This is a genomic window from Pseudomonas sp. SDT291_1_S447, from assembly GCF_054070155.1.
Genome location: NZ_JBSVXS010000033.1, coordinates 1 through 51,125 on the forward strand (window position 1 = coordinate 1; position 51,125 = coordinate 51,125).

Sequence of the window (51,125 nt, forward strand, 5' to 3'; positions counted from 1 at the left end):
AAGAACGCATTCCAAATGTGGGAGCGAGCTTGCTCGCGAAGGGGCCGACCAGGTCATCAGAAATTTCAGATCAACCTCAAACCCAAGCCACCGCCAACAACCCCGCCCCCAACACCGCACACAATGGCGAATACACCCAGGTGTCCAGCCGCGCAAACCGTGAGTCCTTCACTTCCTTGAAAAACCCGACCAGATTGGAATCACCAATCGCCCGGGCAAACATCAACAGCGCAATCGCGCTGATCACCCATTGCAGCGCCTTGTGCGTCACCGCCGGCATTCCCCAGCCCACCCGCATGCACACCAATGCCGCAATCACCAACAACGCGGCCGCCACGATCAACGTGAGCCAACCCGAAGGCTTGAACGCCGGCCGCACCGTTGCGACAAAACCGCGCACCGGCACCTGCGGCACCACCACCGCTGCCGCCCATTGCCCACCCAACGCCCAATACACGTGCATCAAGGCGATCACCGCGAACGTTGTCACCAGCCATTGAGCCAACACAAAGGTCATGGTTGAAATCCTTGGAAAGGGATTTGAACAAATCATCCTAGTCGGATTTTTTTCAAGTGCACGACCGATCAGCGGTACGGTAAAGTGCCGCCCCATGAAATTCTCCCGTTCCGATCGCTCACTGCTGGCCTGGATGCTCTATTGCTGCGTCCTGTTCAACGTGTTCGCCTGCAGCATCGGTCACGGACAAATGGTCGGCATGCAGCTCAACGGTATCGGCGGCCAGTTCTGTACGGTCGACCCGGCCACTCAAGCGCCGCTCGCCAGCAACCCCACTGAAGAACAACTGCCGACCCTGTCCAAGGCGTTCGGCTGCCCGCTGTGCTCGGTCGGCGGCGGCATGGGCCCAGCGTTCAACTCCAGCCTGACCTTGGCGATCCTGCCAGAACAGCACAGTCCGCCACTGGCGCCCATCGTCAGCGCTGACCTCCCTGCCCGCTTCACCTGGCCTTCAGCCAACCCTCGCGCCCCACCGCTCGCCTGAGTGTCTTTGCGTTTTTGATTTGTCAGCCCACTGCGCCAACGCGCGGCGTTTGCCTGTGCGCTGACTCCTAGACAAGCATTCAGGATTCAATGATGAAACAACTCACTCTGCTGGCGAGCCTGTGCGGCTGCCTGTCCGTCAACGTCTGGGCGCAATCCACCGTGGATCTCGCGCCGATCACCATCGAGGGCGAGTCCGGCGCGGAACCGGGCCTGAGCCTCGACCAGTCCAGCGGCATGGCCTCGCGCCTCGGCTTGAGCGTGCGCGACACACCCGCCTCGGTGGCCATCGCCAAGCGCAACGATATCGAACGCCATGGCGCGCAGAACTTCCAGGACGCCGCCAACACCTTGCCCGGGGTCAACGCCAGTGCGCCGCCGGGATTTGGCGGTTTCGTTTCCTATCGCGGCTTCACCAGCAGCCAGATCACCCAGATGTTCAACGGCATCAACGTTTCCGGCGGCCTCGCGCGGCCTGTCGATTCGTGGATCTATGATCGTGTGGAACTGGTCGGCGGCCCGTCATCGCTGATCAATGGTGCGGGCTCAGTGGGCGGCTCGCTGAACTACGTAACCAAACTGGCCACCCGCGATGAACAAGCAGTTGAAGGCCGGGTCAGCTACGGAACCTACGACACCACCGAAACCGCGTTCGGCCTCAATCATGCACTGACCGAGCCGAGCGCCGACGTGCAGCACTACGCGCGACTCGACGTCAGCCACAACACCAGCAACGGCTACATCGACCGCCAGGAGCGCGATGCCTGGAGCGTGGCGTTCTCGCTGCTCAGCGATCTCACGCCCGACCTGTCGCACACGTTGGCCCTGGAATATCAGGATGAACATGAAGACAGTCCGTACTGGGGCACGCCCGTGCTCAACCCCAAGGCCGGCGAGCTGAAGATCGATAAACACAACCGCTTCAACAACTACAACGTCGAGGACGGTCGCTACGAGCAGCGGACGATCTGGGTTCGCTCGATCATCGATTACCGGATCAACGACAGCACCACCCTGCGCAACACGCTGTATCACCTCGACAGCCAGCGCGATTACCGCAATCTCGAAACCTACCAGTACAACGCCGACAACACGGCAGTGAATCGCTCCACTGCGTATCAGGTGCGCCATCAGGGCGAGCAGAACGGCAACCAGTTCGACCTGCGCCACGACAACACGCTGTTCGGTCTCGACACGACGTGGTCGGGGGGCTTCGAATACAAGGTCAACCAGACCACCAACTCGCCGCTGAACGTCAAAGGTGCGAGCACGGTTGACCCGAACAACTATCGTCCGGGGCATTTCTACGACATCCCGGGCACCAACCCCAAGTTGATCAGCGACAAAACCAACGAGGTCACCACCAAGGCACTGTTCGTGGAAAACCGTCTGGCGTTGACCGACAAACTGTCGCTGCTCACCGGTCTGCGCTATGACGACATTGACCTCGACGTGACCAACCATCGCACCGTGACCGCCGCCAACCCCAAGCACCTCAAGCGCAGTTGGGAGCCAGTCACCGGTCGCGCCGGCCTGACGTACCAATTCATTCCATCGGCAAACGTCTACGTGCAATACAGCACCGCCGCCGAGCAACCGAATGGTACGCAGGACTTCGACGTCTCGACTGGCAAGCAATGGGAGATCGGCAGCAAATTCGATTATCTGAATGGACGTGGCTCGGCGACGATTGCCGCGTACACGATTGAGCGAAAGGACTTCGCCGTGACGGATCCGCTGGATCCGGCCGGCAGTATTCCGGTCGGTCAACAGACGTCGAAAGGAGTGGAAATAGCCAGTTCGCTGCGGATCACTGACAAGTTGCTGGCCGAAGGCAACTTCGCCTGGGTCGATGCGCAGTACGATGATTTCACCGAAAAGAATGCTGCCGGCGTGGTGGTGTCACGCAAGGGCAATACGCCGACCAATGTGCCGGATCGAGTTGGCAATCTATGGCTGACTTATGATTTTTCGCCGCAATGGCAAGGTGGGGTTGATGCGCGATATGTGGCGTCGGTGTATGCGGACACGGCCAACACCATGACGGTGCCGTCGTACACCTTGTTCGGCAGCTTCCTCAGCTACAAGGTTGATTCGCACACCACCGTGACCGGGCGCGTGCGTAATCTGACCAATGAGGTGTATGCCGAGTTTGCGCATGTTTCGCCAGCGTATTACCTCGGAACACCGCGTACTTTTGAATTAGCGGTGCAGACGAAGTTTTAAAAGCATCGCGAGCAGGCTCACTCCTACAGGGGGGGACGCATTCCAAATGTAGGAGTGAGCCTGCTCGCGATGAGGCCATCAGTCTCAACCCTTTACTTCAAATCAGCCGAAACCTTCTCCGCCACATCCTTCGCCAACCACGCCTGCCACACATCCGGGTGCGCCTTCATGAAGGCCACCGCCGCGTCACGCGGTGCCGTGTGCTTCTCGCTCATGTCCGCCAACGCCTTGTTCAACGGCTCGATCGGAAAATCCACTTTGCTGAAAAACTCGGCAATCTGCGGGTACTGCTTCTGAAACGGTGTAGACACGCCAATCGACAGCTTCGACGCCAGCGACCGGGTCGGTTTTGGATTAGGGTTATCGGCGTCAGTCAGCGTCTTCCACGCCTCAGCATCAAACGGCGGTTCCTCAAGCTGCACCAGCTTGAACTTGCCGAGCAACGGCGTCGGCGACCAGTAGTAAAACAGCACAGGTTTGCCACGACGAATCGAAGAACTGATCTCGGCATCCAGGGCCGCCCCCGAACCACTGCGGAAGTTGGTGTAATCATCCTGCAAGCCGTAAGCGGTCAACTTCTGCTTGTTGACCACTTCCGAGGTCCAGCCAATCGGACTGTTGAGGAACCGACCCTTGCCCGGTGTTTCCGGATCCTTGAACACGTCCTTGTACTTTTTCAGATCACTGACACTGCGCAGATCCGGCGCCAGCGGCTTGATGCCTTTGGCCGGGTCACCCTTGATCACGTACTCCGGCACCCACCAGCCCTCGGTAGCGCCTTTGACGGTATCGCCCAGGCTGACGACTTTGCCTTCGGCTTCGGCCTTGACCCATACCGGACTGCGCCCGGCCCACTCCTCGCCAATGACCTGAATATCATTGTTGGCCAGTGCGGTTTCCAGCGTGATGGTGGTGCCAGGCAAGGTGTCGGTCGGTAAGCCGTAACCCTTCTCGACGATGATCCGCAGCACATCGGTAATCAGGCTGCCGCTTTCCCAGTTCAGGTCGGCAAAATGGATCGGCGCCTGGGCGGCCATCACCGATGGCGCTGATGTCAGCAAACCGAACGTGGCCACGCTGGCGGCCAATAACCGTCGAAATCCGTTCATGCATTGCACCTCGTGCTGTTCACAGCAATGGCAGGTTGGCCTGGCAGAAGACCGCAAGCCTCTGAATACTCAGTCAACTGACTGTAGCCGAGGTTCCTGCTTTTTCCGGGCCGCGCTCCGGACGAGGTTATGAATCAGACTTTTCCTGCAGGCTTTGCAGCTCGCGTCTGACCATGCTGGCGTATTCCGCAGGACGCAGTGCGTAGATCTGCGCAGCCAGCCAATTCAGCCAGGCGCCTTGCAGTTCGGCCTTGGCGGCGAATAAACGCCGAGCCTCCTCGCGTGCAGTGTCGAGGTTCTGCGCATGGAAATCCGCGCGGCTCACTCGCTGGCCTTGAACGTCACCAGCTCGCCCTTGCGCCACTTGGCGGCTTTGGCGGTAACGGCTTTGAGGGTCTTGGTCAGCCCTTCCTGCAACTGCTGGTTGGCCGCAAACACGGTCACCACGCTGTGGCCTTCCTTGAACAGGATCGCGTGCCCGTCGGCAGTGTCGACAAAGGCGTAATCGCCCAGTCCATAAACCGTGAGTTTGATTTCGCGAAAACGGATATCCATCTTGCCGCCTTCGCGGCTGGGCAAGACCGATGCACTGAAATGATCGCCGACCTTGAGCTTGAGCCCCGGTTTGTCATCGACCACCAAGGCGCTTTCGGTGTCGATCTCGGCCACGTAAATGCCTTCAGCGTTCTGTTCGGTGATGTAAACAAAACGCGACTGGAACAGCTTGACCAGCTTTGCACGCAAATCACCCAACACGAACAAAGCATGCATATCGAGATTACTGACTGCCAAAGAAACATCCCCACATCTGAAAAAACCGCACACGGAAAACGCGCACGGCAAAAAACCGGCCAGGCCGATGTCACTGCCAAATAAATCAATAAAGCCCGAATCGAGCAGAGTGCTCATTCAACGCGAGGTTGCTAAGACTACTGGATTGTCACCCGCAAAACTCATCCCGATGTCGCCAAAACTTGAAGGAAAAATCCTCAGCGTCGGCAAGAGCATTCTGACTACGAACTTTAGGGAAAATTCTCACGAAAAAAAGCACTTTTCCGACATATCGCTGGCGAAAAATTGCTTTAGATAAGCCCTGTCGTCAACAGGTACTGGCGATTCTAGAGCAGCGATGCTCATTACGACTACCCGCAACGGCCTTTAAATCCCGGCCGACTGATGAAAAGGACTTCATATGTGCACTCTGACTCACTTTGCCATGACTGCTGACGACCGGATCAAATCACCACTCATACTGAGTGCCACTGACATCAACGACCATTGTCCCCGATTTCAGGTCGTGCCCGCCGGCAACGCGTTCTTTCACATAAAGGAAACATCGACCGGACGCGTAAGAGGTTTCCGCGAAGATCACAACGAAGCCTGCGCCCTTGCCCGCTCACTCGAGTCAAAGATCGAACTCCTGGCGAACGGCTGCCTCAGATAAAGAGAGCGATCGAACGCGCCATACCGGCGCCCACCAAAGGAGTACAAGATGGAACTGCCAGCATACGATCTGAAAACCCTGTTCGATCAACTGGGACTGCCTTCAGAAGGTAACGCAATCGACGATTTCATCGAGGCGCATCCGCTGGACGCCAATACCAAACTTATCGACGCCGACTTTTGGTCGCCGCAACAAGCACAGTTACTCAAGGAATGGCTGAGGGCCGACGGTGAAGAAGCGGTCATGGTCGATGAGCTGAATGTACGCTTGCATCGCGGCAAGTAATCACGGGGCAGTGAAGGCTGTCGGTCGGCTCGGCGTGCATCTGCGCTAGCCACGCAGCCTTGCACTCTTCCGCTTCGTCGCGACTGGCAAAAGCGGTGCCGCGACGCTCGCCATTGAGCAGCACCACCCAGCAAACGCTACGACCCATTGCGCGCAAACCGGACGGCACGCCACTGCCGATCATCACGGCAACATCAACTCTGCACTGCATGCAGCCCTCCCGAAATCATTAGCAACCTAACTAAGTGGTCAGATTAATGGTTTCTTTAGAACGGAAACAGCAAGCTCCCTGCACAGATTCATTGCATCGGGCGTAACAATCCCTCAGCGCGGACCTTCCGGCTTATAGCCCAGACGCAAACCACCCCAGTGCCGGCCCTTGATCATGATCGGCACCGACAGGTCATGCATCAGCTCACCGGTGTCGCGGGTGTAGGTCTGCAACAACACCGGTTGCTGATGGCTACCGCAGCGAATACCGGTGCGGTCGGCAAACTTGCGTTTGGTGCGATTGTTGACCGCATCGACCTGCGCATCGCCGGTCAATGGCTGACTAAACGCCTGATTATGGGTCGGCACATATCCCTGCTGCGTACAGGCTATGGCGAACACCAACCCCTCGTGACGCGGCAACAAGGGCTCCTGAATCGCCGGCAGCACCTGATCGGTGTAACGGTCGAAACGGGTCTGAAATTTCGCCGGCTGCGTATTCGGGATCGGCTGATACTGGCGGTCGAACAAGTCCTCGAGGCTGATCCGCCCCTGCTCGACATCCGCTTCGAACCGCGCGGCAATCTGGCTCGCCCCTTCGCGGGCCAGATCGTAGATGCGCTGGTGATAGTCATCCAGCCCGACTTCGGCCAGACGCTCGCTGATGGTTTCCGCCTGCCCTTCCATCTGCACTGCGGCTTCGGCGAGGCGGCGAGTTTGTTGATCGCTGATCGCCAGGTCGCTGCGCATCTGCTCGATAGCCTTGAACAGGCTGTCGAGTTGTTCGCGATTGGTTTCCGCACCCTGAGCGATTTCACCGACCTGGGTTTCCACCCCGGCGGCCAGTCGCGCGATGTTCTCCAGATGCTGGCCGGTGTGCTCGACCTGCTCGACACCGGTCTGCAGATCACTCGACAGCTGGCGAATCTGCTCCACCACCTGCGCCGTGCGTTGTTGAATGTCGGCGACCATCTCACCCACTTCACCGGTCGCCGAGGCCGTGCGCGCCGCCAATCCACGAACCTCATCCGCCACCACGGCAAAACCGCGACCATGCTCACCGGCCCGCGCCGCTTCGATCGCCGCGTTCAATGCGAGCAGATTGGTCTGGCTGGCAATCGACTGAATCACCAGAGTCACGCGCTGAATATCGTCACTGCGCACACTCAAGGCTTCGATCAATTCACGGCTGGCATTCGCGCGCTGACTGAGCTGATGCATGCGCGCGATCGAATCCACCAGTTCCGTGCGCCCCGCCACGCTACTGTGATGGGCCTGACTCGCTGCTTCAAGCGCGGCACGGCTGAGCTGCGAAGTCGCGTGTTCGGTGGCGATCATCACCTCGGCATTGCTGACGATTTGCGCCGCCGCATCCAGTTGCGATTCGAGTTTGCTCGCCAGTTCCTTGACCGAAAACGCCACACCCGCCGCCGATAAGGCGTTATGACTGGTGGTATAGGAAAGGTCGCGGGTCAGTTCGGACATGGCGCTGCCGCTGTCGGCAGGCTGGGTATCGGGGATGGCGCGAGAGCGCAAGCGCGGCAGCCAGACAATCAGCACCGCCAGCGGCGTGCCGATGTACAGCGACCATTCACCTAGCGTCATGCCGGCCAGCAACAGCATCAGGGCGATGCTTTGCAGGGTCGGTGCGATCCAGCGGTTTTTCGGCAAAAGCACTGGTGCAGGCAAAGCCCCAACCAGAGATCCATCTCTCGTCATATCAACACCCCACGCTTGTTCTCATTATTGTGACTGCATTAAACGCCACTACAACGCCATTATCCATGGTCCGTTAGTCGTGGGGTCTGTGGCAGGTCAATGGAATCGCGCGGAAATATTGCGGACGATAAAAAGCTTCGCGGGCAAGCCCGGCTCCCACAGGTTCGGTGTTGAACCTTGTGGGGCGGACTTGCCCGCGATCACAGCGCCGGAAAAATCAGGCCTGACGCTGGTGCTTGTCGATCTGCTCGTGACGCTCTTGAGCTTCGATGCAGTACTTGGTGGTCGGGCTGATCAGCAGGCGTTTCAGGCCAATGGCCTCGCCGCTGTCATCGCACCAGCCAAAACTGTCTTCCTTGATGCGCTCAAGGGCTTGTTCCAGTTGCGGCAGCATGCGCTGGTCGCGATCGATCGCGTTCACCAGCCAAGTGCGCTCTTCTTCAACCGAAGCCGCGTCCGCCGGGTCAGCCGGGGTGTCCAGGCTTTCGATGGCGATACGATTTTGCTCAATGCGCTCGTGGGTTTCGACTTTCATGTTCTGCAACAGCTCAGTGAAGAAAGCGTGCTGCTCGGAATTCATGTAGTCATCTGCCGGCATGGCCAGCAACTTGTCCTTTGTCATTGATATCTCTATAAAAAAACGTGCATTAAGGCGAATTAGGGAGCGTTTCGGCGAACCGCGTGCGGTCGGCGAAAAGGCATCGTTTATTGCAAATGCCACCCGGCACTCAATTTACGAGGGGCGGCAGTCTAAGGCCCGAATGAGGCCTCAGCAACTGTAAATACAGGGAATTTGTCCGACAACGTCCGGAAACTGCTCTGACACAGGGTTCACACGGCCATCGGAGTGCGTTTATAGCAAGAAATTCAGTCGAGCGGCTGTATATAGAAGACAAACGGCTAACCACGCAGCGCCCAGACGCAATTTTTTACCACGCACTGCATCGTTTCAGCAAAGCAGAACCGCAAAAGCCCCCCTACTATCAGGCCCACCGTGTGATCAAACAGCCTGAAGGATGACCTATGCCCCGCCCCGATCTGCCGGCCACCGACGAGGTTTCACTCGCCAGCCCCCCGATCAATGCCGAGCGCCTGCTGCAACTGATCACCGACGAATACGACGCCCTGCCGCGCCAGCTCAAACGCATCGCCAGCTACATCAGCCAGCAGAGCGACCGGATCATGGTCGACCGCATCAGCGACATCGCCCGCGAGTGCGAAGTCCACCCGTCCGCCATCGTCCGCTTCTCGCAACGCTTCGGTTTTAGCGGCTTCAGCGAAATGCAGGCCTTGTTCCGCAGCGCCTACACGCACAAAGCCTCACCGGTGCAAAACTACCAGCAACGCATCCGTAGCATGATCGCCAACCAATCGCAGCAAGCCAGCGCCGGCGACCTCGCCCGCGAATGCATCGACGCCACCCGCTCCGGCATCGAACGCCTGGGCCGCGAACTCGACGACGCCGCGTTCGAAAAAGCCGTCGACCTGATCGTCAACGCCGACAACATTTATGTCGTCGGCGTGCGCCGCTCCTTCGCGGTCGCCGACTACCTCGTTTACAACTTGCAACACACTCAGAAACGAATTCATCTGGTGTCCGGGCTCGGCGGCAGTTATCGAGAGCAGATGCGCAGCGTGCGAGCCAACGATCTGGTCATCGCCATCAGCTTCGTGCCCTACGCCAAGGAAACCCAGCACTGCCTGCGCTTCGCCCGCCAGCAGCAGGCCAACACCCTGATCCTCACCGACAGCCACCTCTCGCCACTGGCAAAACTCGCCAACAGCGTATTGCTGGTCAACGAAGGCAGCGCCCTAGCCTTTCGCTCGCTGAGTGCGACGTTGTGTTTGTGCCAGGCGTTGTTTGTCGCGGTGGCGTATCGGCTGGAACTGAATGTTGATGAGATTCACGAACAACCCGGCTTCGACGACTGACAATTGCCTCAACGTCGGCTAGGTTATGCCTTCCCACCGGTTTGACTTGAAGGAACGCGTCATGAAACTGATCGGCATGCTGGACTCCCCTTACGTGCGCCGCGTGGCGATCTCCGCCAAACGCTTGGGGATCGACCTCGAACACGAGTCGGTCTCGGTGTTCCGCCACTTCGAGCAATTCCAGCAGATCAACCCGGTGGTCAAAGCCCCCACGCTGATCCTCGACGACGGCGTGGTCCTGATGGACTCGACGCTCATCCTCGACTACCTCGAAGCCAGTTCCGGCAAAAGCCTGCTGCCAACCGACCTGAAACAACGCGCCCAGGCCCTGCGCCTGATCGGCCTCAGCCTCGCCGCCTGCGAAAAAGCCGTGCAGCTTTATTACGAACGCAACCTGCGCCCGGCCGACATTCAATACCAGCCGTGGGTCGAACGCGTCGAAGGCCAACTCGCCGCGGCGTTCACCGCCCTCGAGCAAGAACTGGAAAAAACCGGCCTGCCCACCGACGGCACCCTCACCCAGGCCGGCATCAGCCTCGCCGTCGCCTGGAGCTTCACCGACCTCGTCGTCCCCGACCAGATCGACACCCGCCGCTACCCGCACGTCGCCCAATACACCGCCTACGCCGAAACCCTCGAAGCGTTCGTCAGCACACCGATGACCTGACCATGAGCACCACCGACACCGCCGCCCCGGCGTTAAAGGAAATCTTCAACGCCGAGCGCTTGCAACACATCGCCAGCGAAATGAGCGCCGTGTACCCGGCGTTCAAGGCCAAAGCGTTTCTCAAACACGCCCAGGACGGACTCGCCGAATTATCAGTGATGCAACGCATGGCGCGTGTCAGCGAAAGCCTGCACGCCGTGTTGCCGCTGGATTACCAAGATTCCCTAGAAGTGCTTTTCGAACTCGCGCCAAGGCTGAACAGCGGATTCGTCAGCATGTGTTTGCCGCACTACGTCGCTAGCTACGGCGGGCATGCGTTCGACACCTCCATGGACGCCCTCAAGTACTTCACCACCTTCGGCTCCTCCGAATTCGCCATCCGCCACTTTCTGCGAAGCGACCTGAAGCGCTCGCTGGAACGGATGCACGACTGGACCCGCGATGAGAACCACCACGTCCGACGACTCGCCAGCGAAGGCAGCCGCCCTCGCCTGCCTTGGTCGTTTCGGTTGGACGCGGTGCAGGCGGATCCGCAGTTGGCCGCCGGGATACTGGATCGGTTGAAGGCGGATGAGAGTTTGTATGTACGCAAGTCTGTGGCGAATCATTTGAATGATGTGACGAAAGTGCATCCGAAGTGGGTGTTGGACACGATTGAAGGTTGGTCGTTGGAGAACAAGCACACGGCGTGGATTGCGAAGCATGCGTTGCGGAGTTTGATTAAGCAGGGGGACTTGCGGGCGCTGACGGTGATTGGTGCCGGGGCGAAGGCTGAGGTTGAGTTGTTGGATGTGCGGGTTGAGCCGGCGGTGGTGCGGTTGGGGGAAGCGATTACGTTGTCGTTTGTGGTGAAGTCGACGGTGGCGCATGAGCAGCGGTTGGTGATTGATTATGCGATTGACTATGTGAAGGCGAATGGCGGGGTTTCGGGGAAGGTTTTTAAGTTGAAGACGGTGGTTTTGTTGGGGTTTGAGAGTGTGGTTGTGGGGAGGCGGCAGGTGATTAGGGACTTTACGACGCGGAAGCATTTTTTGGGACGGCATGGGGTGCGGGTTATGGTTAATGGGGAGGTGTTGGGTAGTGCTGCGTTTGACATCGTTGCTTGATGAGGCCGCGTTTGGATGGCTTTACTCGGAGCAATAGGGAATTACGGATGGGGTGACTTTCGGCTAGGAGCGGACACTCGAATGAAATTTAATTGATGCTACCGAAGCAAGCCGCCGCTCCGGAAAATCTTGTCTCACGTGGCTTATACTCTTTAAATTAAAATATCATTTATCGACTTATTGATCATCAAGGAAGTGAAATGGAGAACCCAGTAGATATCTGCAAGCGGAACCTCGGCCGCATTCTTGAGCTAATACAGGATCTTTTGAAAAAAATAGGCGAAAGCCCGTTGACTAGAGCCGAACGCGAAGCAATAAAAAATTTCGAAATAAACTATAAGAACTTCAATATGCGCACTACCGCCTCGTCCATAGACGTGGAGGCGGCAATCACAAGTGCGAGCGGCGCAGCGGTACACGCGCAAGCCCTAGGCACAAGTATTGGTAATAGACGAAACGTAAATATAGAGATTTTGCAAGCTGCCAAGCTGTTACAAAGCGCAGCTAACAGCTTTCGTGACGTCATTGATTCTGGCGAAGAATTTACTGCCCCCTATGTTCTTTCTGTAGAGCAAAACCCACTAGAAACTCCAGTAAGAAGCAATGAATCAATTACAAGTCATGAAAAAAACATTATCGAATTGCAAGCGAGGCTTCGATCGGAAATTGAAACCTTTGAGAGAGATATTACAAAGGGAGCTGAGGAAATTGAAGACCTCAAAAGGAAAAGTTTTGAGTATTCACAAAAATCTCAGGATGAAGTTTCTGCGCTTCGTAGCAACATCGAGCACTTGAAATCTGAAATTTCAGGACTTCAAGATCAAATGATTAAAGAAGCTGGGAAAGCCGCGAAAATTTCAGAAGATGCGGAGCAGCGTAGTAACGAAGTAAACACTCAGATTGACGGGCTTCTTGGGCAAACCGCCTCTAAGGTACTGCTAGTAGACTATGCAAATACGGCAGAAACAGAGGGCAAGGCCGCCAACACTTTGAGGGGATGGTCTTTAGCATGCATGGGCATGACAGGCATAATACTGTGCTTCGCACTATATGAGTCTATCAGCGGAGGCCTAGATTGGAAGCAAGCAATTTTTAGAGTGGTCACCGCGATCGCTCTTTCAGTACCAGCTGCATATCTTGCGCGCGAGTCTGCTAAGCATAGAAGCCAAGAACATGTTAATAGGCGGATATCGCTGGACTTGCGCGCAATAACGCCTTATATCGCAACTTTGCCAAGCGAAGAACAGAACAAAATCAAATCAGAGGTCGCCTCTAAGATTTTCGGGATGCAAGAAGCTGGAAGCGCCTCCACCGACAATTACCCAATAAATATTCAGGAGCTAGCAAAGATGCTAATTGAAAAAATCCCTACTCCAAAATAGCTTTAGCAAAAAAGGGCATGAATAATTTTTCCTCACACAACCGTAAGTTTGCCAGATGAAAATTTGGCAGAGTTAACGTTGACTAGCGTTAGTCTTAGGTGATGAGCACACCGAAAACTGCGACAGGGGGAAGAGAATCACTAAAAAGGGGACTGAATTATTTCTAGAAAATAAATCAGCCCCCCTCGATTCAACATCATCGCGACTTAAACCCAAACAAAATTTAGTAGCAACACTAAGAAACCCTTGGACAATCGTGAATTTTCACAGCGAACTAGCTCCGACATTCAACCTACATCCACCTCATTCCATCCGAATCAGATCAAAACCTCCAATGACCACTTAACACAACAACCCCAGCATTAATAACACTAACCATCACCGTTAACTTACTTCATAAAAATACGAAAACCAAACCAATCACTTAAAATCCATCACTTTAACTACAAAACTGGACTTGCATATGTCAAAACGAGCAATCTCTCAGAAAATCGGAGCCAGGGGCCACAAATGGTTGTACTCACATATTGAGGAAAATCCACATTGGCTATCGCGAGACCTCGGCGAGGACTACGGAATTGATATGGAGTTCGAATTACACGAAAATTACGTGGAGGGCGAAATACTAAAGGTTCAAGTCAAATCAGTGGAGAAACACACACAAAAAGAAGGCCTTGTAAAATTAACAATCAGTCGTAAATACCTTCGCTATGCAGACGCCTGCCGGTACCCCGTTATACTTGTATTAGTTTGTCTTGAGACGAAGCAAGCGTGGTACATCTGGCTCCAAGAGTGGTTACTTGAACAACGAACAAAACTCGACCCTATGGCCGAGAATAGAAGAAGTTGGACAGCATGGGTACCAGTGGGGCAAACCATCCAAGCAGGTCTATGCGCAGAACTCAAGTCTATCGCACGCTGGGAGGGGCAAACTCAGTTGACCCTGACTTTATACGACGCAATTCGATGCGCAAAAGCCGCGAACAAACCCACAATAGCTGAAGCGGTACAACCGCTGGTGAATATCTCTTCCTCATACGCCGGAACTACTGGATTAAATACCCTTATAGAAGAAGCTATTAAACTCGGAGACACACTCAGAGGCACCCACGAAGGAGAGTTAGTTACACAACAGATTTACGAAATAATTAGACATGCAGGGGAAGTCGTAACAAAAGAGACTGCAATAAAACTTGTCGCGCGAGGAACCTCATATTCACGCGCGGGGATCAACGCTCTCTGCATCCTATATGACGAACATCGACCTCATGCTCTTTCGCTGGATCTATCAACTGCATTTGAAAAACTCATACCCGATGTATCTTTTTATTGCGCCTTTCGAGAAAAATACCAGGACAACCATATTTCTCCTCCGAAAGATTTTCGACATGCCGGACTAAAATACGTTGAACCTGATGATGCGATGAGTAAATACATCAATAGAGGGGCTTCCGCCATACTCGACTATTTAGTATTAGACAATCTCACAACCATCGAGTAGCCACTACAAAAAACTGAGCCAAGGCTTTTGAAACAATCAGGGCAAGACTGCGATAATACTGACGTAATTTTACCCTGATTTTCTCCACCGACTACTCAGTGGCCAAAAGGAGAATATAAGGAATAGACAAACATTAAATATGGTCCGCCCCATTTACCTTTAATTGATGACGTTTTTACCAACTGCCATACGGAATGCCAAATTTCTCGATATACCGCTTGGACTTTTCGCTGACAGGATACGCGTAACGCCCTTGGTTCTTGCCTTGACTAGGCCCTAGCGGTTCGATTTCCGCCTGTGCTTTGGCGACTTTGACAGGATGGTGGCATGAGTCCCTGACCCAGATTTGCACAACACCACCGGGCGCCAGGCCCAAGTGGATAGACGCGTTGTAACGCCCCTTTTGTTCAGGTGTTTTTGCACAGCGCTGGTTGACGGACTCAAGCATGAGTTGTCTGGCTTCCTCTGGAATGTCGACCCAGACCTTATACGTTTGCGGTTCAGCAATGGATTGCCAACGGACATAGATCCGTTTGGGAAGATCAGCACCAACAACAGCTTTTCCTGTGCTTCCCACGCCATGCCAACCACGGGCAGAGTCTGTGCCGTCTTCCGGTTGACCGCCTGAGGCGGATCCTCCGCCAGTGCGCAAGAATGTCTCTCCCTTGATGTCTTCCACTGCGGTGTCCTCGACCCAAACCTTCATGTAATGAGGTTCGGTGAACGCGAGTTCCCACCATGGAGACCTAGGATCATTTTTTGTGGAAAGCGGATCAGTTGACTGGCAACCGGTAATTAACAAAGCAACAAGCATCGTTATCAGTTGTTTCATCGAGTGACGATTACCAACTCCCATAGGGAATGCCGTACTTGTCGATATACCGCTTGGCCTTCTCACTCACGGGATAAGCATATTGACCACCATTCTTACCCAACTCGGGCCCCAGCGGCTCCAACTCAGCCTGGGCACGAGCGACTTTAACTGGCCGCCGGCATAAATCTCTTACCCACACTTGCACCACACCACCCGGGGCGAGTCCCAAATAGACGGAGGCCATGAAGCGTGCTGTTTTCTCGGGGGTTTCCGGGCAGCGCTGATGGGTAGATGTCACCATCACCTGCCTGGCTTCTTCAGGGATATCTACCCATGCCCGGTAAGTTTTTTGCTCTGGTATCGATTGCCAGCGGACTAAAATCCGCTTAGGTAGTCCTGCACCAATAACCGGCTTGCCTGTACCTCCAACACCAATCCAACCACGCGCAGATTCTTTCTCGTCATTCGGCTCTGCACCGCTGGCGTTCCCTCCCCCGGCTCGCATAAAGGTCTTACCGTCAATGTCTTCCACGGAGCTGTCTTCAACCCACACGTTCATGAAATTAGGTTTGATGAAGGCCAGCTCCCACCACGGGTATTTGGGATCGCTTTCACCTGAATTGGAGCTTGTTGCGTGACAGCCTGTGAAGGCTAAAACGCTTAATAGAGCTACAAGTATTCTCATTACCAAAGCTTCCAATCAGCTACGTGAGGATGCTGCACGCGAATGCCATCCTCCGTGGGTACATTGATGTAGAAAAAGCGAGACAGATTTATTTTTTGAACATCACTTCGTTGAGATCTAGCTCTTCATAGGCCCCCACCTCCGTCTTATAGACGGAGATCGAGGATGTACCAAGTTCGGATTGTAAAAAATCAACAAGCATTCTGAGGTTGCAGTTTTTATACATGGAAGTCGGACGTACTACCGTTGCCTTACCGAGGTCACCATCGTAGGTTCTGACGTGAAACTCATCCATTTCATTCCGAATCACGTAGTTGAAACCACGGCACTCATATCCCGCGTCGTGGTCGACATCATCGAAGCGTGTAGTTTTTTCAATTCTCAAAATAAATTTCCGTGATCCGACTAGCGCCAACCAAACGCAATGCGACACTCAGATAGCGTAAGGGAACAGCCTCGTGAAGCGCTTCATTAAAGGCGAGGTTGTAGGTCAAAAGAACGCTACTCACCAACTCTCGTACGGAATGCCGTACTTTTCGATGTAACGTTTGGACTTTTCGCTGATGGGATATGCGTAGCGCCCTTGATTCTTCCCCTGACTGGGCCCCAGCGGATCGATCTCCGCCTGAGCTCTGGCCACCTTGACAGGACGGTGGCAAGAGTCTCTGACAAAAACCTGCACAACGCCTCTAGGAGCCAGACCCAAATAGATAGACGCGCTGTAGCTAGCCTGCTGTTCCGGAGCTTCCGGACACCGCTGATTAACCGACGTCACCATCAGGTTCCTCGCCTCTTCGGGCACATCAACCCAAACCTGATATGTCTGTGGCTCGACAATTGATTGCCAACGCACGTAAATGCGCTTCGGAAGATCAGCGCCAATCACGGCTTTTGCTGCACCACCTACTGCGTGCCAGCCCCGAGCGGATTCTTTTCCGTCCTCAGGCTCCCCGCCTGCGGCGGTCCCTGACCCTGTGCGCTTGAACAACTTACCGTTGATGTCTTCAACCGCGCTGTCCTCAACCCACACCTTCATGTAATAGGGCTCGGTGAACGCAAGCTCCCAAGATTCGGATTTGGGGTCGTTCTTCGCCGATAGCGGATCAGCAGATTGGCAGGCAGTCATGAATAGCGCGCACATCAGGGTCACAAGAACTTTCATTACCAAAGCGTCCAGTCAGGTACATGAGGATGTTGCACGCGGATTGAGTCTTCCGTGGGGGCGTTGATGTACACCGCGTTGATCCCGCTACCATCTTTTCGGCCAAGCGGATGGTTCCAGTTGGCGGAGGTGTGAATGTACTTCAATTTCAGCAATTCATCTTCTTGCGCTGTGACGCTGTAGTCCCCCGCCAAGAATCTATCGCACAGGGGTTGCAGCTCTTCAGGAATGGCCAGATCAGGTGTATCTGGAATGTCGTTGAATCGAGCGCCCTTTTCTTTTGCCAAGCGGTGCATCACTCGCAGGTAGACCCTCGACAACATGCCACTCACCGGGCGTTTAAGCTGCAGAGCGGCGTACACACGCTTCACATTGGGACTGAGTCGATCTTGCGGGCTGTTCGGCATCAGCAATGCATCGGGCGTTACGATCTCAAGCATTTCCGCAGGCCAACCTTTGGCTAACCATTGGGCCTTGGCATTGACGGCATCGCGGTAGATCGAGGTAGCCGTGACATCAGTATTCAAAGGCACGATCAGTGTTTGCATGGGACTTACAAGCACACATTCCTGCGCCTCCTCCAGATAGCCTCCGCCGATATCCGAATGCACACCCGGCAAGGTTATCTCCAAGTGATCCGCTTTGACGCGACTGAGTGCGAAGTTGGCGCGGCATTCATCACGGGCAGACAACTGGACGACATCGGTAAAAAAACGACGATCGAGATAGAGTTTGACCCCGGTCGCTACAGCGCTTTTGATATTGCCAAGATTCGACCAACCCGCAATCGATGGGACGGTATCGAACAAGCCGATAAACCCCATGTTGATATCACTTTTATACTGGTCGTTGAATTTAGGACTGAAGGCTCTGGGCAGGTTTCTCAGCACGGTGCCAAGAGGGCCACGACTGGTGCGGACGATCTCATTGGCAAAATGTCGAGCTGCGGCGGCGCCACGACTGAAGCCAAACGTATCGAACGTCAGGGAAGCAATTTCACTGCCGGGGTTATCGATCAAGACTCGGCTGATAGCTTGTTGAATGACTGGAAATGAGGACTCGACTCGACCAGCAACACCTGTTTCACCGCGTCCGGTGCCAGAGCCGAACTTACTGTCTTCTTCTCCGGAGCGGGTGCCAATACCCTCGATATAGACGACGCGGGAGGTTCGCTTCAGCGGCCCCTCTCCTACTGCGTCAGGTACTGCGTCATACAAGTCGCTCAGCCTTTTTACATTGCTGACATCGTTGCCGTAACTGCTATCCGGATCGCTCATGTAAGGCTGACAACTAGCAGGAATATCTTCCGGCGCAATCGGATGCTGCGCCCCACACAGCAATCCCGCCGCCGTGTTATTCGCATTATTCCCAGTGCCATCAAAGAAAACCCCAATCCTCAACGCGATCCCGATTTTCTCAGGTTCGCGCGCAGGTTCTTTCCCGTGTTTCTCATATTCCGCCCAACGCTGGGCGTGAATATCGACGGGTTTGGCTTCTTCGTAGCGGTAGTTTTTCGGGGGGTTGGGTACGTAGCCACTCATCCGTGATTCCTGGTTCTGATCCTTGAGAACGGCCCGAAGGTTGACAGCCGTGGCTGGGGGGCGCAAGCCGTGGCCGTGTGCCAGCCAGGGTGTGACAGCGGGGTTCGACGAGGGTTTCCCCTCGTCGGGGTGGGGGTTAGCTGGCGATTTCGACGTTATCCAGCGCTTGATTGACGGCGATTTCGCCGAGCATCACGACCTGGGCGATGCCCAGTGCGGTTTTGCGGTGCGGGGTGTCGAGCATGGCGGCGAAGTTGAGGAGCATTTCGCTGGCGGAGCCGAGGGTTTCGCTGGCGTTGGCGAGCAGGGATTCGCTGTTGTACTTCGGGTTGGCGAGGTACATGCGTTCAGGTTGTTGGGTGCTGGCCATGATTTGGCTGGCGGGTTTGAGGTAGTGGTCGAGGGCGCGTTCGGCGGCTTCGTGGAATCGCTTGGAATCGGGGGATTCGTAGGGGGATGTGGGGTCGGTTTCTGGTGGGTTGGGTGTTGGTTTGATCATTGATGAAGCTCCTACGTCAAAAAAGGAGCCATCACTCTCGCTACCAAACGAGGGTGGCGGCCATGCGCAGGTTGGTAGACCGGGACGTAGAAAACCGGCGCGCCCGAAGACGCCCTGTGCATGACCACCATAAAAGCCGTGTCGAACAGACACTGCGAATCATGATGCTTAAGCAATCTACGAAAACTCTGGGCTACCAAACCCGATCACTGTTTTTCAGTGACCGACAGACGATAGAACCCGCGACCTAGACGCACAAGCCGGCGGATTCTGGCTTAGTCGTAGGTAACGGCGCAAGGCGTTGTAGGGTTTCGGTGGTTACTTGAGGCTTCGTTTAAACAGTGGTGGTTTTTACTGTTTATTTCGCTCAGTGGTTGATGGGGTGACTGGATGGGCGACTTCGCGAGCAGGCTCACTCCTACAGGGGATTGTGTTCACTTGAGGTCGAGTTGGGTGTCTGGGATTGTGCCGGTGAAGCTCGACTCTACCGGGCCGCTCAGGGTTACGGAGCCTGAGCCATTCCAGTGAACGGTGACGGGGCCGCCGTCGCATTCGACGTTGACGGTGTGGTCGAGCAGGCCTCGGCGGATGCCGTTGACGGCCGCGCCACATGAGCATGAGCCGGAGCCGAGCGGGATGGCACCGTTGCGCTCCCAGATGCGCAGGCGGATGTGTTGGCGGTCGATGATTTGCACGAAGTGGACGTTGGTTTTGTGTGGAAACAATGGGTGGGTTTCTAGGCTTGGGCCGAGGGCGGCGATATCGACGGAACTGAGGTCGTCGACGAAATAGGTGCAGTGCGGATTGCCCATGTTGCACGCGGTTGGAGCGCCGGCGAGCGGTAGAAATAGCGTGTCGTGTTCTTGCGCCAGAGGGATGTCTTGCCAGTCGAACAACGGTTCGCCCATGTCGACCGCGATCAATCCGCTGGGCGTGCGTTCGCAGGTGAGCAGGCCACGGTTTGTGCGCAGGGTGATCGATGTTCGGCTGGCTTCGCGCATCAACCTGTCCGCCACGCCACGGGTGGCGCTGCCGCACACGTCGAGCGCTGAGCCGTCGGCGTTCCAGAATTCCACGCGCGCATCGGCGTCTGCGCAATCGAGGACCACGGCGAGTTGGTTGAAACCGATGCCGCGATGACGATCACCCAGGCGCCGGGCGAGTTGATCGGTGACGCGGTTGGTGACGTTGCGTGTGTCGATCACGACGAAGTCATCGCCGTTGGCGTGCATCTTATGGAAGGTGAGTGGCATTCGCTGCGCCTCTGATCCGCGTCATGTTGATCAGCGCTGAACGTTTGCCACCCGGCGCCGGGCGCTCTTCGATGGAAAACGGCACGAAGCCAAGTTTCGGGTAGAGCAGCAGGCCTGCGGTGTTTTCGTTGAAACAGGACAGTTGCACTTCCTTGGCCTGGTATTTTTCGAAACCCAGCGCGGTCATGGTTTCGACAATGTACCGCGCCACACCTTGCCCACGGGCGTAGGGCGCGACGATGACGTTGCCGATGCAGCAGATGCCATCGTGCTCAGCGCGGTAGAAATTGGCGAAGCCAACGAACTCGCCGTTGGCCAGAAAAGCCGTGGAGTCGAAGCGTTGGCTGATTGCGCTGTGCATCTGCTCTTCCGTTAGCGGGAAGTTTGCTTTCGGGAACATGAAGAACAGCTCTTGTTCGCCTTGGGGAAAGCTGCAGAGGGTGTTGACGTCGTCAGCCGTCACTGGCCGGTGGGAGAAATTCATCGCTGCCCTGCCCTCACTTTTTATCCGCCAGATGATGCGCAACCAAGGCGTTGGCATGACCGTGGCCCATGCCGTGTTCCTGCTTGAGCCACGCCACCAGTTCCATGTGTTTCTTGTCGGTGATGCCAGCGAGCAGGCTCAGCCAGTGATCGATGGGCTGGCCGTATTTTTTCTCGATGGAGGGGAAGTACGACGCCGGGCCTTTTACCTTGTTGTCTTCGCTCATGCTGCAAGCTCCCTGTGGTCACGACGGAGGGTCGGCGGACGCTCCTTGTCGGCAGGTCATAGAGTGGACGCGAGAGACTGTTCCGGCAAGTGGCCCGGCCAGTTCAGTTCACTCCGACCTTGACCGGAAACTCTGATGACCAGGACTCCTGCCCGGCCTTCAAAATCGGCTGCGCCGGGTAACGGTATTCGCTGAGGGCCTTGACCACCGCTTGGTCCACGTCGTTGTTGCCGGAGCTTTCGACCAAGGTGATGTGCGGCACCAGCGAACCGGGTTTGCCTTTCGCCTCCAGCGTGACGGGTTTACTCGCGGTGCCGGGTTTGATCTGTCTGTTCAACAGCAACTCGGTATCGTGTATCGCTGCTGCGAGGCTGTTGCCGACGCCGTCGTACCATTTTTCGTTGTAGCGCTGTGTCTGCTCGGTGGTCAGCGTCAACACCTGGGCGCGGACCCGCTGCACGCTGGCCCATGCCTCGTCATCGATGCGCTGAGTGGCATTGAGGTAATGCGTCAGCGCACCGGACAGATCCTGTGGGCCACCTCGACCTTCTTCCATCAACCGTGCCAGCGCGAACTCGCTGTAGGTACTCTGACGATGCGCGAGCGCCAATTGATAAAGCCGTCGCGCTTCGACAGCATCGGGCGCCTGACCGCTGCCCTCATCGGCCATGCGTGCCAGTTGCTCATACCCGGCGCCATCCACGACAGCGACAGACTCATAAAGGGCCCGGGCCTTGCGCACATCTGGTGATAAGCCGCCACGACCAAACTCATACAACACGCCAAGCGCAATCTTGCACTTGAGGTTGCCGTTGCTGCTGGCTTCGCGAACATAGTCGAGGTGTTCAGCGGAAAGGTCTTTCACACTCGAGAACACCATGCAGCGGGTGCCGATGAGGCTTTCTTCCTGAGGATTGGGTGGAGTGCTCTTGCAGCCTGCAACGAGGGCAGTAAGCGCCAGTACAGCAACAACCTTGTTCATGAATGGCATCCGTTGAAATCGTGCAGATTTCATCGGCAGGCAGGCGGAAAACCTGAAGTGTCGGTTACTCGAACACACCAGAAAAAACTGTGGGAGCGGGCCTGCTCGCGAAGGGGCCGTGTCAGCCGACATCATCATAGGCTGACACACCGTTTTCGCGAGCAGGCTCGCTCCCACAGGGGTTGTAGTGGATCAGGGTAATTCGGTGCGGCCCGGCAGCATCCGCACGAGGGTGTTATCCCGCACCCAATAATGGTGGAACAACCCCGCCAGCGCGTGCAGCCCGATCAGCCAGTAGCCGGTGCTGCCAATCAGTTCATGCCAGTACTTCAGTTGCTTGCCGAAGTCCGGGTCGATGGCCACGGGTGCCGGGACGTGGAAGCCGAAGTACGGGAACGGTTTGTCGGCGGCGGCGAGCATCAGCCAGGCGAGGATCGGGGTGGCGATCATCAGGCCGTACAGCGCCAGGTGTGTCAGGTGCGCGATGCCGGTCTGCCACGCAGGGGGTTTGGGCGTGATCGGTGGGCGTGGCGTGAGGCGGCCGAGCAGACGGATCCACACGAGGGCGAAGATGCTCGCGCCGAACAGGCCGTGGAAGCCCATCAGCAAGCCGCGTGCTTCGCTGCCCTTGGGCAGGTAGCCCTTGATTTCGACGCACGCGTAGACGCCGACGAACAGCGCCAGCATCAGCCAGTGCAGGGTGATTGAGAGTTTTCCGTAACGGGTTACGGCGATGTCGCGGGACATAAGCTGTGCCTCGTGATTGTCGTGAGTGACGGCCGATTCGTTCGACCGCCTCGCTCCGGTTGTTGGGCGAACCGACGGCGTTACCCTGCCCGCCCAGTCTTAAGAGAGTCTGAAGACAGACCCTCACGTTAACCTTTTTTCACCTTCAGACTTCGTTAAGAAATGCCTCCGATACTCGCCTCAAACCTATTGAGGGAGGCGTTCTGCCCATGCCCGATTTTGACTGGAACATCCCCCTGCCTCTGCGCTTCGGCCAAGCCGAAACACGGCAGATGACCCTGACCGGCGCGCTGCCCGACGACACTCTGCGAGCGACGTTTGAAAGCTTTATCCAGCAACGCTTTCGCAAGGCCCACGGCGCCGACATCCGCCATTTCATGCCCGAGCTATTCGGCATGCACAACGGCGATGGCGAGTTGTGCGCCGTGGCCGGGGTGCGTCGCGCGCATCTGGAATCATTGTTCCTTGAGCGCTATCTGGATGAGCCGATCGAGCCGCTAATCAGCGCGGCGGCGGATCGTGCGGTCGAGCGCAGCGCCATCGTCGAAGTCGGCAACCTCGCCGCCAGCGACACCGGCAGCGCGCGCCTGAGCATCATCGCCATCACCTACCTGCTGGCCATGGGCGGCCTGGAATGGGTGACGTTCACCGGCAACATCGGCCTGGTCAACAGCTTCCATCGCCTGGGCCTGAAGCCAGTGACATTGTGCGCCGCTGACCCGGAACGATTGGGTGACGAGCGTCAACACTGGGGCAGTTATTACGAAAGTAAACCTTGGGTGCACGTCGGCAACATCCGCGCCGGGTTCGTCCATTTGCGCAATATCGGCCTGTTTGCCCGCCTGGGATTACCGGGTTCGATTGAAGGAGCCTGTCATGTCGCTTGAACTTCAACGCTTCCAGGAAACCCTGCGCGACCATGCCCGGCGCAATGACAACGCGACGGCCCTTTGGGGCGACACGCTGAAACTCGATTACGCCACGCTGTACGCCGAGGTGTTGTATCGCCAGGAGCGTTTGCGCGACGAGCAGGCGCAGGTGATTGCGCTGGCGTTGGACAATGGCGTCGACGCGATGCTCTGGGATCTGGCTGTGCTGTTCGAAGGCCTGACCTGCGTGACGCTGCCGCCGTTTTTCACTGCGGCGCAGCGCACCCATTGTCTGGAACAGAGCCAGGCCGAACGGGTGATCGCCGAGCCAGAATTGGACGCAGAACTGCTCGCGGCCGGCTATGAACAACGTGGCGAGTTCTGGTGCCGCGCGTTCAGTGGCCCCAGTCGTATGCCGGTCGGCACCGCGAAACTCACCTTCACTTCCGGCACCACCGGTACGCCGAAAGGTGTGTGCCTGAGCGCCGACAGCCTGTTGCGGGTGGCACGGGAGCTGGATCAGGCCAGCGAAGCCACCGGCCCGCAGCATCATCTGGCGCTGTTGCCGTTGGCGATCCTGCTGGAGAACCTCGGCTGCTACGCCGCGCTGTATGCCGGCGCCATGTTGAGTTTGCCGAGCCAGAAAACCCTCGGCATTCAAGGCGCCAGTGGCGTCGAGATTCCGCGTCTGCTCGGTTATCTGGCCAGCCGTGCGCCGGAGAGTCTGATCCTGGTGCCGCAGCTGTTGCTGTTACTGGTCAGTGCCGCTGAACAGAAAGCCTTCGACCCGCAAACCCTGCGCTTTGCCGCTGTCGGTGGTGCGCGGGTCTCGGAGGATCTGCTGCACCGTGCACAACGGGTCGGGCTGCCGGTTTATGAAGGTTACGGCTTGTCCGAATGCGCTTCGGTGGTGTGCCTCAATCGCCCCGGTGCGCGCCGCCCCGGCAGCGTCGGCCGACCGCTGCCGCATGTTGAAGTGCGGCTGGCCGAGGACGGTGAAGTGCTGATCAAGGGCTCGACGCTGCTCGGTTATCTGGGCGACGCGCCGTACGCCGAGGAATGGTGGCCGAGCGGCGATCTGGGCGAGTTCGACCCGGAAGGTTTTCTCTATCTCAAGGGCCGCAAGAAGCACCAGTTCGTCACCAGTTTCGGGCGCAACGTCAACCCGGAATGGGTCGAGTCCGAGCTGACCCAGCGCCGCCACATCGCCCAGGCGTTCGTTTACGGCGAGGCCTTGCCGCGCAATCACGCCCTGCTCTGGCCGCATCGCCCGGACTGCACCGACGCCGAACTGGCCGCTGCCGTCGCCGAAGCCAACGAGACTTTGCCCGATTACGCCCAGGTGCATCAGTGGACGCGCCTGCCGCAACCCTTCAGCGCCGCCAATGGCTTGCTCACCGCCAATGGCCGCCCGCGCCGCGACGCCATCGTCGCGCAGTACCACGGCCAATTGATCGAATCCGCTGTTTCCGAGGAGTCCGCATCATGAGTTTTTTTGACACCCTGCAAGAAGCCACGCAACAGGAACGCCACGAACTGTTCAACCTGCCGATCATCGTCGATGCCCTGCAAGGCAAGGTCAGCCTCGACAGCTATCGGGCGTTTCTCGCGCAGGCGTATTACCACGTGCGCCACACCGTACCGTTGATGATGGCCTGCGGTGCACGCCTGCCGACGCGTCTGGAATGGCTGCGCAAGGCGGTGGCCGAGTACATCGAGGACGAATACGGCCACGAGCACTGGGTTCTCAACGATATCGCTGCATGTGGCGGTGATCGTGATGCGGTGCGCGACGGTCAGCCGTCGTTGTCGATCGAGTTGATGGTCAGCTTCCTTTACGACCTGATCGCCCGGGGCAATCCGGTCGGTCTGTTCGGCATGGTCAATGTGCTCGAAGGCACCAGCATCGCCCTGGCCACCCACGCGGCGGGCAGCATTCGCGAGCGTCTGGCGTTGCCGGAAACGGCGTTCAGTTACCTGAGTTCCCACGGTTCGCTCGACATCGAGCATATGCAAACCTATCGGCGGCTGATGAATCAGCTCGAAGATCCGGAGGATCAAGCCGCCGTGATCCATGCCTCGAAAGTCGTCTATCGCCTGTACACCGACATGTTCCGTGGCTTGCCGCGTGACGCGGAGGCTCAACATGCAACTGCGTGATGCGCGGGTGGTGTTGACCGGCGCCAGTGGCGGCATCGGTCTGGCCATCGCCGAAACCTTGTGCGCCGCCGGTGCCCATGTGCTCGCGGTGGCGCGGCATCAGGAAGCACTGCTGCCGTTGCTCAAGCGCTACCCCGAGTCGTTGTGCTGGGTCGGCGCCGACCTGACCTTCCTCAGCGACCGGCGCAAAGTGCTGGTCGCCGCCGAAGCCATCGGCGGCATCAACCTGCTGATCAACGCCGCCGGGGTCAATCACTTCGCCATGCTCGAACAGCTCGATGACAGCGACATCAACGCGATGCTGGCGGTGAATATCAGTGCGCCGATGTGCCTGACCAAACTGCTGTTGCCGCTGCTCAAGCAGGCTGACAGCGCTATGGTGGTCAACGTCGGCTCGACCTATGGCTCGATCGGCTACCCGGGTTACGCCAGTTACTGCGCGAGCAAATTCGCTTTGCGCGGGTTCTCAGAGGCACTGCGCCGGGAGCTCGCCGACACCCGCGTCAGCGTGCTGTACGTCGCGCCGCGCGCCACGCGCACCTCGATGAACAGCGCCGCCGCGCAAGCATTGAACGACGCACTCAAGGCCAACGTCGACGATCCGCAAACCGTGGCCTCGGCGGTGATCCATGCGATTGCCGGTGATCGTCGCGACCTCTACCTGGGCTGGCCGGAACGCTTCTTCGTCCGCCTGAACAATCTGCTCCCGCATCTGGTGGATCGAGGCCTGCGCAAGCAGTTGCCGCTGATCCGCCGCCTCAGTGAAAAACCTGACCACGAGTCGCCAAAGCCATGAAAAAACTATCCGCATGCCTGTTGCTCGCCGCCCTGAGTCAAAGCGTCTGGGCGCTGGAACCGGCCGACCAGCAACGTCTCGAGGGCATCCAGCAGAGCTGGGCGCACATCCAATATGAAGTGGCGGAAAAACAGCGCGCCGCCGCGTTCGAACAATTGGCCAGCGAGGCCAACGCGTTCACCACGCAGCGCCCGGCGGTGGCCGAAGCGTGGATCTGGAAAGGCATCGTCACTAGCAGTTGGGCCGGTGCCGAGGGCGGTCTCGGTGCCTTGGGCAAAGCCAAGGACGCCAAGGCCGATCTGGAAAAATCCCTGACCCTCGACCCCAAAGCCCTGCAAGGCTCGGCCTACACCAGCCTCGCCGCGCTGTATGACCGCGTGCCGGGCTGGCCCATCGGCTTCGGCGACAGCGACAAGGCCGAGCAACTGCTCAAGCAAGCCTTGCAACTCAACCCCAACGGCATCGACAGCCTGTACTTCTGGGGCGACCACCTCTACCGTCAGAAGCGCTACGCTGAAGCCAAAGCTGTGCTGCTCAAAGCCCAGCAAGCCACGCCGCGCCCGGGCCGGGAAAGTGCCGATGCCGGGCGCCGCAAAGAGATCGCCGCCCTGCTGGTGGACGTGAACAAGAAACTCGACTGACAGGAGTCCGCGTGCGTTTATTACTGGTTGAGGATGACGTCGCGCTGGGTGAAGGCATTCATCAGGCGCTGGGCCGCGAGGGTTACACCGTCGACTGGCTCAAGGACGGCAGCAGTGCGTTGCATGCGCTGCTCAGTGAAACCTTCGATGTCGCCGTGCTGGATCTCGGTCTGCCGCGCATGGACGGCCTGCAAGTGCTGCGCCGATTGCGCGACAGCGGTTCGAATCTGCCGGTGCTGATTCTGACTGCCCGCGACGCTACTGAAGACCGCATCGCCGGGCTCGACGCCGGGGCCGACGACTATCTGATCAAACCGTTCGACCTGGACGAGCTCAAGGCGCGCCTGCGAGCCTTGTTGCGGCGCAGTGCCGGGCGCGCCCAGGCGTTGATCGAACATGCCGGCATCAGCCTCAACCCGGGCACCCAGCAAGTCAGCTATCAGGGCCAACCGGTGGCCCTGACGCCCAAGGAATATCAGTTGCTGCACGAACTGCTGTCGCCGCCGGGCCGGGTGATGACCCGCGATCAACTGATGCAACTGCTTTACGGCTGGAACGAAGAAGCCGAAAGCAACACCCTCGAAGTGCACATTCATCACTTGCGCAAGAAGTTTTCCACCGACCTGATCCGCACCATTCGCGGTGTCGGTTATCTGGTGGAGGAGCGTCGATGACCTCGATCCGCCGCCGCACGCTGACCCTGATCATCGGCCTGTTGCTGGCCGGCCTCGCGGTGCTCAGCACCTTCAACCTGCACGACAGCAACCACGAAATCGCCGAAGTCTACGACGCACAATTGGCGCAGAACGCGCGCTTGTTGCAAGGGGTGATGCGCATGCCCCTGGCCAGCAAACAGCACGCAGAGCTTTACCAGGCGTTCAACTCGGCGCTGGGCGAAGCGGTGCCGCGCGGCGAGGGTCATCCTTACGAACGCAAAATCGCCTTTCAGGTGTGGAATCCTGCCGGTGATGTGTTGGTGCACACCGCCAGCGCACCGTCCTTCAAGGCGCCGCCAACACAGCCCGGCTTCAGCGATGTGGTGGATCTGAACAATCGGCACTGGCGCGCCTTTCTCCTTGAAGACAAACAGAACGGCCTGCGCATCTGGGTCGGTGAGCGTGACGATGTGCGCGCCGATCTGGTCGACCGCATCGTCCGCCACACGCTGTGGCCGAACGTGGTCGGCAGCCTGCTGCTCGCGGCGATGGTCTGGCTGGCCATCGGCTGGGGCCTCAAGCCCTTGGCGAACATGGCCGAGACCTTGCGCGCCCGTCACAGCGGTTCGCTGGAACCGTTGCAACTGGCGCCGCTGCCCAGTGAGCTGGAACCGATGCAGGCAGCGCTCAACCGCATGCTCGCGCAGATTCAGGAAGTGCTCGGCCGTGAGCGGCGCTTTATCGCCGATGCCGCTCACGAAATGCGCACGCCGCTGGCGGTTCTGCGGGTGCATGCGCAGAACCTGCAGGAGGCCGGCACCGAACAGGAACGGCGCGAATCGCTGGCATTTCTGATCGCCGGGGTCGACCGCACCAGTCGCCTGGTCAACCAGTTGCTGACCATGGCGCGCCTGGAACCAAAACCCAATCCGCCGCCGCTACAACCCATCGACCTCAGCGAAACCGTGCGCAACAGCCTGGTGCAGCTGACGCCATGGTTGCTGAGCAAGCACCTGGAATTGGCCTTCGAAGACAGCGCCCAGCCGTTCAACATCATGGCCAGCCCCGGCACGATCGACATTGCCCTGAACAACCTGATCACCAATGCTGCGAACTTCTCCCCCGAACACGGCGTGATCACCGTGCTGCTCAGCCAGTCCGAGGGGTTTTATCACTTGAGCGTCGAAGATCAGGGGCCGGGCATTGATGAAACGGACCGGGCACGCTTGTTCGAACGCTTCTACAGTCGCGGCAATGCCCACGGTGCGGGGCTGGGACTGACCATCGTCAACACCATCGCCACGCAGTTGGGCGGGCGGATCACTTTGGTCAACCGCGCTGAGGGCGGCCTGCGCGCAACATTGTCGATTCCCGACGGGCAACCGCGCCCCGCATCGCAACGCAGCACCCGCGAACCGCCGCAGAGTTGAGCCTGTTGCGGAAACAGAAGCATCATCGCCCGCTGAAAAACAGTGGCCGCGCGTCGGAATCTGATCCAGATCAGTTCCCGGGGCTGACATCGGTGTAGAACAGACTCAGCGCACTCTCCTGCGCGTTGCTCGTTCAGCCCCGATGGAGGCTCATCTCATGCTCACTGTCAAAGACCACAATGACCGCGCGGCGCCGGCCTATGCCGCGCACCTAGGTGAATACTGGATCGAGTCGCTCAGGGATGGTCGCCACGTCTTGATCCGTGCCCTGGCCGCCAAGGATCGTGAACGCGAATACACGTTCATCAAGCGCTTGTCGCCCGAGTCCCGACACCTGCGCTTTCTTGCGCAGATCAGTGAGCCGGGCACCGCGTTGCTTGATCAGTTGATGGACGTCGATTACAAACAACGCGCGGCCTACGTCGCACTGGCTCACGAAAATGGCGAATTGATCGAGATCGGCATCAGCCGCTACGCCGCCACGGGCGAACAGGACTGTGAATGCGCCGTCACGGTCGCCGATGAGTGGATGCACCTGGGCCTGGCCACGTTGCTGATGGAACATTTGATCAAGGCTGCCCGGCACAACGGTTTCAAGCATCTGTATTCGGTGGATTCCGCCAGCAACACGGGCATGCGCGACCTCGCCCGATCACTGGGCTTTGAAACCCACAGCGATCCTGATGATGCCCACCAAGTCATTCATCGCCTGAGTCTGTAGCGACATTCCTGCGCCCCGCACCTTTAAACGTTGCGGGGCGCGTTGCTGATTACGGCGTGATCGCCACCTTCATCACCCCATCGCGCTGATGCGCGAACAGTTCATAGGCGGCTTCGATATCGTCCAGTTTGAAGTGGTGGGTCACCAGCGACGACAGATCGACGCCACCGCTTTGCACCACCGCCATCAACCGGCGCATGCGTTCCTTGCCGCCGGGGCACAGGGTGCTGACGATGCTGTAATCGCCCAGCCCCGCCGCGAAGGCATCGTAGGGAATGCGCAGGTCCGACGCGTAAACACCCAGACTCGACAAGCGTCCGCCCGGGCGTAACACCCGCAAAGCAGACTCGAACGTGCCTTGGGTGCCCAAGGCTTCGATGGACACATCCACGCCGCGCCCATCGGTCAACGCCATGATTTGCTCGACCACGTCGCCGTCCTTGAAATTGACCACATGGGTCGCGCCCAACTGCCGCGCGACACTCATGCGCTCGGCCACCGCGTCGACGCCAATGATCACGCTCGCGCCCTTGAGCCGCGCCCCGGCCACCGCGCACAGGCCGATCGGCCCCAGCGCGAATACCGCAACGCTGTCGCCGATACTGACTTCGCCGCGTTCGGCGCCGGAGAACCCGGTGGACATGATGTCCGGGCACATCAGCACTTGTTCGTCGCTGAGCCCGTCGGGAATCGGGCACAGGTTGGCCAAGGCATCGGGCACCAGGACGTACTCCGCCTGACAGCCATCGATGATGTTGCCGAATTTCCAGCCGCCGGTGGCGCGAAAACCGTGGCGAGTGTCCGGCCCGTCCTGGGAGCCGCAGCCGCACAGACAGGCGTAGCTTTGACCGCTGGGGGTGATGGCGCCGGCAATCACCCGTTGGCCTTCGAAAAATCCGCGCACCTGTGAGCCAAGTTTCTCGATCACGCCCACCGGTTCGTGACCGACGGTCAAACCTTTGGCCACCGGATACTCGCCACGCAGGATATGCACGTCGGTGCCGCAGATCGTCGTGGTGGTGATCCGCACCAGTGCGTCCAGCGGGCCAACCTCGGGGATCGGTTTGTCATCCAGCACGATGCGATTCTTTTCGACGAATATCGCCGCTTTCATCATGGCCATGATCAAGACTCCTGTGCAGGTGTTTGCAGTGAGTTCAGCACCTTTCCAAGGCTGCGCCGAACTGACCGACACAAGGTTGATAACGGTCAATCAATGCAGGATTGCGCATCGCCGATGCCGCACGTCGGACGCAGGCATTATTGGGCCGCGTCATTGACAAAGATCAAGCCACGCCCGGCGGTACGGAGCAACATGAACTGACGCCGTTGCGTCTGGCCGGCCAATGCCGCTACCCACAGGAGATTCGTCATGTCCGAGCAAGCACGTTTCATGCTGGTAGCTTCACCGCTGATGAAACACAGCCCTGCGTTCGATCGGGCCGCGGCCCTGGCCAAAGCATCGGGGGCGGCGCTGCACATCGTGGCATTCGATTACCTCGAAGGGCTGGCGACCGCCGGATTGGTCAACGAGCAGGCCCTGGAACAGATGCGCCTGGGTTATGTCGAGCGCCACCGCCAATGGCTAGAGGACCAGGCGCGGCCCATGCGCCACCTCGGCGTGACCGTGACCACGGAAGTGGTGTGGGTCGACAATCCGTTGCATGAAATCCAGATTCACCTCAAGGAGCAGCCGATGGCCCTGCTGATCAAGGATCTGCAGCACGCCTCGTTCATGTCACGGTTGATGTTCACCCCGCTCGATGTTCATTTGCTGCGCGAATGCCGGGTACCGCTGCACTTCGTCAGCCATGTCCAGCACGCCCGGCCCCGGCGGATCGTCGCGGCGATTGATCCGTTTCATCGCGACGAGCAATACGCCGACTTCAACGACCGTATCCTGCGCGAGGCCGCGAAACTGGCCAGCCTCTGCGATGCCGAACTGGATGTAGTCTATGCCTACGACCTGTCATCAATCAGCGCCGACGAGTTCGGCTTTGGCAACGCCTCGACGTTTTTCACCGAGGGCAAGGCGAAAACGCTGTTCGATGCGCAAGGCGATGCATTCCGCGAACTGGCCGAGCGCAACGGCATTGCGCCGGAACGCCAGCACATGATCATGGGCAATCCGGCCAACGTGCTGTGCAGCTACGCCGATGCCTATGACATCGATGTGATCGTCATGGGCCGTATCGGCCATCGCGGCCTGGGTCGGTTGATCGGTAGCACGGTGGAACAGCTACTATACAAAATGCCCTGCAGCGCCTGGGTGGTTTCGCCACAAGTACTGGTCGACTGAACGCAGCCGTCCCTCGCCGAGGGACGGCCTCAGATCGAACGCTGATTCACCCGAGCCATCAATTGCTCGGCGCTTTCCTTGCGCTCGGAGTAGCGGTCGACCAGATGCACCTGTTGATCGCGCAGCAGCACGGTGAACTTCACCAGCTCTTCCATCACATCGACCACACGATCGTAGAACGGCGACGCTTTCATTCGCCCGGTGTCGTCAAATTCCATGTAGGCCTTCGGCACCGAGGATTGGTTGGGGATGGTGAACATGCGCATCCAGCGGCCCAACACGCGCAACTGGTTGACCACGTTGAACGACTGCGAACCGCCGCAGACCTGCATCACGGCCAGAGTTTTACCCTGGGTCGGACGCACGGCGCCGAGTTCCAGCGGGATCCAATCGATCTGCGCCTTGAACACGGCCGACATCGCGCCGTGACGTTCGGGTGAGCACCAGACCTGGCCTTCCGACCACAGCACCAGATCGCGCAGTTCCTGCACTTTGGGATGGTCGACGGGAACGTCGTCGGGCAGTGGCAGACCGGACGGGTTGAAGATGCGTGTTTCGGCGCCGAAGTGTTCGAGCAGGCCCGCGGCCTCCTCTACCAGCAAACGGCTGAACGAGCGTTCGCGGGTCGAGCCGTAGAGCAGCAGGATGCGTGGTTTGTGTTCGCCCAAAGGGGACGCTCCTCCGAACAGCGAATGATCAAGATGGGGCAGGTGTTCTGACATGTGTCCTCCAGCTCAGAGAGAGCCGATACGATCCAGCTCACGCTGAAGATCAGCGCGGCTGAGTGCTTTAAATGGCAGGCCAAGGAAGGTCGCGCAGCGCCGCTCGATGATCGCTAGCGTGGCAGCAAACGCCGCGTCCACGGCGGCATCGTCGCCGGTCACATCCGAGGGATCTGCCAGGCCCCAATGGGCCTTGAGCGCGGGGCCGAAGTACACCGGGCAGCTCTCACCGGCGGCCTTGTCGCAGACGGTGATGACAATGTCTGGCGGATTGTCTTCGAACGCGTCATTACCCTTGCTATACAGGCCATCGATGGCAATGCCGGCCTGTTGCAGCGTCGACAGGCTGCGCGGTAACACTTGGCCCTTGGGGAAACTTCCGGAACTCACGGCCTCGAATCCGGGGCGCGCCAGATGATTGAACATGGCTTCGGACAGGATGCTGCGGCAGCTGTTGGCCGTGCACATAAACAGAATTCGCATGGTTTTTTCTTTCTCAGCAGCAGGCGGTTTCGCGAACCGGACGCCCGTCCATGTTCTGCAGGCGGGCGGCGTTGTCCTTGAGCCAATCGGCGTTGGCTTTGGACGTCACTTGCAGGATTTCGCGAACCCACGCAGGAAGATCAGGGTTGAGGCGGTAATAGACCCATTGCCCCTGACGGCGATCAAGCAGCAAACCATTGCTGCGCAGTTGCGCGAGGTGGCGGCTGATTTTCGGCTGGCTGTCGTCAAGAGCGCACATCAGCTCGCAGACGCAGAGTTCACCTTGATCGGCGATGAGCAGCATGGCCCGAACGCGGGTTTCGTCGGCGAGGCTCTTGAATACTTCGGTGGGGGTGATCATGGAGCGGACTCAATACATACGGAAATTCGAATATACGGATATCCATATATAAATCAACCCGGCAAATGCCATCGACCAAAGAACCCTGTGGGAACACCTGTCGTCACAAGCGTTTTCAACAGCGTATGACGACTCCACGGGCCGCAGTACTCAGGCATGTGCGCGATCAATCGGTATCCGCAGCGGATGTACCAACGGGCGACGTCGTCATCCAGCGTTTCGATCAAGGCATCCACGCACGCCCTTTCAACGGCCAGCGCCTCAAGCTTGTGCAAGGCCTGAGCACCTAGCCCGGTTCCGCGCCACTGCGCGTCGATCCACAGGTAATTGACAAACAGGCGCCTGAATTCGGTTCTGCCGGTAGCGCCGCCGATCAGTGTTCCCTCCTCCATCAGCGCACAGGCGATGGCTTCAGCGTGCCCGCCGCGAGCCTCAGACAAGGCTCGGCCATGCCGCAAGACGCCGTCACTGATGGCCTTCAAGATGTCCGCATTGATGTCGCGAACGGTAAGCCATTCCCTCATTGCTGCTCTCCATTGCCAAAGGCTTTGGAGCTATTCAAGCAAAAGCGGCGCCAACAGCAGCACAGCCAAGGATTAACGGATGCCGGCCTGCGATCTGCCCAGCAGCAAGCCCTGCTCCGCCTCACACAACCCCACCACATAATCCCAGACCACCCGCAGCCGCACCGACTTGTGCAACTCGCGCCGCGTGCTGATCCAGTAGCTGCGCTCGATGCTTTCATCCGGCAGCAACGGCACCAGATCGGGATCCGACTCGGCCATGTAGCAAGGCAGCACTGCAATACCCAATCCCGACCGCGCCGCTTCCTGCTGAGCAATAACGCTGGTGCTATGGAACACAACCCGAGGGCTGCGGCAGAAGCTGTTGAGAAACATCAGTTCCTGGCTGAACAGCAAATCATCGACATAACCGATCCACGCATGCCGCCCGAGGTCTTCGCGGCTTTGCAGTGGCGGCGCCTTATCGAGATAGCGTTGGCTGGCGTACAACGCGAGTCGATAGTCGGTGAGTTTGCGCGTCACCAGCATGTCCGCCGCCGGGCGCTCCAGATGAATGCTGATTTCCGCCTCGCGGTTGAGAATGCTGACAAAGCGCGGTACGGCGACCAGTTCCACTTCCAATCCCGGATAGCGTTCGAACAAGCCGATCATGCGGCTGGCGAGAAACTTGATGCCCAGCCCTTCGGTGACGCCAACACGAATCTTGCCCAGTGGCGCGGTGGATTGGGTGATCTCTTCCTGCGCCAGCAACGCAACGTTTTCCATCGCCTCAGCATGTTTAAGCAGCGCCTCCCCCGCCGGGGTCATTTCGTAGCCTTGGGCGTGCTGGACGAACAGCGCGGTGCCGAGGCTTTTCTCGATGGCTTCGATATGGCGGGCGACGGTGGCGTGGGTGGTGTTGAGACGGCGGGCGGCGGTGAGCAGGCGGCCGCTGCGTTGCAGTTCGAGAAAAAACCGCAGGTCGTTCCAGTCGAACATGGCGTGTCCTTGTCGGCTATGGTCTATGCAGGCTGTTTGAAAACGCACAGCGGCTGCGCAAAAACTAACATTCTTTTAACGAAAGCTAACAACTAGAGTGTCCGACAATAAAAACAAAAAGCGAGGTCAGGGAATGCAGACTTCCCTCGATGAATACGACTACATCGTGGTCGGCGCCGGCCCTGCCGGGTGCTTGCTGGCCAATCGACTGTCGGCAGATCCGCAGCAGCGCGTGCTGTTGCTCGAAGCCGGCGGGCGCGACAACTATGCGTGGATTCACATTCCTGTCGGTTACCTGTTCTGCATCGGTAACCCGCGCACCGACTGGTGCTTCAAGACCGAACAACAACCGGGCCTCAACGGCCGCGCGCTGAGCTATCCGCGCGGTAAAGTGCTGGGCGGTTGTTCGTCCATCAACGGCATGATCTACATGCGCGGCCAGGCCAACGACTACGATGGCTGGGCGGCCGAGGGCAATCCGGGCTGGGCCTGGAACGACGTGCTGCCGCTGTTCAAACAAAGCGAAAACCATTTTGCCGGCGCGGCTGAATTTCATGGCGCCAAGGGTGAATGGCGGGTCGAACAACAGCGGCTGTCATGGCCGATTCTGGATGCCTTTCGCAGTGCCGCCGAGCAAAGCGGCATCGCCAGCATCGATGACTTCAATCAGGGCGACAACGAGGGTTGCGGCTACTTTCAGGTCAATCAGAAATCCGGCGTGCGCTGGAACGCAGCGAAGGCGTTTTTGAAACCGGTGCGTGACCGAGCCAATCTGACAGTGCTGACCGGGGTTGAGGTGGATCGTGTGCTGCTAGAGGACGGTCGCGCAACAAAAGTCAGTGCGCGCCACGAAGGTCAGACCAAGCAGTTCAAGGCGCGCAAGGAGATCGTCCTGTGTGCCGGCGCGGTCGGATCACCAAGCATTTTGCAGCGCTCCGGGATTGGCCCGCGCCCACTGCTCGAACGCCTCGGTATCGGCGTGATTCATGAGCTGCCAGGCGTCGGCGGCAACCTGCAGGATCACCTGCAATTGCGCCTGATCTACAAACTGGAAAATGCGCGCACGTTGAACCAGATCGCCGGCAGCGTGTGGGGCAAGATGGGCATGGGTCTGCGTTATCTGTATGACCGTAGCGGGCCGCTGTCGATGGCGCCGAGTCAGTTGGGCGCGTTTGCGCGGTCGGGGCCGGAGCAGACCTCGGCGAATCTTGAGTACCACGTGCAGCCATTGTCGCTGGAGCGTTTTGGCGAACCGTTGCACAGTTTCCCTGCCTTCACCGCTTCGGTGTGCGATCTGCGTCCACAGAGTCGTGGACGCATCGACATTCGTTCGGCGGATCCACAGGAAGCGCCGCTGATTCAGCCCAACTATCTCAGTCATCCTGAAGATCTGCGCGTGGCAGCGGATGCGATTCGCCTGACCCGGCGCATCGTCAGCGCCCCTGCCCTGCACGCGTTCAAACCGGTGGAATATCTGCCCGGTGCCAGCCTGCAAAGTGAAGAAGAATTGCAGCAAGCAGCAGCGAAAATCGGCACAACGATTTTCCACCCGGTAGGCACCTGCCGCATGGGCAATGACGGCGATGCGGTGGTCGATGCGCAACTGCGCGTCCACGGCGTGCCCGGTTTGCGCATTGCCGATGCGTCGATCATGCCGTGCATCACCTCGGGGAACACCTGTTCGCCTACGCTGATGATTGCCGAGAAGGCTGCACAACTGATCCGCAATTCCCAAGCTGTAAACACAACCCCTGTAGAAGTGAGCCTGCTCGCGATGACGGAATAACATTCAACATCTGCGTTGGCTGATACACCGCTATCGCGAGCAGGCTCACTCCTACAGGGGGCCGCGTTTGATTCAAGGCATCACCCGGACACGCAACACCAGTGGAACAACAAAAACAATCACTGTGAGGGATACCGATATGTCAGAACACGTTCAGCCGCTGAACGCCGTGCGCAGCGTCGAGACCAGCCCGGACACACGCAAAGTCATCTTCGCTTCATCACTGGGGACGGTGTTCGAGTGGTATGACTTCTTCCTCTACGGCGCCCTTGCGGCGGTGATCAGCAAGCAGTTTTTCGCCGGGGTCAACGACACCACCGCGTTCATTTTTGCGCTGATGGCCTTCGCCGCCGGCTTTATCGTGCGGCCGTTCGGGGCGCTGGTGTTCGGTCGGTTGGGGGACATGATCGGGCGCAAATACACCTTTCTCGCGACGATCATTTTGATGGGCGTAGCGACCTTCTGCGTCGGTCTGCTGCCGACCTACGCCAGCATCGGCATCGCCGCGCCGATCATTCTGGTGGTGCTGCGCATGCTGCAGGGCCTGGCGCTCGGCGGTGAATACGGCGGCGCTGCGACCTATGTGGCCGAGCATGCGCCAATCGGCAAACGCGGTTTCCACACCAGCTGGATTCAGTCCACCGCGACCCTCGGCCTGTTGCTGTCGCTGCTGGTGGTACTCGGTTGCCGCTACTTCACCGGCGATCAGTTTGAAGTCTGGGGCTGGCGGATTCCGTTCTTGCTGTCGATCGTGCTGCTGGGCATTTCCACTTGGATCCGCCTGAGCCTGCACGAGTCGCCGGCGTACCTGAAAATGAAAGAGGAAGGTAAAACCTCGAAAGCGCCGATCCGCGAATCCTTCGGCAAATGGGAGAACCTCAAAGTCGTGCTGATCGCCCTGTTCAGCATCAACGCCGGGCAAGCGGTGACCTTCTACGCGGCGCAGTTCTATGTGCTGTTCTTCCTCACCCAGTTCCTGAAAATGGACCCGGCGGTGGCCAACACTTTGTTGATCATCAGCGTGGTCATCGGCGCACCGTTCTTCATCTTTTTCGGCTGGCTGTCAGACAAGGTCGGGCGTAAACCGGTGCTGATGCTGGGCTTGCTGCTGGCCACGGCGCTGTACTTCCCGATCTTCAAATCCCTCGCCCACTACGCCAACCCGGCGATTGATCAGGCCAGCCGTCAGGCACCAATCACCGTGCTGGCAGATCCGGCGACCTGCACCTTCCAGTTCGACCCGGTCGGCAAAGCCAAATTCGACAGCCCGTGCGACAAGGTCAAAACCTTCCTGGTCAAGCAAGGCCTGCCCTACTCCAGCGCCGCTGCGCCTGCTGGCAGCGCCGTACAAGTGAGCGTCGGCGACGTCAAACTCGACGGCTTCGACGAGGCCGCCCTGCGCGGCGCGATCACCCTCGCCGGCTACCCGCAACAGGCCGATCTGCAGCAGATCAACAAACCGATGATCGTCGCCCTGATCGTTGCGCTGATCATCATCTCGGCCATGTGCTACGGCCCGCTGGCAGCGCTGATGGTCGAACTGTTCCCGACGCGCATTCGCTACACCTCGATGTCGCTGCCGTACCACATCGGCAACGGCTGGTTTGGCGGGTTCCTGCCGACGGTGTCGTTTGCGCTGGTGGTGTACACCGGGGACATCTTTTACGGGCTGTGGTATCCGGTGTTGATTACCGGGGTGAGCCTGGTGGTGGGGATGATCTGTTTGCGTGAGACGAAGAATATCGATCTCGACAAGAACTGAAACTCAACCAGAAAAATCAATCGGCGAGGGCTTTGACCCTCGCCGTTTTTTTTGCTCAGGCATCAGCCTTGATCACTTCGAACTTCACCTGATCCGGATAAAACGCCACGTAGTCCTTTATCGGCCCGACCGATATTTTCGGTTTCTCATAAGTCCACACCGCGTTCGCCCCCTCATGCCCAGGCACTTGCAGGCTGAAGTAGTTGGCGTCGCCCTTGTACGGGCAATAACTGGTGTGGTCGGTGCGGGCGAAATACTTTTCGTCGATGTCTTCGCGGGGGACGTAATAGACCGGCGGGTAGTTGGCTTCGTTGAGGATCAGTACGTGGGAGGACGCGGCGACCTGGATGCCGTGGAATTTAACTATCAGGCAGCCGGGAAGTTGTTCGAGGGTGATGACGGGACTGGGGCCGGAGGTTTTCATGGGGGGTTCTCCTGGATACGGCGAAGAGACCGGTTCAGGTATAGCGCATTGGTGCGGGTTGGGGTGGGTTTGCAGCCGAACGGCCCTTCAACATCAAAAGCCCCTCACCCTAGCCCTCTCCCGGAGGGAGAGGGAACTGACCGAGTTGTCTGGCGAAATCCATCGACCTGAAAAATCGAGTCGATTATGGATTCAAAGCCAATCGTTCAAGTCGGTGAATTTCGCCAATATCCCCCAATCGGTCCCCTCTACCTCTGGGAGAGGGTTAGGGTGAGGGCCGCTTTTCAGGCATCACGCAACAATATCAGTCGCCACCGCCTGCCCCACCACACCCACAGCAAAGTCCACCGCCCCCTGCCCCGTCAGATCAACCATCAGGCTGGTCTGATTGGTTTGCGCGAAGTAGGTCAGGACCGCATCGCCCGCATGCCCAGTGAAGCCGCTGACGAAGTTCAGCGATGCTGCGCCAGTCGCAAATCCGGCGATCCCCGACAGATCGATCTTGTCCAGGCCGCTGGTGAAATCCATGATCCAGTCCGGCGCCGTCATGGTCGAATCGCTGGCAGCACCAAACACAAAAGTGTCTGCACCTGCACCACCCCACAAGGTATCGCCACCGCCACCACCGTAAATGATGTCATTACCTGCACCGCCGATCAGTTCGTTGGCAACGGCGTTGCCGATCAGCAGGTCATTGCCTGAACCGCCGATGGCATTTTCCACGGTCACGCCGTGCGCGATGGACACGTTACCGACCAGACCGCCAACATCGGAGAACGAGCCTTCATTGAGGTTGATCTTCTGGTTCTGGCTGAAGCCGGAGAAATCCAGCGTGTCGTTGCCGCCGCCATCCCACACCGAGAAAACCACTTTGGAGGACGCCGAAGTGGCGCTGTAGAAATCGCGCTCGGCGTTGGAGTTGAAACCGTAGGTGGTGTCATCGGCGCGGGTCGCGTAGTTGGCGCCATAGAGTTTTTGCACAGCAACAATATCGTCCAGCAACGGTGCCGAGGCGTACGCGCCGCTGCCGTCCTTGCTGAAGTTCTGGTCGGTGTTGGCTTCGCTCCAGTAGCTCATCAGGCTGTAGCCGCGGGTGTCTTCGGCGTACTTGGCATCGTTGTAGGTCGGGTTGCCGTTGCCGGCGTTGTAGGCGCCCGGATGCGACAAGCCGAGGGTATGACCGATCTCGTGGGTCAGGGTCTGGCGCCCGTAGTTGTTGGTGTCCGGGGTTTTGTTGACCTGATATTGATCGTTGATCAGGTACCACGACTGACCGTCATAGCTGCCGCCGCTCGGCAGGTAAGCGAACGCTGCGCCACCGGTGCTGACATCGTAGTTACCGAAGGTCATGTGGCCATCGCCGCCCTTGCCTTCAGTGAAGGTAACGTTGGCGACGTCGGCCCAGGATTGCATGGCCAGCACGGCCTGAGCCTTTTGCTGGGCGCTGAATTCGCTGAAGTTGCCCAGTTTGACGTTGTAGTTCGCCGGTTTCTCGGTCAGGAAGGTGTAACTGAGGTCGATCTTGCCGTCAGCGTTCTTGTCGCCCCACGACAGGCCTTTGCGCAGGATTTCATCCGCAGCCTGGTCGGCAGTGAATGAGGGTTTGCCATTGACCAGCCCGACACCACGGTCATACAGGTGGCTGAACGTATCGATTTCGTCGAAGGCGCTGCTGGTTTTCGATTTGGCTTGAGCCATGATGGACTTCCTTGTTTCTGAGTAGTCAGTGTCGACAGACCACGGCGATCTTCTGGCGAGATCGTCCTGTCACTCGCGTGTGTGAATCGGCAAAAAACCTGACACAGGCGCAAACCGGGCGCTAATCAATTTCTCGATAGCCGGACCTGCGTCCCTGTATTGCCCGTCACCTGCTGCAATGCTTTTTATCTGTATATCCATACAGATAAAAGTTGCCCCTGAGGCCAAGTCCGGCCATTCTGTGCACCTGTTCCGACCTTGATCGACGATGGTGGTTATGCGGCTGTACCTCTGTGAAAAACCCTCCCAGGCCAAAGATATTGCGGCCGTGCTCGGCGCCAAGCGTCGGGGCGACGGTTGCTGGCTGGGAACGGACGTCACGGTGACCTGGTGCATCGGCCACTTGCTCGAAACCGCGCCGCCGGATGCCTATGACGCCCGCTACAAGCGCTGGGTGCTGGCCGATCTGCCGATCATTCCGGACAAGTGGAAAATGACCGTCAAGCCGCGCACCGCCAGCCAGTACAAAGCGGTCAAGCGCCTGCTCGGCGAGGCCAGCGAGCTGATCATCGCCACCGACGCCGACCGTGAGGGCGAGATGATCGCCCGGGAACTGGTCGAGCATTGTCGTTATCGCGGGCCGATCCGCCGCTTGTGGCTGTCGGCGCTGGACGAAGCCTCGATCCGCAAGGCCCTGGCCGCGCTGAAACCGGGGGCCGAGACCTTCAGCCTGTATCACTCGGCGCTGGGCCGCTCGCGGGCGGACTGGCTGATCGGCATGAACATGAGTCGGCTGTTCACACTGCTGGGGCGACAATCGGGTTATCAAGGGGTGTTGCCGGTAGGCCGGGTACAGACGCCGACCTTGCGCCTGGTGGTCGATCGCGACCGCAGCATCGCCGATTTCGTGCCGGTGCCATTCTGGGCGATCGATGTCGATCTGCTGCACAACGACATTCCGTTTACCGCACAGTGGCGGGCGCCGTCGGATGTCTGTGACGATCAGGAGCGCTGCCTGAATCAGGCGCTGGCCCAGCAAGCAGCGGCTGCGATCAGCAGCGCTGCGAGTGCTCGAGTGATCAAGCTGAAAACCGAGCGCATGCGTGAAGTGGCGCCGCTGCCCTTCGATCTCGGCACCTTGCAGGAAGTCTGCTCGAAAAAGCTCAGCCTCGGCGCGCAGGAAACCCTCGACATTGCTCAGGAGCTCTACGAAACCTACAAAGTCATCACTTACCCGCGCAGTGATTGCGGCTACTTGCCGCTAAGCCAGCACAGTGAGGCGCCGGGGATTCTTGCGGCATTGCGTCAGGCCGACTCGAGTCTTGACGCACTGCAAGGCCATCTCGACCCCCAGCGCCGCTCACGAGCCTGGAATGACGCCAAGGTCAGTGCTCACCACGGCATTATTCCTACCGCCGCCGCGAAGAACCTTGATCGTCTGAGCGGCAAGCACCGCGCGGTCTACACCCTGATTCGCGCACGCTATCTGGCGCAGTTTCTGCCCAATCACGAATACGATCGCACCCAGGCCGACTTCGATTGCGCCGGTGAAGCGTTGCGCGCCGTCGGCAAACAAATCATCGAGCCGGGCTGGAAACGCGCATTGCCCGAAGCACTGGCAGCGGCGAAGGGCCGCGAAGCACCCGCACCGCAAACCTTGCCGGCCCTGAGCCAAGGCGTCGAATGCGCCATCGCCGCAGTGAAGTTCAAGGATCTGTGGACGCAACCACCGAAACCCTACACCGAGGGCGATCTGATCAAGGCGATGAAAAACGTCGCCAAACTGGTCGAGGATCCACTGCTCAAACAGAAACTCAAGGACACCACCGGTATCGGCACCGAAGCCACCCGTGCCTCGATCATTCAGGGCTTGCTTGACCGTGGTTATCTGGTGAAAAACGGCAAGGCCCTCGCCGCCACCCCAGCCGCGTTCAGCCTGATCGACGCGGTGCCCCGCGCAATTGCCGACCCCGGCACCACGGCGATCTGGGAGCAGGCGCTGGACATGGTGCAAAGCGGCGAAATGAGTCTTGAAGAGTTCGTCACCAAACAAGCGGCATGGATGAGCAAACAGGTGACGCGCTGCTCGAGCCTCAGCCTGACCATCAGCGGCCCGCCGCCGGCCGGCAAAGCGGCGGCACCGTGGAAGAAGAAACGCAAATCATCGACCCGCAGCAAAACCACAGGTACAACCAAACGCGCGCCGAAAGCAGCAGGCAAATAAAACCCGCTAGTGTTTCTGCAAGGCTCAGCACTTTCAGGAACCCGGCGCATGGCCAATATCGAACTGCACCCCGCTCAGCGCGATGAGCTGGAAGTCATCGAAAACCTCATGCAGTTCTATATGTACGACTTCAGCGAATGGCTGCCGCTGAAGCTCGCTCCGCATGGTTTCTTCTCCATCCAACCGAAATCCGACTACTGGCGCCACCCGGCCACCCAACCATTTCTGATTCAGGTCGACGGCGAACTGGCCGGTTTCGTGACCGTCGATAACGAAATCCACATTCCCGGTGCCGAACACAACATCGGCTACTTTTTCATCGCGCGACGCTTTCGTGGCCAAGGCGTCGCGCAGTTTGTCGTCTCTGCCCTCTTGAGCCAGATCCCCGGTCAATGGCAGATTTTCCATATCGACGCCAACCTGCCGGCCCAGTGCTTCTGGGCCAGGCTGATTCCGTTACTGAGCGACGGCCACTTCACCCTGCAGCAGCGCGAAGTAGACGGTTATGCGTGCACCTTCTACGGGCTGCGCACGCCTTTTTCCGTTGTCTGAACGGATTCTTTCTCATTCCAAAACAGCTTTGTCCGACAATATGTAGTGAGCAAAAATAATCACTACAAAACCGTTGACGGCATCGTTTTGCTTTTGCATGATGAAGACGTTCCCCGATCGGGAACATCGGTAACACGCTTGAGCAAACTCGTCTGACCGCCGAGTTGTTTTTTCCGGATACACGCTGCCCACAAGGCAGATTGAAGAAGCTGACCTGGCCTGAACGTCCAGTACAAGGACGAGAAGCGCTGGCGAAAATTCTCAAGACGCTTGTGGTCGACACGGTAAATGTCGTCAAGGAGCCTCCCGGTTTTCGCTGCTTCTCCTCGTTGTGACGCTATTGCGTAGCAGTTATTCAACACGACTACATGCAACAGATGCACGACCCCGTACTTCACACGGGCGAGCGCTGACGTCCTGGTTTCGGTGCCAGGGATCAACTAACCGATGGGCTACCTGTATTAGCGAATCAACTTTGAAAGATCACCAGACTGGTCAAGGGGCAAAATCATGAATCTGAACAATCAACCTACTATCGAAGAACTGGCTCGTATGTTCGCTGCGCAGAAAGACAGCCACGACAGCCATATTCTGTGGATCAGCAAGTCGGGTCAGGTACATATCGACTGCCTGGCGACCCATGCTGACGAAGACGAGTTCGACCGCAATCATCAGAACCTGCTGGCCCGCCTGAAGATGTATCGCCGTGGCCACGGTTATGTTGGCAAGAAGGCTGCGGCCGACAAGGACTTCATCGGGAATGTTCTGCAAACGCTGAAACAGGCGTGGGATTCGATGCAGAACAAGAATGAAGTTCGGGTGATTGATCGGTTCTGCTGAGTTAGTCATTAAATAATTGAAAGGCCTGCTTCCTTAAAGGAAGCAGGCCTTTTTTTGTTCGCTTGCATTGATTTGGCGTGGCTGGAATTGTAGCCCCTCACCCCAGCCCTCTCCCCAGCCCTCTCCCGAGGGAGAGGGAGCCGATTTGTGCTGCGCTCAAAATTTTAGTTCGGCTCAAAATTTTCAGGTCGACGTAAATTGCACAAAAACCTCGGTCAGCCCCTCCCGAGGGAGAGGGAGCCGATTTATAGTGCTTTCAGAACCTGAGTTCGACTCAGGTTTCTCAGGTCGGCGTAGATCGCACAAAAACCTCGGTCAGTCCCCTCTCCCTCTGGGAGAGGGTTAGGGTGAGGGGCTTCCCATGTCCAACACCATTTCAGCAAACGCCACCGCCGCCGCACTGTGATAATTATTGCGCCGCCGCAACAACGCCGCCCCACGCTGCGGCGCATCACTCTCGACGCGCAACCTGCGCAACGCCCGATCCTCGGTGGCAATCGCTTCCGGCAACATGGTTGCTATCGGCGAATGACGCACCACTTCCAGCAACGTACTCACCGAATTCACCTCGATCCGCACCTGCGGCGTAATCCCCTGCTGACGGAAATACTCGTCCACCGATAACCGCGTAATAAAGTCCGGCGCCAACAAAGCGAAATCCAATGAAGCGATATCCTCCGGTGTCAGCACCGCCACACTGTCATACAGCGGATGCTCCCGCCCGACCATAATCCCCAGCGTTTCGGTAAACGCCGGAATGCACTCAATCTCAGGACTGCGCACCGGCGTAAACGCAATCGCAATATCCAGCGAGTCATCCGCCAGCCCCGCCTCGATGTCGTCCATCGACAGCTCGAAAATCTGTAAATGAATCCCCGGATACCGCGCGGCAAAATCGCGCACCAACGGCCCGACCAGATACGCCATGAACGTCGGCGTCATCGCCAGACGCAACGTCCCGCGGGACAAATCCTTCACGTCATGCAACGCGCGCTTGCCCGCCTCCAGTTCCACCAGCACCCGCCGTGCGCACTCGATGTAGGCCTCGCCGGCATCCGTCGGTTTGACCGTGCGCGAGGTGCGATCAAACAGGCTCACCCCCAGGGTTTCCTCCAGTTGGCGAATCTGCTGCGACAGGGTCGGCTGCGACACATGCAACGCCTCGGCGGCACGGGTGAAGCCGCCGTGATCGGCGACGGCCAACAGATAACGCAAATGTCGCAGCAGCATGGGAAACACCATCTATAGGCAGGGCTTATGCCAAGCATTGTATATCGGTCTTGGACGCTATGGATCAATCAGCAGAAGATCAATCCCACACAGCAAGCCAACCCCTGAAAGGAGTGACACCATGCAACAGTCCCACGCCTACAACGACACCAGCCTGGCCCTGACTACCCGCATTCTCGATGCCAAGGCACGCAAAGATCTATCGTGGCAGGATCTGGCCGACGGCACCGACCTGAGCCTGGCGTACGTCACTGCTGCCCTGCTCGGCCAGCATCCACTGCCGGAAAACGCCGCCCAAGTGGTCGGCGACAAGCTGGAGCTGAGCGCTGAAGACGTCGCGGCGATGCAGATCATCCCCCTGCGTGGCAGCCTCAGCGGCGTACCGACCGACCCGACCATCTACCGCTTCCACGAGATGATCCAGATCTACGGCACCACTCTGAAAGCGCTGGTTCATGAGCAGTTCGGTGACGGCATCATCAGCGCGATCAACTTCAAACTCGACATCAAGAAAGTCGAAGACCCGGAAGGCGGCTCCCGCGCCGTGGTCACCCTCGACGGCAAGTTCCTGCCCCTGCGTCCGTTCTGATCCGCACTGGCCCGCACCCTGCGTGCGGGCCAACACACCTCAAATGGCTACCCGTCATCCAACATATCTGGAGGCTGCCCCATGCAAAAAATTCTGTTGATTCTGGCCCTGCTCGGCGGCATTTGCGCCCAGGCATCTGCCGCTGACGAGGCCGTCGCCTACCGCTACGGCATGCAACTGGACATCGCCCACGTGCTGAGCATTACCCCGGTTGCCGATGTGTGTGGCGTGGTGCCGGTGGAGATGACGTATCTGGACAGCCACGGTGGCAAACACATTCTTCAATACAGCGAATTCGGCAGCGGTTGCTCGAACTGAGAGGACAACACCATGAAAAACCTGATTGATGGCTTCCTGAAATTCCAGAACGAAGCGTTTCCGCAACGCACCGAACTGTTCAAACACCTGGCGACCACACAACAGCCCGGCACCTTGTTCATCACCTGTTCCGACAGCCGTGTCGTGCCGGAACTGCTGACCCAGCAAGAACCCGGCGAACTGTTCGTGATCCGTAACGCCGGTAATATCGTGCCGTCCTACAGCCCGCATCCGGGCGGGGTTTCGGCGACGGTGGAGTACGCGGTGGCGGTGCTTGGGGTGACCGACATTGTGATCTGCGGGCATTCGGACTGCGGTGCGATGACCGCGATCGCAAAGTGCAAATGCATGGATCACCTGCCTGCGGTCAGCGGCTGGCTGCAGCATGCCGAGTCGGCGAAAGTGGTCAACGAGTCACGGCCGCACGCCAATGACGCGGCGAAATTGAGTTCGATGGTGCGCGAGAACGTCATCGCGCAACTGGCGAATATCCAGACCCACCCGAGCGTGCGTCTGGCCCAGGAAAAAGGCCTACTGAATCTGCATGGCTGGGTGTATGACATTGAGACCGGCTCGGTCGATGCGCTGTCCTCGGACCGTCGCACGTTTGTGCCGCTGGCCGAGCAACCGACGACTTGCGCGATCCATGCACAAACCACCCATGCTGCCTGAGCAACTGATCGTTCCCACGCTCTGCGTGGGGATGCCTCCTGAGACGCTCTGCGTCCAGTGACGCTGAGCGTCACGGGCTGCGTTCCCACGCAGAAGCATGGGAACGATCACAGACCACGAGATCAGCGTTTTACTGTGAGATCGATCTGGGTCATGCGGCTACGAACAGTGAACACGCCGTCCCCCGAAAGAATCGCACTGCGCGCAAACAAGCGCCCGCTCTCCCAGTTCGAAAGACCCAGCTCCGGCTTGTTCAACGCATACTGCCCATCGACCCAACGGGTAATGCCATTGCCCACGAACGGCGCATTCACCGCGTTGTAAAAACGCTCCTGCACCTGCGCATCTTCACTGATCAACGACACGGTGAATTGCGGGCTGTAGCGGTTGAACAGCGCAATCGCCTGATCCACATCGTCAACGATCATCAGGCTGACTTCCGGGGTTTCTTCCCATTCCCACTCGCGGCCCAACTCGGACTCTGCCAAGGGTTCTGCCAGTGCCTCGGTCTGATAGCCCTCGGCGCGGTAGACCTCGACCGTCGCGTTCTGCCACTCACTCGGCAAGCAGCCTTCGCTGCCTTCGACGATGTGCAATTTGCAGCCCTGGCCACGCGCAGTACCGGCCTGTTGCAGCGCATCAAGAAACAGCGGCACCAGTTCCGCCGCGCGATCACGCTGGATCAGGCACACGTTGAGCGTGTTGCAGACTTTGCGGTCCAGCGAGTTGCGCACCACGGCGGCGAAGCGTTTGGCATCGGCCGCACGATCCGCGATCAACCATGCGCCACCCGTGCCGTGCAGACTGACGGCGGTGCCGGCCTGCTGGGCAATACTGCCCAACTGACTGACCGCACGACCCGAACCGCGCGCCACGGCCAGCGACAAACGTCGGTCAGCGAACATCGCCCAACCGGCCGCGTGATTGACGCTTTCCACGAGCGACACCGCACCGGCGGGCAGACCGGCATCGGCCAGCGCCGGGTTCAACGCGTGAGTGACGATGGCTTGCGCGGTGCCCAACGCATCGCTGCCGATGCGCAACACGGCGGTGTTGCCGGTGCGCAAGACACCGGCGGCGTCGGCAAACACGTTCGGGCGACCTTCGAAGACAAATGCAACGATGCCCAGCGGCGAAACCACCTGCTCGACCTTCCAGCCGTCGTGCTCGACGCTGCTGATGACTTTACCGCGCGTGGCGGCGGCATCACGCCAGGCGCGCAGGCCAGCGATCATGTCGCGGCGCATGCGCTCATCGGCGAGCAGTCGGGTGGTGGAGCGGCCGCGCGCCTTGGCCCGTTCGATATCGGCAAGGTTGGCGGTTTCGATGTGCGCCCAGCACGCCGGGGTTTCCAGACGCTGCGCGAAGAGATCAAAGAACTGGCTGATGGCCTCATCGGACACCGCCGACAACGCGGTGAATGCCGCTGCCGCACGCTCGATCGCCACGGACGCCGCTTGCTGATCCGCCACGGGGATCAGCAGCAACTCACCACTGACCTGCTCCACCAACAGGTGGTCACCGGGCTGAAAGCGCGCGGCCAGTTCGGGGCTGACCACGGTGACGCGGTTACCAGCGAAAGGGATCGGCGTGCCAGCGACTAGACGTTCGAGCGCAAGAGACATGAAGCGGATTCACCATGCAGAGGGCGGCCGGAAAATGTATAGGAACAGCCTCCCCACAGGCAACACAAAACCAGTGTAGGCCTTCACCTGCTCGCGATAGCGGTGGATCAGATACGCAAATGTTGACTGACACTACGCTATCGCGAGCAGGCTCACTCCTACAGGGATTGGGTTTCAGATCAAAATACTGACCAGCCAATCCGCGAACTGAGCATCTCCAGCGCCGCCATCCCCGCCAGCGAATTCCCCGCCGCATTCAACTCGGGCGACCACACGCACACCGTGAACTGCCCCGGCACCACCGCAACAATCCCGCCACCGACACCGCTCTTGCCCGGCAAGCCGACGCGGTACGCGAAGTTGCCCGCTTCGTCGTACAGCCCGCTGGTGGCCATGATCGAGTTGACCTGCTGGGTTTGCCGACGTGTGAGGATCTGTTCGCCGCTGTGTTTGCAGAACCCGTCATTGGCTAGAAAACAGAACGCCCGGGCCAGATCAATACAGTTCATGCGCAACGCGCAGTGGCTGAAATAGCTGCGCAACACCGCTTCGACGTCGTTGTGAAAGTTGCCGAACGACTGCATCAGATACGCCATCGCCGCATTGCGCGCACGGTGTTGATATTCAGAATCGGCGACTTTGCCGTCGATCATGATCTGCGGGTTGCCGGACAGTCGGCGGACGAAATCGCGCATCGACAGGGTCGGCGCGGCAAAGCGTGACTGGTTGATGTCGCAGATCACCAGCGCGCCCGCGTTGATGAACGGATTGCGTGGCCGACCGCGCTCGAATTCCAGCTGCACCAGCGAGTTGAACGGCTGCCCGGAAGGCTCGTGACCGAGGCGCTCCCAGATCGCTTCGCCGGAATGATCGATCGCCTGCACCAGGCTGAACACCTTGGAAATACTCTGCACCGAGAACGGCGTCTCGGCGTCACCGGCGCAATACATCTCGCCGTCGTTGCCGTACACGGCGATGCCCAGCTGATTGGCCGGCACGGTTCCGAGGGCAGGAATGTAGTCAGCGACCTTGCCCTGCCCGATCAGCGGGCGGACAGCGTCAAGAATCTCGTTCAACAGCGCTTGCATGCCGGGTTCCGAAGTCTCGCCCCATGGGATTGCGGGGACACTGGGGCTAGACGCTGCGCCCGCCCGTCGAATCACACCGGCCTGCATCGCACTGAATGTTCTAGGCTCAAGCGCACATTCAGAAACCGGAGAGCACCCATGCATCTCGAAGGCTCCTGCCATTGCGGCGAGGTCACGTTCAGCCTCACCAGCGCCCACCCCTACCCTTATCAACGCTGCTACTGCTCGATCTGCCGCAAGACCCAGGGCGGCGGCGGATATGCGATCAACCTCGGCGGCGACGCGACCAGTCTCAAGGTGCGCGGGCGCAAACACATCAGCATTTACCACGCGAAGATGAAAGACGACGGCGACCAGCGCGCCCATCGCAGCAGCGCCGAGCGGCATTTCTGTTCACTGTGCGGCAGCGGCTTGTGGTTGTTCAGCCCGGAGTGGCCAGAGCTGATTCACCCGTTCGCCTCGGCCATCGACACACCGTTGCCGGTGCCGCCGGAGCACACGCATCTGATGCTCGGTTCGAAAGCACCATGGGTGGAAGTCGAGGCTAAATCGAAAGACCAACAGTTCGACGTCTACCCCGAAGAATCCATCGCCCAGTGGCATGAACGCCTCGGTTTGACCCGATAGATCACGGCAAACACAAATCCCCTGTGGGAGCGAGCTTGCTCGCGAAGGCGGCGTTTCAGTCAGTATTGCGTCGACT

The 51,125-nt window shown here is 58.5% G+C and carries 55 protein-coding genes; 27 read left to right on the forward strand and 28 right to left on the reverse strand.

Going from position 1 to position 51,125, the window contains the following annotated elements; genetic code table 11:
* Positions 1 to 76: 76 nt before the first annotated feature.
* Complete coding sequence (locus tag ACW9IR_RS13335; protein WP_007910751.1) at positions 77 to 517, reverse strand: DUF3995 domain-containing protein; 441 nt, start codon at positions 515 to 517, stop codon at positions 77 to 79.
* Between the two features lie 94 nt (positions 518 to 611).
* Here ACW9IR_RS13335 and ACW9IR_RS13340 point away from each other — a divergent pair, with 94 nt between their 5' ends.
* Positions 612 to 1,001, forward strand: a complete 390-nt coding sequence (locus ACW9IR_RS13340) for a DUF2946 domain-containing protein (protein WP_016982997.1) — start codon at positions 612 to 614, stop codon at positions 999 to 1,001.
* 92 nt (positions 1,002 to 1,093) lie between these two features.
* Positions 1,094 to 3,226: a TonB-dependent receptor gene (locus tag ACW9IR_RS13345; protein ID WP_457463596.1), complete on the forward strand. Its 2,133-nt coding sequence runs from the start codon at positions 1,094 to 1,096 to the stop codon at positions 3,224 to 3,226.
* 92 nt (positions 3,227 to 3,318) lie between these two features.
* Here ACW9IR_RS13345 and ACW9IR_RS13350 read toward each other — a convergent pair whose 3' ends face one another.
* The 3 genes from ACW9IR_RS13350 to ACW9IR_RS13360 all read right to left on the reverse strand — a co-directional run bounded on the left by ACW9IR_RS13350 (position 3,319) and on the right by ACW9IR_RS13360 (position 5,127).
* Complete coding sequence (locus ACW9IR_RS13350) at positions 3,319 to 4,335, reverse strand: ABC transporter substrate-binding protein (RefSeq protein WP_457463598.1); 1,017 nt, start codon at positions 4,333 to 4,335, stop codon at positions 3,319 to 3,321.
* A 127-nt stretch (positions 4,336 to 4,462) separates the two neighbouring features.
* On the reverse strand, positions 4,463 to 4,660 hold the full coding sequence (locus ACW9IR_RS13355) for a hypothetical protein (protein WP_034152423.1): 198 nt from the start codon (positions 4,658 to 4,660) through the stop codon (positions 4,463 to 4,465).
* Positions 4,657 to 5,127, reverse strand: a complete 471-nt coding sequence (locus ACW9IR_RS13360; protein WP_102902075.1) for a hypothetical protein — start codon at positions 5,125 to 5,127, stop codon at positions 4,657 to 4,659. Before ACW9IR_RS13360 ends, ACW9IR_RS13355 begins: the two co-directional genes overlap by 4 nt.
* A 400-nt stretch (positions 5,128 to 5,527) precedes the next feature.
* Here ACW9IR_RS13360 and ACW9IR_RS13365 point away from each other — a divergent pair, with 400 nt between their 5' ends.
* The gene (locus tag ACW9IR_RS13365; protein WP_102902074.1) at positions 5,528 to 5,779 is read left to right on the forward strand and encodes a hypothetical protein; all 252 of its coding nucleotides are present in this window, start codon (positions 5,528 to 5,530) and stop codon (positions 5,777 to 5,779) included.
* A gap of 48 nt (positions 5,780 to 5,827) precedes the next feature.
* Positions 5,828 to 6,064, forward strand: a complete 237-nt coding sequence (locus ACW9IR_RS13370; protein WP_007910733.1) for a DUF2789 family protein — start codon at positions 5,828 to 5,830, stop codon at positions 6,062 to 6,064.
* Here the strand turns inward: ACW9IR_RS13370 and ACW9IR_RS13375 are convergent.
* From ACW9IR_RS13375 to ACW9IR_RS13385, 3 genes are all read right to left on the reverse strand, one after another.
* On the reverse strand, positions 6,021 to 6,275 hold the full coding sequence (locus ACW9IR_RS13375) for a hypothetical protein (protein WP_095120316.1): 255 nt from the start codon (positions 6,273 to 6,275) through the stop codon (positions 6,021 to 6,023). The genes ACW9IR_RS13370 and ACW9IR_RS13375 overlap by 44 nt on opposite strands.
* Positions 6,276 to 6,388: 113 nt before the next feature.
* Positions 6,389 to 7,993, reverse strand: coding sequence for a methyl-accepting chemotaxis protein (locus tag ACW9IR_RS13380; protein ID WP_457463602.1), 1,605 nt, complete (start codon positions 7,991 to 7,993; stop codon positions 6,389 to 6,391).
* 217 nt (positions 7,994 to 8,210) lie between these two features.
* Positions 8,211 to 8,615 (reverse strand): TraR/DksA family transcriptional regulator, encoded by a 405-nt coding sequence (locus ACW9IR_RS13385; protein ID WP_008084239.1) that lies wholly within the window; start codon positions 8,613 to 8,615, stop codon positions 8,211 to 8,213.
* 401 nt (positions 8,616 to 9,016) lie between these two features.
* Here ACW9IR_RS13385 and ACW9IR_RS13390 point away from each other — a divergent pair, with 401 nt between their 5' ends.
* The 5 genes from ACW9IR_RS13390 (at position 9,017) to ACW9IR_RS13410 (ending at position 14,581) form a co-directional block, all read left to right on the forward strand.
* A complete protein-coding gene (locus ACW9IR_RS13390) occupies positions 9,017 to 9,925 on the forward strand; it encodes a MurR/RpiR family transcriptional regulator (protein WP_457463604.1) in 909 nt (302 codons plus the stop codon).
* A gap of 61 nt (positions 9,926 to 9,986) precedes the next feature.
* Complete coding sequence (locus tag ACW9IR_RS13395; protein ID WP_457463606.1) at positions 9,987 to 10,592, forward strand: glutathione S-transferase; 606 nt, start codon at positions 9,987 to 9,989, stop codon at positions 10,590 to 10,592.
* A 2-nt stretch (positions 10,593 to 10,594) separates the two neighbouring features.
* On the forward strand, positions 10,595 to 11,698 hold the full coding sequence (locus ACW9IR_RS13400; RefSeq protein ID WP_457463608.1) for a DNA alkylation repair protein: 1,104 nt from the start codon (positions 10,595 to 10,597) through the stop codon (positions 11,696 to 11,698).
* A gap of 200 nt (positions 11,699 to 11,898) precedes the next feature.
* Positions 11,899 to 13,080 (forward strand): hypothetical protein, encoded by a 1,182-nt coding sequence (locus tag ACW9IR_RS13405; protein ID WP_457463610.1) that lies wholly within the window; start codon positions 11,899 to 11,901, stop codon positions 13,078 to 13,080.
* A 463-nt stretch (positions 13,081 to 13,543) separates the two neighbouring features.
* Positions 13,544 to 14,581 (forward strand): DUF4365 domain-containing protein, encoded by a 1,038-nt coding sequence (locus ACW9IR_RS13410; protein ID WP_457463612.1) that lies wholly within the window; start codon positions 13,544 to 13,546, stop codon positions 14,579 to 14,581.
* A gap of 175 nt (positions 14,582 to 14,756) precedes the next feature.
* Here the strand turns inward: ACW9IR_RS13410 and ACW9IR_RS13415 are convergent, their stop codons facing one another.
* The 10 genes from ACW9IR_RS13415 to ACW9IR_RS13460 all read right to left on the reverse strand — a co-directional run bounded on the left by ACW9IR_RS13415 (position 14,757) and on the right by ACW9IR_RS13460 (position 22,974).
* Positions 14,757 to 15,413, reverse strand: a complete 657-nt coding sequence (locus ACW9IR_RS13415; RefSeq protein ID WP_457463614.1) for a DUF2931 family protein — start codon at positions 15,411 to 15,413, stop codon at positions 14,757 to 14,759.
* Positions 15,414 to 15,423: 10 nt separating this feature from the next.
* Positions 15,424 to 16,080 carry a DUF2931 family protein gene (locus tag ACW9IR_RS13420; protein ID WP_457463616.1) on the reverse strand — a complete coding sequence of 219 codons (657 nt, stop codon included), beginning with the start codon at positions 16,078 to 16,080 and terminating at the stop codon, positions 15,424 to 15,426.
* Between the two features lie 505 nt (positions 16,081 to 16,585).
* Complete coding sequence (locus tag ACW9IR_RS13425; RefSeq protein WP_457463618.1) at positions 16,586 to 17,242, reverse strand: DUF2931 family protein; 657 nt, start codon at positions 17,240 to 17,242, stop codon at positions 16,586 to 16,588.
* Positions 17,242 to 18,783 (reverse strand): T6SS phospholipase effector Tle1-like catalytic domain-containing protein, encoded by a 1,542-nt coding sequence (locus tag ACW9IR_RS13430; RefSeq protein ID WP_457463620.1) that lies wholly within the window; start codon positions 18,781 to 18,783, stop codon positions 17,242 to 17,244. Before ACW9IR_RS13430 ends, ACW9IR_RS13425 begins: the two co-directional genes overlap by 1 nt.
* Positions 18,784 to 18,919: 136 nt before the next feature.
* On the reverse strand, positions 18,920 to 19,282 hold the full coding sequence (locus tag ACW9IR_RS13435) for a DUF6124 family protein (RefSeq protein WP_016982978.1): 363 nt from the start codon (positions 19,280 to 19,282) through the stop codon (positions 18,920 to 18,922).
* 434 nt (positions 19,283 to 19,716) lie between these two features.
* Complete coding sequence (dapF, locus tag ACW9IR_RS13440; RefSeq protein WP_457463623.1) at positions 19,717 to 20,535, reverse strand: diaminopimelate epimerase; 819 nt, start codon at positions 20,533 to 20,535, stop codon at positions 19,717 to 19,719.
* A complete protein-coding gene (locus ACW9IR_RS13445; RefSeq protein ID WP_457463625.1) occupies positions 20,516 to 21,019 on the reverse strand; it encodes a GNAT family N-acetyltransferase in 504 nt (167 codons plus the stop codon). The genes dapF and ACW9IR_RS13445 overlap by 20 nt, the downstream gene beginning before the upstream one ends.
* Before the next feature lie 13 nt (positions 21,020 to 21,032).
* The gene (locus ACW9IR_RS13450; protein WP_457463627.1) at positions 21,033 to 21,245 is read right to left on the reverse strand and encodes a DUF4287 domain-containing protein; all 213 of its coding nucleotides are present in this window, start codon (positions 21,243 to 21,245) and stop codon (positions 21,033 to 21,035) included.
* Between the two features lie 103 nt (positions 21,246 to 21,348).
* A complete protein-coding gene (locus ACW9IR_RS13455) occupies positions 21,349 to 22,227 on the reverse strand; it encodes a tetratricopeptide repeat protein (protein ID WP_457463629.1) in 879 nt (292 codons plus the stop codon).
* A gap of 192 nt (positions 22,228 to 22,419) precedes the next feature.
* Complete coding sequence (locus tag ACW9IR_RS13460; RefSeq protein ID WP_457463631.1) at positions 22,420 to 22,974, reverse strand: cytochrome b; 555 nt, start codon at positions 22,972 to 22,974, stop codon at positions 22,420 to 22,422.
* A gap of 209 nt (positions 22,975 to 23,183) precedes the next feature.
* Between ACW9IR_RS13460 and ACW9IR_RS13465 the strand changes: the two genes are divergently transcribed.
* The 8 genes from ACW9IR_RS13465 (at position 23,184) to ACW9IR_RS13500 (ending at position 30,247) form a co-directional block, all read left to right on the forward strand.
* Entirely contained in the window at positions 23,184 to 23,861 is a 678-nt protein-coding gene (locus ACW9IR_RS13465; RefSeq protein WP_457463633.1) for a thermostable hemolysin, read from the forward strand.
* Entirely contained in the window at positions 23,851 to 25,332 is a 1,482-nt protein-coding gene (locus tag ACW9IR_RS13470; protein ID WP_457463635.1) for an AMP-binding protein, read from the forward strand. The genes ACW9IR_RS13465 and ACW9IR_RS13470 overlap by 11 nt, the downstream gene beginning before the upstream one ends.
* The gene (locus tag ACW9IR_RS13475; protein ID WP_457463637.1) at positions 25,329 to 26,003 is read left to right on the forward strand and encodes a TenA family transcriptional regulator; all 675 of its coding nucleotides are present in this window, start codon (positions 25,329 to 25,331) and stop codon (positions 26,001 to 26,003) included. Before ACW9IR_RS13470 ends, ACW9IR_RS13475 begins: the two co-directional genes overlap by 4 nt.
* Entirely contained in the window at positions 25,990 to 26,799 is an 810-nt protein-coding gene (locus ACW9IR_RS13480) for an SDR family oxidoreductase (protein WP_457463639.1), read from the forward strand. The genes ACW9IR_RS13475 and ACW9IR_RS13480 overlap by 14 nt, the downstream gene beginning before the upstream one ends.
* Positions 26,796 to 27,440, forward strand: a complete 645-nt coding sequence (locus tag ACW9IR_RS13485) for a tetratricopeptide repeat protein (RefSeq protein ID WP_457463641.1) — start codon at positions 26,796 to 26,798, stop codon at positions 27,438 to 27,440. The genes ACW9IR_RS13480 and ACW9IR_RS13485 overlap by 4 nt, the downstream gene beginning before the upstream one ends.
* Positions 27,441 to 27,451: 11 nt before the next feature.
* Positions 27,452 to 28,114 (forward strand): response regulator, encoded by a 663-nt coding sequence (locus tag ACW9IR_RS13490; protein ID WP_007910671.1) that lies wholly within the window; start codon positions 27,452 to 27,454, stop codon positions 28,112 to 28,114.
* On the forward strand, positions 28,111 to 29,526 hold the full coding sequence (locus ACW9IR_RS13495) for an ATP-binding protein (RefSeq protein ID WP_457463643.1): 1,416 nt from the start codon (positions 28,111 to 28,113) through the stop codon (positions 29,524 to 29,526). The genes ACW9IR_RS13490 and ACW9IR_RS13495 overlap by 4 nt, the downstream gene beginning before the upstream one ends.
* 157 nt (positions 29,527 to 29,683) lie before the next feature.
* The gene (locus ACW9IR_RS13500) at positions 29,684 to 30,247 is read left to right on the forward strand and encodes an N-acetyltransferase family protein (RefSeq protein WP_457463645.1); all 564 of its coding nucleotides are present in this window, start codon (positions 29,684 to 29,686) and stop codon (positions 30,245 to 30,247) included.
* A 49-nt stretch (positions 30,248 to 30,296) separates the two neighbouring features.
* On the opposite strand, the gene ACW9IR_RS13505 is transcribed toward ACW9IR_RS13500, so the two are convergent.
* The gene (locus ACW9IR_RS13505; protein ID WP_102902054.1) at positions 30,297 to 31,370 is read right to left on the reverse strand and encodes an NAD(P)-dependent alcohol dehydrogenase; all 1,074 of its coding nucleotides are present in this window, start codon (positions 31,368 to 31,370) and stop codon (positions 30,297 to 30,299) included.
* A gap of 249 nt (positions 31,371 to 31,619) precedes the next feature.
* Here ACW9IR_RS13505 and ACW9IR_RS13510 point away from each other — a divergent pair, with 249 nt between their 5' ends.
* Positions 31,620 to 32,546, forward strand: a complete 927-nt coding sequence (locus ACW9IR_RS13510; RefSeq protein WP_102902053.1) for a universal stress protein — start codon at positions 31,620 to 31,622, stop codon at positions 32,544 to 32,546.
* A gap of 29 nt (positions 32,547 to 32,575) precedes the next feature.
* On the opposite strand, the gene arsH is transcribed toward ACW9IR_RS13510, so the two are convergent.
* The 5 genes from arsH to ACW9IR_RS13535 all read right to left on the reverse strand — a co-directional run bounded on the left by arsH (position 32,576) and on the right by ACW9IR_RS13535 (position 35,614).
* Complete coding sequence (gene arsH / locus ACW9IR_RS13515) at positions 32,576 to 33,268, reverse strand: arsenical resistance protein ArsH (RefSeq protein ID WP_457463648.1); 693 nt, start codon at positions 33,266 to 33,268, stop codon at positions 32,576 to 32,578.
* Positions 33,269 to 33,280: 12 nt separating this feature from the next.
* On the reverse strand, positions 33,281 to 33,751 hold the full coding sequence (locus tag ACW9IR_RS13520; RefSeq protein ID WP_110720476.1) for an arsenate reductase ArsC: 471 nt from the start codon (positions 33,749 to 33,751) through the stop codon (positions 33,281 to 33,283).
* A gap of 13 nt (positions 33,752 to 33,764) precedes the next feature.
* A complete protein-coding gene (locus ACW9IR_RS13525; protein ID WP_026000441.1) occupies positions 33,765 to 34,112 on the reverse strand; it encodes a metalloregulator ArsR/SmtB family transcription factor in 348 nt (115 codons plus the stop codon).
* 53 nt (positions 34,113 to 34,165) lie between these two features.
* Complete coding sequence (locus ACW9IR_RS13530) at positions 34,166 to 34,636, reverse strand: GNAT family N-acetyltransferase (protein WP_457463650.1); 471 nt, start codon at positions 34,634 to 34,636, stop codon at positions 34,166 to 34,168.
* 72 nt (positions 34,637 to 34,708) lie between these two features.
* Positions 34,709 to 35,614 carry a LysR family transcriptional regulator gene (locus ACW9IR_RS13535; RefSeq protein WP_110720479.1) on the reverse strand — a complete coding sequence of 302 codons (906 nt, stop codon included), beginning with the start codon at positions 35,612 to 35,614 and terminating at the stop codon, positions 34,709 to 34,711.
* Between the two features lie 133 nt (positions 35,615 to 35,747).
* Here ACW9IR_RS13535 and ACW9IR_RS13540 point away from each other — a divergent pair, with 133 nt between their 5' ends.
* Together ACW9IR_RS13540 and ACW9IR_RS13545 are read left to right on the forward strand one after the other, a co-directional pair.
* Complete coding sequence (locus tag ACW9IR_RS13540; RefSeq protein WP_457463653.1) at positions 35,748 to 37,400, forward strand: GMC family oxidoreductase; 1,653 nt, start codon at positions 35,748 to 35,750, stop codon at positions 37,398 to 37,400.
* A 139-nt stretch (positions 37,401 to 37,539) separates the two neighbouring features.
* On the forward strand, positions 37,540 to 39,162 hold the full coding sequence (locus tag ACW9IR_RS13545) for an MFS transporter (RefSeq protein WP_457463655.1): 1,623 nt from the start codon (positions 37,540 to 37,542) through the stop codon (positions 39,160 to 39,162).
* A 55-nt stretch (positions 39,163 to 39,217) separates the two neighbouring features.
* Here ACW9IR_RS13545 and ACW9IR_RS13550 read toward each other — a convergent pair whose 3' ends face one another.
* Both ACW9IR_RS13550 and ACW9IR_RS13555 read right to left on the reverse strand, forming a co-directional pair.
* Entirely contained in the window at positions 39,218 to 39,586 is a 369-nt protein-coding gene (locus ACW9IR_RS13550; protein ID WP_095120295.1) for a DUF427 domain-containing protein, read from the reverse strand.
* 291 nt (positions 39,587 to 39,877) lie between these two features.
* Positions 39,878 to 41,284 (reverse strand): serralysin family metalloprotease, encoded by a 1,407-nt coding sequence (locus ACW9IR_RS13555; RefSeq protein WP_457463657.1) that lies wholly within the window; start codon positions 41,282 to 41,284, stop codon positions 39,878 to 39,880.
* A 277-nt stretch (positions 41,285 to 41,561) separates the two neighbouring features.
* Here ACW9IR_RS13555 and ACW9IR_RS13560 point away from each other — a divergent pair, with 277 nt between their 5' ends.
* From ACW9IR_RS13560 to ACW9IR_RS13570, 3 genes are all read left to right on the forward strand, one after another.
* Positions 41,562 to 43,508, forward strand: a complete 1,947-nt coding sequence (locus ACW9IR_RS13560; protein WP_457463659.1) for a DNA topoisomerase III — start codon at positions 41,562 to 41,564, stop codon at positions 43,506 to 43,508.
* A 48-nt stretch (positions 43,509 to 43,556) separates the two neighbouring features.
* The gene (locus ACW9IR_RS13565) at positions 43,557 to 44,060 is read left to right on the forward strand and encodes a GNAT family N-acetyltransferase (RefSeq protein WP_110720483.1); all 504 of its coding nucleotides are present in this window, start codon (positions 43,557 to 43,559) and stop codon (positions 44,058 to 44,060) included.
* A 510-nt stretch (positions 44,061 to 44,570) separates the two neighbouring features.
* On the forward strand, positions 44,571 to 44,900 hold the full coding sequence (locus ACW9IR_RS13570) for a hypothetical protein (RefSeq protein ID WP_093437124.1): 330 nt from the start codon (positions 44,571 to 44,573) through the stop codon (positions 44,898 to 44,900).
* Between the two features lie 342 nt (positions 44,901 to 45,242).
* Here ACW9IR_RS13570 and cynR read toward each other — a convergent pair whose 3' ends face one another.
* Positions 45,243 to 46,130 carry a transcriptional regulator CynR gene (gene cynR / locus ACW9IR_RS13575; protein ID WP_457463662.1) on the reverse strand — a complete coding sequence of 296 codons (888 nt, stop codon included), beginning with the start codon at positions 46,128 to 46,130 and terminating at the stop codon, positions 45,243 to 45,245.
* A gap of 121 nt (positions 46,131 to 46,251) precedes the next feature.
* On the opposite strand from cynR, the gene cynS reads away from it, so the two are divergent.
* The 3 genes from cynS (at position 46,252) to ACW9IR_RS13590 (ending at position 47,709) form a co-directional block, all read left to right on the forward strand.
* Positions 46,252 to 46,719, forward strand: a complete 468-nt coding sequence (gene cynS, locus ACW9IR_RS13580; protein ID WP_457463664.1) for a cyanase — start codon at positions 46,252 to 46,254, stop codon at positions 46,717 to 46,719.
* Positions 46,720 to 46,800: 81 nt separating this feature from the next.
* A complete protein-coding gene (locus tag ACW9IR_RS13585) occupies positions 46,801 to 47,037 on the forward strand; it encodes a DUF2790 domain-containing protein (protein WP_095111547.1) in 237 nt (78 codons plus the stop codon).
* Positions 47,038 to 47,049: 12 nt separating this feature from the next.
* The gene (locus tag ACW9IR_RS13590; RefSeq protein ID WP_457463666.1) at positions 47,050 to 47,709 is read left to right on the forward strand and encodes a carbonic anhydrase; all 660 of its coding nucleotides are present in this window, start codon (positions 47,050 to 47,052) and stop codon (positions 47,707 to 47,709) included.
* A gap of 122 nt (positions 47,710 to 47,831) precedes the next feature.
* Here ACW9IR_RS13590 and ACW9IR_RS13595 read toward each other — a convergent pair whose 3' ends face one another.
* Complete coding sequence (locus ACW9IR_RS13595) at positions 47,832 to 49,334, reverse strand: aldehyde dehydrogenase family protein (protein WP_457463668.1); 1,503 nt, start codon at positions 49,332 to 49,334, stop codon at positions 47,832 to 47,834.
* A 179-nt stretch (positions 49,335 to 49,513) separates the two neighbouring features.
* A complete protein-coding gene (gene glsB, locus ACW9IR_RS13600) occupies positions 49,514 to 50,422 on the reverse strand; it encodes a glutaminase B (RefSeq protein WP_034152462.1) in 909 nt (302 codons plus the stop codon).
* A gap of 138 nt (positions 50,423 to 50,560) precedes the next feature.
* Between glsB and ACW9IR_RS13605 the strand changes: the two genes are divergently transcribed.
* Entirely contained in the window at positions 50,561 to 51,049 is a 489-nt protein-coding gene (locus ACW9IR_RS13605; protein WP_102902038.1) for a GFA family protein, read from the forward strand.
* The last annotated feature ends 76 nt before the right edge of the window (positions 51,050 to 51,125 follow it).

Bases quoted from the DNA above. Each gene is read 5' to 3' on its own strand.
- ACW9IR_RS13500 (WP_457463645.1), top strand. From the start codon at position 29,684: ATGCTCACTGTCAAAGACCACAATGACCGCGCGGCGCCGGCCTATGCC.
- ACW9IR_RS13410 (WP_457463612.1), top strand. From the start codon at position 13,544: ATGTCAAAACGAGCAATCTCTCAGAAAATCGGAGCCAGGGGCCACAAA.
- ACW9IR_RS13495 (WP_457463643.1), top strand. From the start codon at position 28,111: ATGACCTCGATCCGCCGCCGCACGCTGACCCTGATCATCGGCCTGTTG.
- ACW9IR_RS13525 (WP_026000441.1), bottom strand. From the start codon at position 34,112: ATGATCACCCCCACCGAAGTATTCAAGAGCCTCGCCGACGAAACCCGC.
- ACW9IR_RS13460 (WP_457463631.1), bottom strand. From the start codon at position 22,974: ATGTCCCGCGACATCGCCGTAACCCGTTACGGAAAACTCTCAATCACC.
- ACW9IR_RS13550 (WP_095120295.1), bottom strand. From the start codon at position 39,586: ATGAAAACCTCCGGCCCCAGTCCCGTCATCACCCTCGAACAACTTCCC.
- ACW9IR_RS13540 (WP_457463653.1), top strand. From the start codon at position 35,748: ATGCAGACTTCCCTCGATGAATACGACTACATCGTGGTCGGCGCCGGC.
- cynR (WP_457463662.1), bottom strand. From the start codon at position 46,130: ATGCTGCTGCGACATTTGCGTTATCTGTTGGCCGTCGCCGATCACGGC.
- ACW9IR_RS13560 (WP_457463659.1), top strand. From the start codon at position 41,562: ATGCGGCTGTACCTCTGTGAAAAACCCTCCCAGGCCAAAGATATTGCG.
- ACW9IR_RS13605 (WP_102902038.1), top strand. From the start codon at position 50,561: ATGCATCTCGAAGGCTCCTGCCATTGCGGCGAGGTCACGTTCAGCCTC.
- ACW9IR_RS13570 (WP_093437124.1), top strand. From the start codon at position 44,571: ATGAATCTGAACAATCAACCTACTATCGAAGAACTGGCTCGTATGTTC.
- ACW9IR_RS13535 (WP_110720479.1), bottom strand. From the start codon at position 35,614: ATGTTCGACTGGAACGACCTGCGGTTTTTTCTCGAACTGCAACGCAGC.
- ACW9IR_RS13430 (WP_457463620.1), bottom strand. From the start codon at position 18,783: ATGAGTGGCTACGTACCCAACCCCCCGAAAAACTACCGCTACGAAGAA.
- ACW9IR_RS13415 (WP_457463614.1), bottom strand. From the start codon at position 15,413: ATGAAACAACTGATAACGATGCTTGTTGCTTTGTTAATTACCGGTTGC.
- ACW9IR_RS13520 (WP_110720476.1), bottom strand. From the start codon at position 33,751: ATGCGAATTCTGTTTATGTGCACGGCCAACAGCTGCCGCAGCATCCTG.
- ACW9IR_RS13465 (WP_457463633.1), top strand. From the start codon at position 23,184: ATGCCCGATTTTGACTGGAACATCCCCCTGCCTCTGCGCTTCGGCCAA.
- ACW9IR_RS13435 (WP_016982978.1), bottom strand. From the start codon at position 19,282: ATGATCAAACCAACACCCAACCCACCAGAAACCGACCCCACATCCCCC.
- ACW9IR_RS13530 (WP_457463650.1), bottom strand. From the start codon at position 34,636: ATGAGGGAATGGCTTACCGTTCGCGACATCAATGCGGACATCTTGAAG.
- arsH (WP_457463648.1), bottom strand. From the start codon at position 33,268: ATGTCAGAACACCTGCCCCATCTTGATCATTCGCTGTTCGGAGGAGCG.
- ACW9IR_RS13470 (WP_457463635.1), top strand. From the start codon at position 23,851: ATGTCGCTTGAACTTCAACGCTTCCAGGAAACCCTGCGCGACCATGCC.
- ACW9IR_RS13450 (WP_457463627.1), bottom strand. From the start codon at position 21,245: ATGAGCGAAGACAACAAGGTAAAAGGCCCGGCGTCGTACTTCCCCTCC.
- cynS (WP_457463664.1), top strand. From the start codon at position 46,252: ATGCAACAGTCCCACGCCTACAACGACACCAGCCTGGCCCTGACTACC.
- ACW9IR_RS13585 (WP_095111547.1), top strand. From the start codon at position 46,801: ATGCAAAAAATTCTGTTGATTCTGGCCCTGCTCGGCGGCATTTGCGCC.
- ACW9IR_RS13380 (WP_457463602.1), bottom strand. From the start codon at position 7,993: ATGACGAGAGATGGATCTCTGGTTGGGGCTTTGCCTGCACCAGTGCTT.
- glsB (WP_034152462.1), bottom strand. From the start codon at position 50,422: ATGCAAGCGCTGTTGAACGAGATTCTTGACGCTGTCCGCCCGCTGATC.
- dapF (WP_457463623.1), bottom strand. From the start codon at position 20,535: ATGCCACTCACCTTCCATAAGATGCACGCCAACGGCGATGACTTCGTC.
- ACW9IR_RS13340 (WP_016982997.1), top strand. From the start codon at position 612: ATGAAATTCTCCCGTTCCGATCGCTCACTGCTGGCCTGGATGCTCTAT.
- ACW9IR_RS13425 (WP_457463618.1), bottom strand. From the start codon at position 17,242: ATGAAAGTTCTTGTGACCCTGATGTGCGCGCTATTCATGACTGCCTGC.
- ACW9IR_RS13455 (WP_457463629.1), bottom strand. From the start codon at position 22,227: ATGAACAAGGTTGTTGCTGTACTGGCGCTTACTGCCCTCGTTGCAGGC.
- ACW9IR_RS13405 (WP_457463610.1), top strand. From the start codon at position 11,899: ATGGAGAACCCAGTAGATATCTGCAAGCGGAACCTCGGCCGCATTCTT.
- ACW9IR_RS13545 (WP_457463655.1), top strand. From the start codon at position 37,540: ATGTCAGAACACGTTCAGCCGCTGAACGCCGTGCGCAGCGTCGAGACC.
- ACW9IR_RS13390 (WP_457463604.1), top strand. From the start codon at position 9,017: ATGCCCCGCCCCGATCTGCCGGCCACCGACGAGGTTTCACTCGCCAGC.
- ACW9IR_RS13510 (WP_102902053.1), top strand. From the start codon at position 31,620: ATGTCCGAGCAAGCACGTTTCATGCTGGTAGCTTCACCGCTGATGAAA.
- ACW9IR_RS13445 (WP_457463625.1), bottom strand. From the start codon at position 21,019: ATGAATTTCTCCCACCGGCCAGTGACGGCTGACGACGTCAACACCCTC.
- ACW9IR_RS13350 (WP_457463598.1), bottom strand. From the start codon at position 4,335: ATGAACGGATTTCGACGGTTATTGGCCGCCAGCGTGGCCACGTTCGGT.
- ACW9IR_RS13475 (WP_457463637.1), top strand. From the start codon at position 25,329: ATGAGTTTTTTTGACACCCTGCAAGAAGCCACGCAACAGGAACGCCAC.
- ACW9IR_RS13420 (WP_457463616.1), bottom strand. From the start codon at position 16,080: ATGAGAATACTTGTAGCTCTATTAAGCGTTTTAGCCTTCACAGGCTGT.
- ACW9IR_RS13335 (WP_007910751.1), bottom strand. From the start codon at position 517: ATGACCTTTGTGTTGGCTCAATGGCTGGTGACAACGTTCGCGGTGATC.
- ACW9IR_RS13400 (WP_457463608.1), top strand. From the start codon at position 10,595: ATGAGCACCACCGACACCGCCGCCCCGGCGTTAAAGGAAATCTTCAAC.
- ACW9IR_RS13345 (WP_457463596.1), top strand. From the start codon at position 1,094: ATGAAACAACTCACTCTGCTGGCGAGCCTGTGCGGCTGCCTGTCCGTC.
- ACW9IR_RS13395 (WP_457463606.1), top strand. From the start codon at position 9,987: ATGAAACTGATCGGCATGCTGGACTCCCCTTACGTGCGCCGCGTGGCG.
- ACW9IR_RS13565 (WP_110720483.1), top strand. From the start codon at position 43,557: ATGGCCAATATCGAACTGCACCCCGCTCAGCGCGATGAGCTGGAAGTC.
- ACW9IR_RS13385 (WP_008084239.1), bottom strand. From the start codon at position 8,615: ATGACAAAGGACAAGTTGCTGGCCATGCCGGCAGATGACTACATGAAT.
- ACW9IR_RS13480 (WP_457463639.1), top strand. From the start codon at position 25,990: ATGCAACTGCGTGATGCGCGGGTGGTGTTGACCGGCGCCAGTGGCGGC.
- ACW9IR_RS13485 (WP_457463641.1), top strand. From the start codon at position 26,796: ATGAAAAAACTATCCGCATGCCTGTTGCTCGCCGCCCTGAGTCAAAGC.
- ACW9IR_RS13375 (WP_095120316.1), bottom strand. From the start codon at position 6,275: ATGCAGTGCAGAGTTGATGTTGCCGTGATGATCGGCAGTGGCGTGCCG.
- ACW9IR_RS13505 (WP_102902054.1), bottom strand. From the start codon at position 31,370: ATGGCCATGATGAAAGCGGCGATATTCGTCGAAAAGAATCGCATCGTG.
- ACW9IR_RS13595 (WP_457463668.1), bottom strand. From the start codon at position 49,334: ATGTCTCTTGCGCTCGAACGTCTAGTCGCTGGCACGCCGATCCCTTTC.
- ACW9IR_RS13365 (WP_102902074.1), top strand. From the start codon at position 5,528: ATGTGCACTCTGACTCACTTTGCCATGACTGCTGACGACCGGATCAAA.
- ACW9IR_RS13590 (WP_457463666.1), top strand. From the start codon at position 47,050: ATGAAAAACCTGATTGATGGCTTCCTGAAATTCCAGAACGAAGCGTTT.
- ACW9IR_RS13370 (WP_007910733.1), top strand. From the start codon at position 5,828: ATGGAACTGCCAGCATACGATCTGAAAACCCTGTTCGATCAACTGGGA.
- ACW9IR_RS13555 (WP_457463657.1), bottom strand. From the start codon at position 41,284: ATGGCTCAAGCCAAATCGAAAACCAGCAGCGCCTTCGACGAAATCGAT.